Here is a 57671-nt window from a genome sequence, read left to right as displayed (position 1 = left end):
TCAACCTCGCCTCGTTGTTGCTGGGTTTTGCAATGTTCGCGAACATGCTGGTAACCCCACAGCTCCTACAGCTGCCGGTGAGCTCCGGCTACGGCCTCGGCTTCGACGTTCTGAGCACCGGACTCTGGATGGCCCCGATCGGGTTGATCTTCGGAGTGACGGCTCCGGTATCGGCGGTACTGATCCGCAGATACGGTCCCCAGATGACTCTGCTTGCCGGGGCAATGATCATGGCCGGTTCCTACGTCGCCCGGGTCTACCTGAGCGATAGCGTCTGGCAGATCGTGACAGGTGCGGTGCTGGTAGGAGCAGGGACATCCATGACCTACGCCGCGTTGCCCACGCTGATCATGCGCGCTGTGCCGGTGACGGAATCCGCATCGGCGAACGGCCTGAACACCCTGCTCCGGTACATCGGTACGTCGACCGCCAGCGCCGTGATGGCGGCGGTCACCACGATGAGCGTTCAACGTGTCGCAGATGACGTCTTCCCGAGCTTCGGAGCCCTCCTGCTGGTGTTCTGGCTTGCCGCCGCGGCCTCGCTTACGGCAGGGCTGATCGCGCTGTCCATACTCGGTTTGCGTGAAGCTCAAGAAGAGTCACCCGAACAACCGGGTCGCATTCGCGCCGCAGTGGCACGCGGCCGCGTGCTCAGCAAATCCGAACGACCCATCCGTCGCGCCGTCGTCACTGTTCTCACCCAATCCGGAGATCAGGTCGACTGGAGCCAGGTGGACTCAGCGGGCGACTTCTCGGTCGCCATTCCCGGATCCGGGCGCTACCTCGTAGTTACCGCCGCAGAGGGCTGGACTCCCGACTCCCGACTCGCAGACCTCGTCGCAGAAGCCAACATGGGCACAATCATCCTGAACGAGCGATTGACCATCACCGGCACGGTGACCGATCCGCGCGGCCCCCTCGCAGGCGCTGTCGTCGTGCTGACCCGGCAGAGCGGCGAGGCCGTCGCTACCGCGAAAACGGGGCCGGTCGGTTCCTACGAGATGCCTCTTCCCCCGAACGGGAGGTACATACTTACTGCATTCACCCACATTTCGACCGTGGCGCGTGCGGTCACCGTCTGGGGAGGATCGCTTGTCCTCGATCTCGAACTGAACGAACCAACTGAGCTGGCCGCAACGACCGCGCGTGTCGACGAGGCGGTGGTGCAATGAGCCGGGCGAGAGACGCCGCTCTCGCGGCGGCCGCCGCGCTTTTTTCCGAACGCGGTTACAGCCAGGTCACCATTCGCGACATCGCGGCACTCGCGGAGTTGTCCCCCGCCATGGTGATGAAATGCGTTGGTAATAAACAGGAATTGTTTCTCGAAGTGGCTACGGTGGAACCGCTACCACTTCCTGCCTGTCCCAGTTCCGACCTCGGCCAGGCGCTTGTGCTCGATATATTCGACCGATTCTATGCCGACACGGTCGAACCCATGACACGGGCAATCATGCTCCGACTCACCGCGCCGGACCACCAGTCGGTGATACAACATTTCACCAGCGGTTACGTCGACCCGCTCACCGAGCGGCTCGGCGGGGACGTCGACGCACGACTGCGCGCCGAACTCGCAGTGAGCGCCCTCGTCGGTTTCGCTACCATGCTGAGAATCTTTGGTGCCGACGCCTGCTCACAGCGCAGCGACGAAGTGGTGCGCCGATACGGCGCGCTCGTGCAGCAACTGCTCGACAGTTGACTGCACGGGCCGACTACTCCCCTACGCCGAGCGCGGCTACGGCGGGGTCGACGGGGTGCCGGAGCGTGCTCAGCCAGAATCCGCGCACACCTGGTACTCAATTGGGGTCCGCGGTGCGGCAAACGTCAACCGAACCGCGGCTTCCGCAACGGTACCGGGGGAACGTCAGGCCCACAGGCGAGAAATCACCAGACGTTCCCGGCGCTCGCTCCGGGCCTCAACCGAAAAGGAAAACACCTTTGCCAGCATTCTGTTTGTCGAATTCGGCGTAAGCTTCCTCTGCCTGGTCGAGACGCCAGCGGTGACTGAAGAGGTCTGAAACTGGCAGATCTCGCTCGGTAATGAACTCCAGGCACCTGGCCAGCTCAACGATCGACAGCGTCCAGGACGTCATGATTGTTGCCTGGGTTCGCATCAACGAGCGGACATTGAGCTCGACCGGCGCGCCGCCCAGACCGAGGAAACACACTCTTCCCCATGGCTCGAGCGACGCGAGCGCACTCGCTCCTGCTCGAGCGGCGCCCGACGTTTCAAGCACATGGGATGCTCCGCGCCCGTTAGTCAGTTCCATGATCGCGTCATGCGGGTCCGTTGTGGTCGCATCAACGGTGGCGGACGCTCCGAACGCGATCGCTCGTTCCAATCGTGTCGCTTCGACGTCGATGGCTATTACGTGTGCTCCCATCGCTGTGGCGAGCATCGTCGCCGACAACCCGACGGGCCCCTGTCCGAACACGATCAGTGATTTACCGCCTATGTTTCCCAGCCGCTGTATTGCTCCCCAGGCGGTCCCCGTCCCGCATCCAATGGCCGCACCCGCTTCGTAGGACAGGGTGTCGTCAATCTTGACGACCGTCACTGCCGGAGCGAGCATGTATTGTGCGTGTGAGCCGTTGGCATCCGCGCCGTAGCGGATGGTGGTGCGTCGGCAGAGTTGGAACCAACCGGCCCGGCACTGGTCACATACGGTGCATCCCGCATAGTGGTGGATTGTTACCCGGTCTCCGACAGCAGCGACACGCGGGTCGACGCCCGGACCGGTGGAGTCGATTGTTCCGCACGGCTCATGACCGACTATGCATCCGGATGGATCACTGGCGCGATACTGATGTAGGTCACTTCCGCAGAGCCCTGAGGCCTTCACCGCGATGACGACCTCGCCGGGGCCGGGTGTCGGTTTGGTGAACTCTCGTAGCTCGACTTCCTTGTGACCGGTGAATACCAGTCCTTGCATCGTGTTTCCTTTCGTGGCTTGACGATCTCAGTCTCGGAGCTCGATATGTGCCTACCTAAGTCGTGGTCCGGGTTCGCTCAGACGATTCGGTGCGAACGTCGGATCGCCGTGATCGGGCGTCGCCGACCTCCGACGTGAGGTCGCGTCCAGCGTTGTCTTTGAGCAATAGCACGCACGCTAGGCTCAGAAGGCTGAGCAGGGACACCAGTACCCCGTACATGTAGGCGCCGAAAGCTTGGGTGATGGAGGCGGCGAACAGCGGCGGGATGGCGCCGCCAGCGATGCCGGCGAAGTTGTAGCTGAAACCGGCGGCGCTGTAGCGGTATTGGGTGCGGAACAGTTCAGAGAGGAACGCGCCCAGCGGACCTGTCGCCGTGCCGGTGATGAACATCGTGATGCACATGGCGACGGCGAGGCCGGCGAATCCGCCCGAGTTGAGCACGGGGAACATTATCAGCGGAAAGATCACGGCTGCCGTCGCGGCGGCGGCCATGGTCAGGCGGCGCCCGTATCGGTCGGCGGTGAGACCACCCAGGAAGATGCCGATGGTGTAAAACACAGTCGCGGCCAACGCCATGAGAAGCGTCGGCGTTCGAGCGATGCCTAGGTGCGTCCCACCGTAGTTTGTCAGGAACGTGACGCCGAAGTAATAGGACGAGTAGATCATCAGCATGGTGCCGGAGGCCAAGATGATCTCGCGTGGCTGAGCCTCGAACGCCTGCACGAAGGGGGCTTTCGGTGCTCCGCGGCGCTCGACTTCGGCCTTGAAGACTGGCGTCTCGTCGATATTCAGCCGGGCCCAGAGCCCGACCCCGACCAGGATGATGCTGGCGATGAAGGGGACTCGCCATCCCCAGCTCAGGTAATCTTCGTCGCTCATGCCGAGGCTTCCGCCGACCACCAGCGCGCTGCTGAGGATCGCACCGAACCCCCCGCCGAGTGATGCGAACATGGACCAAAATCCGCGTCGGCCCGCAGGCGCATACTCGGCGGTCGTGAGGACGGCACCCGCCCACTCCCCGCCGACGGCAAGTCCCTGAATAAACCGCAGCGTCACAAGGATTATGGGTGCAACCACACCAATCTGGGAGGCAGGCGGTATGAAACCGACCAACACGGTGGAGACACCCATAAGGGTCAGGGTTGTGACTAGCGTGCCTTTACGTCCCATGCGGTCGCCGAAATGGCCGAACAAGATACTCCCGAAAGGGCGGGCCACGAACGCGACACCGAAAGTGGCCAGTGAGGCCGTTAATCCAGCCGCATCCCCCAACGCCGGAAAGAAGATATGAGGGAACACCAATACGGCGGCAAGTGCAAACAGCCCGAAGTCGGCGAGCTCGATCGTGGTCCCGACACAGCTAGCGATGGCCAGGCGACGCATCGAGACAGGCCTGGTGCGCGGACTGGCAATTTTGGATCGCATGACGGGCGCTTTTCTCCTTCATTTGGCCTGCACCAGTGGACTCCTCCGAGCGCGCCGTACAAGCAGGCGCCAAGACCGACTTGCGTACGAGATCTGACCGTATGGCCGACTACGACACAGCGTTGCGAGTGGTCTGGACGTTCCTGAAGCTCGACCATGTCCACGGGCAAGGCGTCCTGCTCGACACGCTGCCACAGGGTGGTGTGTCGGCAAATTCAGAACAGGTGCCCGGTCGCTGGCACTAGTGACGTCCGGTTGGCAAGCCTTATTGGCGCGAGGCAAATCTTAGATCGCGTTGCCTTGGAGGATATCTCGGCGATAAACGGGCAACGCCCAAAACTCTAGCTTTGTGCGTCGAACCAGTCGATGACGCTGCGCAGTCCGTCCTCGAGTGCCACCGCCGGCGTGAAGTCCAGAACCTGTTTCAGGCGTGCCTGGCTGACCAGCTGATACCTGGTCCTGTTCTCGTCGAAGACGATGCTGTTGGGGTCGGCCCCGAGCATGTCGGCCAAAGTTCCGTAGATCTCCTTCGACGTGCGCGGCAGCCCCGACACGTTGATCGGCATGCGCGTCGCGTCGGAGAACACCGCACACCGGATCGCTTCGGCGACATCGTCGACATGGATCAGGCCGTGTTGTGCCGTCGATGCCCACGGGATCGTCGGTGTGGTGCCCGCGCGGATGGCCGTGATGAGGTCGGTCATGAGGGTCGCGTTCGAGCCCGGGCTGCTGCGCGGGCCGTAAATGGTCCCCAACCGGAGAGCTACGTAGTCGGGCCCGCCAGCGGATGCGAACGCTTCGAGGTAGGCCTCGCCGGCCAACTTCGTTGCCGCGTACATGTTGATTCCGGAACAGGACCAGGCGTGATCTTCGGCGAACGGCTCGCGATGCGGGTCCTGGAAGGATCCGTAGACGGTGTGCGAGGAACCCAGGACGACCCGCTTGGTGTCGGCATCGCGCGCGGCGGCGAGCAGGTCATACGTCACCCCGACGTTGACGTCGTGGGCATCGCGCGGCCGCTCGGCCGACGCCTGGGTGCGGACCGCGGCCAGATGGACGACGACGTCGGCGTCGGCGACGAGGGAGGCGATCGCTGAGAGATCTCGCAGGTCTGCCAAATGTGCCGACACCCCATCGAGTTCGCCAAGCTCGTTCAGTCGGGATTCGCCGCCCGCGTCGGTGGCGACAACTTCTGCGCGAGGATCGGTAGCCAGGAGCTCTACCACGTGAGAGCCGACGAACCCTGCCGCTCCGGTCACGAGAACACGCCGGGGCCGTTCAACTGGCGGTGAAGTCGGTCGGGTGCTGTCCATGGGTGCCTCCAAGCGCAGGACGCGCGTACGGCGGCGGACCGGCAATACGCGGAGCCTGTTAGTAAAGGATGTGATTTTCCTCGGGTAACAATACCAGTATTGTCTGACAAATAAAGGGTAATTATGTAAGCGAATAGCGGAGCACGAAGTCGAGGTGCTCACGCATGGCAGCTCCGGCCTTCTCGGCGTCGCCTGCCTCGATCGCCGCCTCGATCGCGATGTGCTGTCGCACCGTCTTCTGTGCGACATCTGGTGTGACGTCAAGGAACTGGGCCGGGTGCGTTGCGTCGTGCACGGAAGCGATGAACGCGGCCAACAGGCGATTGCCTGATGCGTAGCCGATCGCAGTGTGGAAACGCAGGTCGAGGTCCGGGATCTCTGGATCATCGATGGCGATGTTCTTCTGCTGCTCGATGACGTCCTTCATCGTGGCGATGTCGGCTTCGCTTCGGTTGCGGGCCGCCCACTCCGTAGCGGGGATCTCGAGAACGCGGCGGACCTCGGTGATCTCGTCGATGTTCAGCGCGCCGATGCGAACGATGGTATCCATCGACTCGCTGAGCATCCGGCTGAGAGAGTCCGGCGTCACCGTATTCACGAAGCTGCCACCAGCAACGCCCGGAATCTTGCGGATCAGCCCCGCGCTCACCAGCGCTCCGAGTGCTTCTCGAACCGTGGGGCGGCTGACACCGAACTGCTGAGCCAGCTCGGTCTCGGGCGGAAGCTTCTCACCCTGTGTGAAGCGCCCGTCCAGGATCGCCTCGCGCAGCTGGCCCTCCACCTGGTCCCGCGGGCGGGTCACCTGCAGCGCCTTGAACGTGTTGCTTTCGGTGGTCGATGTCATCGGGTCTCCAGCCTGCTTCGTACGCGTCATGTCAGGTCAGCTGACACTTCACCTGTCCTACAGCGTCCATGCTGCAAATAGTCATCGCCTGCAGATCATTAGCCTGTTCGATCTGCCGATGGTTCGTCAGCCGTTGCTAATCAGACTCTGAATAATCTGACAGTATTCTGTCTGTAGAATACTATGCTACCTGTAAACGTTCCCAGCTACTACTCTCACACAACTTCAACTGCTGCCCGATTCACTTCGTCGGCGGAGAGGCGGGGCTCTAGTGCGGCCCGTGCCGGGATCAGAGCAGGCTGTAGAACTGGCGGGCCGATCCTCCGAACATCAGCTCCCGCTCCTCCCGTGATGCCGAACTCGCGAACCGCTTGTAGGCATTCCAGAGCACGCGATACGACGTGCCCATCTTGTCGACCGGGAAGTTGCTCTCGAACATGCAACGCTTCGCGCCGAACTCCTCGACGCACACCTCGAGCCAGGGCGACCAGAGACGAGCCAGCTCGTCGGAGCCGGGAGGTTCCGGCGCGGTGAGGTAGTCGTACATGGCTCCGCGGGCCACGAGCCCCCCGATTTTGCACCAGACGTTCGGCCGCTTCGCGACCTGCCGAATGCCGTCCCGCCATAGGTCGAACTGGCCTGATTGGTCCGACGCATAGCGGCCGTACCCCAGAGGGCCACCGCTATGGTTTATCACGACTTTCAAATCCGGAACAGCATCCGCCAGTGCCGCGACGTCGTCCAATTGGGTATGAAACAACCAGGCATCGAGGGTGAGCGAGTTTCGGGCCAGGACACGAGCCCCGTCAAGGATCTTTGCTTCTCGGAGCATCCCGGGTCGTTTCCCGGACTGCGTGTTCGCGATCTCTGGGCTCGCATCCCATCCGGTGCTGAACCGGACACCTCGAAATCTCCCGCGACCAGCCGCCATGTGCTCTGTCAGAACCGGCTCGACTGCGGCACCCAGTGTGAGGTCGGCGAATCCCACGATGCCGGCCACCACGTCGACTCCGACGCTCGACGAACCGGCCGCCGCGGCTACGTACTCGGTCTCCCCGACCGGCCGCAGTTCGACCGGTCCAGAATCGCGGTAGCCGGCTCCGCATTCCACATAAACCGTGGCCTCGACGTGGTGACCGGACTGGATGTCCGCCTCGAAGCCGGAACGATCGTAGACGTACGGGTGCTCCCAGAGATGGTGATGGGAATCGACGATCGGCAGGTCCGGTTCGAACACCGCCTCTGCCGACTGCTTCGCCAGCCACTCGTCAGACGGTTCGAAGATCGTGCCGAACTCAGTCGGCCGTCCGTGCTCGGAGAGCTTGTAGAAGCGCGCGTCCAGTGCCATGCCTACCCCAGCCATCCGGTTATCAAGGCGGACTCAGCCATTCGATCAGACCTCGCCGCGCGCCGCCGCGACAGCACGCGACTTCCGTGCCGCAGGGTCGAGAAGGATCGCGCCGATCAGACCGGCCGTGCAGATTCCCATGAGGAAGATTGCTGCGTACCAGGGCGTGCCGCCGCCTGCCCCGACGAGGGCCGCCATGACGATCGGCACCGGCCCCGACAAAAGCGCCGCGGATACCTGGTAGGTGATGGCAGAACCTGTGTAGCGAAGCTCCGGCGGGAAGACGGTGGTGAAGAGCAGCGCGGTAACCGAATACGCCACTCCATGGCCGATTCCCAGGCCGATGATCATTGCCGCGATGATGGCGATGGGGTTGCCTGTGTGAATGATCCAGAAGACCGGAATCGGAGCGACCGCCAGCAGTGTCAGGGCACAGAGGAACACTCGCTTCGGGCCGATACGGTCGGAATTCCAGCCGACAATCCCCACACAGGCCAGGTGAACCAATCCCGCAACGATAACTGCCATCAGCACGGTCGTCTTCGCCAAGCCGGCCTCGGCCGACCCGTAGTTCACCGCATAGGTGCTGTACGCGTAGAAAGCCGCACCGAGTCCACCGTTTGCGAATCCGAGCGCCAGCATCGTCCGCCAGTGGTTGCGAATGACTTCCCTCGCCGGGTTGCTGACGAGAGCGTTCTCTGCCTTCTTCTCCTCGAACACCGGCGATTCTTCCAGCTTTAGCCGAATGAACAGCGCGATCGGGAAGATCAATGCACTGACCAGGAACGGAATACGCCAGCCGTAGCTCTCCAGCGCGTCCTCGGGCATGAAGTAGGCGGCCAGGCTGACAAGGTTGGCCCCCACGAGGGCCGCCGGAATACCCATCTGAGCGACGCTGGTGTAGCGCCCGCGCAGGTGTGGCGGCGCATGCTCAATCGACATGGTGGCGACGCCGGAGAACTCACCACCGGCCGACAAACCTTGAATCATCCGGAACAGGACAAGCAGCAGCGGGGCCCAGAAACCTATCTGATCGTATGTGGGCAGCAGGCCGGTCGCGATCGTGGCCACACCCATGCCGATCAGGGTCATGAACAGTACCGACCGCCGGCCAAGACGGTCGCCGAGGTGGCCGAAAATGAACGCACCCAAGGGCCGCATGAGCCACGCCGACGCGAAGGTACCGAAGGCAAACAAGGTGCCGACGGTGGGGTTGTACGTAGGGAAGAAGAGCTTGTTCAGCACCAGAGCGGCTGCGACGCCGTAGACGAAGTAGTCGTACCACTCGAGCGCGGTACCCAGGAAGAGGGCCGTGCCGAGCCTGGCAAAACTCGTCTTACGAGGTGGGGACGATTGGCCGGATATCGCATCTGGTTGCATAGTGCTCATGATTCTGCCTTCAGGTTTGGGATGGAGAAGTAAGCGCGAGGCACAAACTCGACCTGCCGATATTTCGCCGCGAGGGCACGAGAGTACCGACGCCATTCTGATTGAGAGCTATTGCAGTGGTGCGCATTTGCTCTGAAGCACTGCGATACGCGGATCTACGGCTTCGCCGGACATCGCACATGCGGGTTGCGAGCAGACATGCCAAAAGCCGGTAGACGAACACGTTCGTCCCCGCTGACGTACAGCCGAGCTCCGTGTCGGTGGACCTGAGAACAGAATAACTACTTGCTGCCCCCAACCGTTCGACCAGGCGCGACCCGGTGAATCCAGAAGCGACTACGAGTACAACTTCCCTCGGTGTCACAGTGGCTTCTCCTACTCATCTCGCGTGGCCCGTCGGGTCTTCCGGTGCCCGATGCCGAGATCCCCCATGTATCGCTCGTGCGCTGCGCTTACTGGCATGAGGGGCTGTGATTGCGCTCACTAGATGAATTAGTAGACCAGACTATTATCTGACTGTCAAACATCTGGCAATGTCTCACCTGTTACTCCCAGCACGGCTTGTCGCTTGGCAACGCCTGAGACTCATAACCATCGAGCCGCGAGAACGGCCCGAACGGGCCTCCGCGCCGATACGGCCGAACAAGGTTGTGGTGTCCGACAGCACGTGCACGTTTATGCGGCCTTCGTGCTCGAAGTTTTCCCGACGGACCAGGATGTTCGGCGCCGGCACCTTGCACCCGAACCGTGGCATGCAGTACCTGGCCGTCCGCGACAGCGAACACCTAAGCGCGGTCGCCAACACGCCCAGCGAAGGTGTTCGGGTGATGGGCCAGGCGCGCGATGATGAGGCGTGCCTGATGATCTCGATGAGCCGAAGCCGCCGGTGGACAAGACGTTCCGAGCGTTTGACCCGGATCAGGGTTTGTTGCTGCCGCCGTCGCTCGACGACTGGCTGCCCGCCGAGCCTTTGGCCTATCGCAGAACTCGTCGACGAGCACCTGGACCTGTCCCGGATCCGCTCCGCGTACACCGAGGGCCGTGCCGCCCCACTACGATCCGCGACTGATGGTGCTCATCCTGCTCAACGGCTGTACCACCGGAGTGTGCTCGTCCGGGTCGATCGAACGCAAATGCACCGATGACGTGGCTGTTCCGGTGCTCGGAGCGGGGCGGCAGACTATCGGGCGATCACCCGGGTCCGCAAGCGGCGCCTGTCCACGCTCGAGCACCTGTTCGTACAGGCGTTGGCGCTGTGTCAGGCCGCGGGCATGATCAGGCTGAGTCGTCGGAGGGGACGAAGTTGCGGACGAACGCCTCCAAACGCAAGGCGATGAGCTACGCCCGCATGCCGGAGAGGAGAAGGTCCTCGCCGCGAGGTCTCGACGAGGCCGAAGACGCCAAGTCGGCGAGAACCGGCGTGGCGACGAGCTGCCCGAGGTATCGCGGCGTCGCGAACCCGGCTGGCGACGATCCGGGAGGCGAAGGCCGCCCCCACGGAAGAGGCTCGACAGGCGGCACGGGAGCGGACAGGGACGACGGCTGACCGGCGACGGGGCCTCCGCGCAGTGTTGCAACGCGGAGGTCGTGGTCGACGAGAAACCTCAGGGATCGTGGCCACCGACGTGAACACAAATGCCGTCGATGTCGGCAATCTGATGCCAACGACCGAACAGACCGGCGGCGAAGACCGGGCAGGTCCCGGACCAGGTCCGTGCCACGCCGGCTACTGCTCGGCCGACAACCTGGACCGCGCCGCCGATTTTCGCCGACGAACACGGCACCGAGTTCTATGTCGCGAGCGGGCATCTGTGCCGTGGCGACCCACCAGCGGCGTCCTCGCGGGCGAATCCGCAAGCCCGCGAACGGCAAGCAGCGAATGGCCTGCAAACGGGCTACCCGGATGGGTCGGGCGGCATACGCCCGCCGGAAGGTTACGCCGGGCCCAACACCGCCGGCCGTCCCCACTGCAAGCCAGCCCGTCGCGCTATACGACTAGGACTAATCAGGACAGGCTAGAGCCGGGGAAGCACGCGTGCCTCTTCTTCGAACCCGTACACCGACTTGACTTCGAGGTACTCCTCCAAGCCGTAGACGCCCATCGAGCGGCCGATGCCCGATTCCTTGTAGCCACCCATCGGTGTCGTCTGATTGGGACTGGAACCGTTGTAGCAGATACGACCCGCGCGAAGCCCGGATGCGAACTCGTACCCGCGCTTGCGGTCCTCGCTGAACACGTAGCCGCCAAGTCCGAAGATCGAATCGTTGGCAATCTCCAATGCTTGTTCCTCTGTGCGGTACGGCATGACGACCAAAACCGGACCGAAGATTTCCTCCTTGGCCAAGGTCATGTCGGGAGTGACGTCCGCCAGGACGGTGGGCTTGCAGTAAAATCCGCGGTCGAAGCCGTCGATTCGCCCCGGGCCGCCGGTGACGAGCCGCGCCCCTTCCCTCAGTCCGATCTCGATATGACGCTGAACACTGTTGAACTGCTGCGCGTGAACGAGCGGTCCGTGCGTGGTGTTCGGGTCGCTCGGGTCGCCGACACGCATTAGGTTGATCGCGTCGACCAAGAAGGGAAGGATGTCCTCCACTTGACTCTCGTGCACCAGCAGCCGGCTCGGCGCATGGCAGGACTGGCCGGAGTTCGAGAAGCCGCGCTGAATGTTGAAATGTGCGGCCTTCTCCAGATCACCGTCGGTCAGCACGATGTTCGCGGACTTGCCACCCAACTCCAGGCAGGTTCGCTTGACAGTCTGAGCGGCGGCCTCGCCCACCTGACGTCCCGCGGTGGTCGAACCGGTGAACGAGATCATATCTACGTCCGGGTGCCGCGAGAGCCGGTCGCCCACCACACTGCCACGACCGACTACCAGGTTGAATACACCCGGCGGAGTTCCCGCTTCATGCATGACTTCTGCCAGTGCAACGCCCGAGGCGGGCGATGCATCCGATGGCTTAAGCACCATTGTGCAACCCGCAGCGATTCCGTAGATGACTTTGATGACGGAGGTCTGAATTGGCCAATTCCATGGTGAGATGAGGCCGCACACGCCGATCGGTTCTCGTCGAATGATGGTGTCGTCGAGTTGCCGTTCAAACTCGTAATCTCGGATCACGTCCCGCGCGACTCGCATGTGACCGGCCGAGGACTTCACCTGTCCTTTGAAGGAAACGGGGATGCCCACTTCTTTGGCGATCAGCTCGGACAGCTCCGTCTCGCGGCGCTCGTAGGCCTCGATAATGCGGTCGATGAGCTCGATGCGCTCATTGACCGAGGTCCTGGAGAAGCGAACGAACGCTCTCTTCGCTGCCGCTACTGCGAGGTCCACATCCTCGACTCCGCCGCCCGAGGAGACAGTCGCCCACGGCTCTTCCGTCGCCGGGTCGATCAAGGGGCGGGTGCCCGGGATGGACGGCGAGACCCATTCGCCGTCGATGTACAACTTGTCGAAGTGGTCCATTGACTTCCTCCAAAGCGAGCAGAATTGCTTAATGTCAGACTAAATATCTGCCTGCTTGCTGTCAACCTTTTTCCAATTCCAGAAGGACGGCACCCGCAACACCGTCGGTACTGATTCCCATCCCAGTACCACTCTGCATGCAGGCGGGGTTGACCGTCTACAGCGTCGAAGCTATGACGTGGGTACCGAAAGCCGGCCCGCGGACCACCGCCACCCGTTGCCGCGCGGAGCGGTGGGGTGAATAACGGGGTCGCTACGTGATACAAACGCGGATACACACATCCCCACGTAGGACAGCACCCAGTCCGATGCGAATCTGCAGCCACAATGAGCTCACTGCGGCTGCGACCTCCTCCCCATCGGGACACGTCACGTTTCATTCCAGTGCCTGTCCACCAGCGGCTTCCAATTCCCATGCCGCGGCCGCTCGCGCGGTCGCCAGCCTGATACCGGAGGCGCCGCCGGTGAAATGCCATGCGGTCGGTGAAGTCATAGATTGGATTCATCGTGCTTCTCCACGGTCGAGGTTGCCGACCGGGCGGGTGAGTTCATGTAGTCGGCGCCGAGAAACTAGGGCCCCCACGGACGGATTGACGAACAATGCATCTATAGGCAATAGTATGACACTCTTCACTTAGGTCAGTCAGTTTCACTTGATGTCAGAAAGTGTGTCTAGGTCAATGCGCCTGCAGGTCACGTACCGGCGCCTGGCGCGCTACCCATGCGGCGTGGATGCTGATCGTCTTATCGCTGCAGTGGCACGTGCCAGCCGGGGGGGCGACGCCATTTGGGTGGCGTCTGCGCCGGCGGGTGTTCTCGCACTTGCCACGTTCGGTTTCGCGAGCGGTCCGATCAGCTACCGTACCGGTGTCTCCTCCTCGCTGACCGGTCTAAGATGCTCCGCTACCTCGCTGGAGCGTCCGTCCGTCTTGCGCGTGAACGCATGTTTTTTCGTCGGAGTGGTTTGTTGCGATCGTGGGGCGGCAGTACTCCAACCCATCCCGCGTGCCACTGGGTCGCCGAAGTCGAATCCAACCCAAGGGCAGCGCGAGCTCTCGGCATCCGAGTTGCAACTCGTACGGCTATCGAGTGTTGCGTCTCAAGTGCCACAACGGATTTCGATGTCGAAACACGCCACGGTGGCCCTCGACAGCAACATCGTCGCGCTGCGCGTCGAGGTAGCCTGCGGCCCAGTGCCGGTCAACCCGTCCGCACATTAGGGTAAGCGTCGAGTTGAATCAGGTGTGATCAGTCTTTCTTGTACAGAACAGTTTTCGGAGGCGAAAATGAGCTCGACCATCCAAGGGCTACCCGAGGGCAGCATCGTGCCGGATGCTGAAGCGCAGCGCCGGCTGGACACCGGCGAATGGTCGGTCACCTCGTTGAGTACGTTTCTCGACGATGCGGTAATCAAGTACCCCCAGCGGGTGGCGGCGGTAAGTGTTGACCACCATGGTCGGGCGGTACGGGAAATGACGTTCGCGGAGCTGGACGAGATGAGCCGCAGGGTCGCGGCGGGGCTACAGGCGCGGGGAGTGCGTCCCCGTGACGTGGTGACGGTGATGATGACGAACTCGGCAGAGTTTCTCGGGATCGTCTACGGCATCCTGCGGGCGGGTGCGACGTACTCGGGAATTCCGATCACGTATGGGACCCACGAAGTCGAATTCATGACCAAGACAACCGGCACAAAGATGCTGATCGTGTCCCGCTTCCACGGCGGTCGCGACGTGGTGTCCACGGCGATACCCGCCAGGGTGCGCGACGACGAGGGACTGGAGGTCGTGATCGTCGGCGAGCCAGTGGGTGGCACCGTCACGGTCGACTCGTTGATGGGCCCGGCCGACGCGTTCGAGCCGGTTCCCGTCGACCCGCTTGGGATCGCGCAGCTCGCCTTCACGTCGGGAACGACGAGCGAACCGAAGGCCGTGATGAATCTGCACGCCACGCTTGATGTGGTGGTTCGCGGCTGGGCCGCCCATGTCGGGCACGACTCACTCGGGCAACCGATGCGCAATCTCGTCATGTCGCCAGTCGGACATTCGACCGGATTCTTCTGGGGAGCCCTGCTGACGGTGTACCTCGGAGGCACGGCGGTCTTCGTGGAGAAATGGAGCCCGGAAGTCGGGGCACAGATCATCCACGGGGCTCGCATCACCTGCATGGTCGGCTCACCGACTTTCCTGATCGACTTGCTGCGGACCGCCGGCCTCACCCGAGAGGAGGCTGACACGCTCGCACTTATCGTCGTGGCCGGTGCGCCGATCCCGCGGCCGCTGATGGCCGAGGCGGAGCGAGCGCTCGGATGCGCGGTGATTCCCGCGTGGGGTATGACCGAGTTCGGTATTGCGGTCTCCGGCCGGCCGGGTCTCGGGAACATCAACCGTGAGACCGATGGTGTGCGGCTCGACAGTGCCGAGATCAGCATCCGCGATCCCGAGGGTGCCGAGGCGCCCGACGGCACCGAGGGTGCCTTGTGGCTGCGCGGTACGGGCATGTTCGTCGGGTACTACCACCGTCCTGAGGCGACGCAGGAGGCATTCGACGGCGAGGGTTGGTTCGCGACCGGCGACACCGCGGTGCGTGATTCGCAAGGGTCGGTGACCATCACCGGCCGCACCAAAGACATCATCATCCGTGGAGGCGAAAACATCCCGGTGGGCTCAGTCGAAAGCCTGATCTTCCGGCATCCCGGGGTGACCGAGGTGGCGGTCGTCGGTTATCCCGACGAGCGGCTCGGTGAACGAGCATGTGCATTCCTGCGTTGTCAGGCGGGCACGTCGTTGAACGTCGACGAACTCCGGATCTTCTTGACCGAGTCCGGCCTCGCCAAGCGGTACTGCCCCGAGCGGGTGATAGTCGTCGACGATATGCCGAAGACCATGAGCGGAAAAATCCGCAAGGTCGAGCTGCGCGAGCGACTCGCCGTCGGAGCGTCCGCACAGCCATCCGGAACCGTCAGCACGTGATTCTAGATGGCTCAATCTGCACCAGTAACCTACTCGACTTTCACTTTGATTGAAGGTGTTTGATGTCCGGGTCTCCCTCCGCTGCCGACGTGAGACGCGTGGGTCTTGCCAGCCTGATGGGCACGACGATCGAGTACTACGACTTCTTCGTGTACGGCACAGCAGCTGCGCTGGTGTTCGGTCAGGTCTTCTTTCCGACCTCGAATCCCCTGACCGGGACCCTCCTGTCGCTCGCGACATTCGGCGTGGCATTCGTGGCACGCCCGCTTGGTGGAATCATTTTCGGCCATCTCGGGGATCGTTTGGGGCGCAAGGCCGCTCTGGTGACAACCTTGTTGATGATGGGGGTCGCGACCGTCGCGATCGGGCTGGTTCCCTCCTATGGTGCTATCGGGATCGCGGCGCCGATCCTGCTCGTCGTCCTTCGGTTCGTGCAGGGCATCGCGCTGGGAGGTGAGTATGGCGGGGCGGTCTTGATGACAGTCGAGCACAGCCCGCCCGGCAAACGCGGCTTCTACAGCTCCTGGGTGCAGACCGGCGCCCAGTTCGGACTGATTATTGCCAATGTCGTGTACCTGATCGTCGGATCGGCGATGGGCGACGAGGCCTTCCTGAGTTGGGGATGGCGTATCCCGTTCTGGGTCAGCAGCCTGCTGGTGATTCTTGGGCTGATGATCCGGCTGCGGCTGGAGGAAAGTCCCGAGTTCAAGGCTCTCAAAGAGTCCAACGACATCCTTCCTGCCCCTATCGTGGTCGTCTTTCGTCATCACATGAAAGAAGTTCTGTTGATCGCCGGCGCCGCCGTCGGCAATTCCGTGACGTTCTACGCGGCGACTGTGTTCGGTCTGTCTTACGGGGCCACAAAAGGCTTCAGTCGCAACGAGATGCTGGTGATCATCATCGTGGCGGCGGCGTGGGTCATCGCGGCGAGCATCTTCGTCGGCGCCCAGAGCGACCGCTTCGGCCGAAAGCCGATTTTCATCGTGGGCAACCTGGCGATCGCCGCGACGGTCTTCGGATGGATGAAGGCTATCGACACCGGTAACCCGACTGTGGTGTTGATCGCGTATTTGGTTCTGCTGACCGGCTATTCGATGACATGGGGGACCATCGGTGTCTTCTTCGCGGAGGTGTTCCAGGGTGCAGTCCGGTACACAGGCCTGTCGCTCGGATTCACCATCGGGGTCATCGTCGGTGGCGCAGTGACGCCCCTGGTTCTCACCAAGCTCGTAGCCGACACGTCGTCGGCGATGCCAGTAGTGCTGTGGGTCGCCGGATCGACGATCATCTCAGCCCTGTGCGCCATTCCCATGAGGCAGATCGACGACGACGCGGGAGGGGTCGGTACCACGCCCAGTCGAACCGGTCGAACGGCTCCACAGCTTTGACAGCAGCACCCATCTATTGCAAACTGCCATAGTACGTCCCAAGAGGTTTCGTCGGTCCCCGTAGGGCCATCGCTGTGGTCGCTGCAAGAGAACTGTCGCCAGGAGCCTTCATCGAAGGACATGCGACGGGGGCATCATCGAGGTCATCGAGCGATTCCGCGTCAACATCTCCAACGAGTATGAGAACGCATTTCCCGGGCGCAGTCCATGGAAGCGCTCAGCTCGACGGCCGACATTGCCGACTACCGTGCTGTCGTGGGGGGCCGCCCACACGTTCGGTCGGTTCTTCACCGGTCAGGTCATCGCCGCGGGCAAGTTCCCACCGGCCAAGGTTCTGATCGCAGGACCCGGTGTCGCCGCGAGCAGCCTCGGTGCGATCGTGCGTACAACCGATCCCGAATAAGAGAGGACCGAGATGCGCACTACAGCAGACTCTTCCGTATCGTCCCGGCTTCCCATGACTTGGTTCTGGGACTGGCAGCTCCGAGCACGCTGCCGCGGGATGGACATCAATGTCTTCTTCCCCCTGGATGACGAGACGCGCGGTGACCGTCTTCGTCGAGAGCGCGTTGCCAAGCAGATATGTCTCGGCTGCCCCGTCCTACGCGAGTGCCGCAGCTACGCTGTGGCGTCGCTGGAAGGAAGCGGGATCTGGGGTGCCACTTCCGAAGTTGACCGCCGGTACCTGGCCCGCTCGTCGCCTCGGCGGACCGGCGATCCAAAAACCACCCACCCACGAGTGCCGCCACAGCATTCGGCGCCAAGAGGATTACGCAGGCTCACCGGGTGAACAGCCTCGCCGAGTAGCGTGAGTGCATATGTGGGCAGACGCGAGCCCGTCCTCGACCATAACGAAGGCTCAGACAGGTCGCACAACTTTGGACGATTGAACGTAACGCGCATCATTCACTTCGTTCGTCGGCGACGATTACCGTTCTGGCTACGCGGTTGAATCTAGTTGCTAACGAATCGCGTGCTGGCCAATTCGCGAGACCTCCGCGTGGGAGCGCCCTCGGGAGAGGAGGCGAATACCACTGATCGATGGGTCGTTTCAGGGTCTGCTGATCGTTGTCGCCTCTTCGTCGCGATGGATTAATATTCGCCAGCTTGACGAGTATGGTTAATGACTTACAATTATCTAAGTGGGTCCACCATGCCAACGGTAAACGTGACGCATAATATTCCCGTTGATCAGCCCCGCCCGGAGCTTTACAGCTCGGAACTCCACGGCTGGTGGGTAGTTCGTTGCTTTTGCAGAGGTGACTGCACCACTCAGTTCGATCGATAGGAGCGCGATGCCCGAAGGCAACCAGAGAAAGTACCTGGAGCAACAAGGACTCGGTGCATGTTCCACGTCGCCGCCCCTCTCCAGCGCCGGTACACGTATGGCCGACATCCCAGTAGCTCTACGTAAGCACGGGAGGGATTGGCGTTATCGTCGACGCGCAGAACTGCGAAGGGCACTCTTGGGACTTCCCCACCCAAGCGCTGATCCACAGGATTTCATTGGATTCGCCCACTCCTGGCTGCCGTATGGCGGCGCGCCGGACGAGGACATCTTTGAGAAGTTCGGGATGACACGTACACGCTTTATCGAACGACTCTGGCACACAATTCGGGAGTCTCATGCCGATCCACGTCTCTCTGCGAGGTTGGCCGCCGTTTACCGTCCACCTGGCACAGGTTGGAGAAAGCCAGTAACGACTGGCACAGGTTGAGAAGCCAGTAACGAACGACCCGAATGACTTTCTGAGAAACTGAATAGCACGACACGAAACGTGTTACAACGTTGATGATTAAGAAAAAGCCTTGTACGCGACGCGTGACCTAGATACTTCGAGAGCAACGGATCGCGCGCAGACTGCCCGGTCGGCTCCTGCGTAAGCCCGAACAGACGATCTGGTTACGTGACTCAGCGGTTACCGTAGCTCATGTGCGTTGCCTCGTAGCGGTTCTGCCGTTGCTTCGTGGCGGTCCCCGTGGACATCGGTGTGTTGCGCGAGGGTATCCAGTCCGCGACCTCGTCGGCGGACAGGTACCACGGCGGTGAGCCGGCGTTCTCCTCGATGCGGGAGGTGCAATGGGGTTCCGGGAGATTGGGACGATCCAGGTATGCTGTGCGAGCAACCGGCCAGGGGCAGCCTGCCCGGGGTGACGTCCTTGCACCGAGTCCGTTGACGTGCTCGACGAGGGTTGCGTTCGCGGTCGGATTCTTCTCGGTGAGCCGTGGGACCCTGTTGCGCACATCCCGTCGGTAAACGTCGTTGTGGAGCGCACGGTGCCGGCGAGGAATCCATTGCCGAGCAGACTGAACGGGACCAGTCCGATTTCAGCCCGGTCCGGGTTGGCAGATTCTCCCCGTGTCCACAGCAAGTACTCGCTGCAGGACGGCGATCCGCTGATGTCACGGAAGATTCCTCGGAAAGCCCGAAGTGCCGCACCTTGCCCTCATGGATCAACTCCCCTACGGTCCCCACGACGTCCTCGACAGGCAGGCACATCTGAGTCGACGCGGTGCTGGTAGAACAGGTGCTTCGGTGACGCCTCGGGGATGCGACGTATCCGCTCTGGTCGGCTCGAGACGGAACCGTGTTGCCTTCGATGCGCCAACCACTTCGTGGCAATTACGACCTGGTCACGAAGCGGTTCAACTACCTCATTGACGTTGGGCTGCGGGTCGACGCGACCACATCTAATCCTGCGGTAGGCCGATCGCCAGGGGATCACGTTGGCGAGCACGGTCTCTACGATTCCCCGGCGACAGGGCAGCATCACGGGCCCCGGTAGTCCCGCACCGTGCGCAGCCGACGGCCGACCGTGGTGATTCGCGGCACCGCACCACCCCGTAGCAGGTCGTCGCGACCCGAGGGAGTTCTCGTCGAGCGCCCTTCCTGTAGTGGTGGTTCACAGGGGGTCCATCGAAGGCAATCTAGAAGCTCCCGGCCACCGGACGCGCTGGGTGGTTCGATGCATAGGGAGCCAGACCAAGCCGGACTGGCGATAGGTCGCCTGATGACAACATGCGCGAGCTCATGCCCCCTACGGGGACCGCTTTTGTACGGCCTGCATCCTGTCGGAGCAGGTCAGTGCACGGGAGCGTTTGTCGCACACCTGCCCCACTCGGGTTCTGGGAATTTCAGTCTCCGGATCGACTCGCGACGTTCCATTTGTCTCGCCCCAGCGCATCCATCGACTACAATCTACAATACTGTCATATCTTTTACGTAGTCTGCGTGGGATGTAGGGGAGCCAGATGTTTACACCACAGCAAAAGAGATTCCCGCCGAGGTGATCGCGCACCCCTTGGAGGACGCCTGCATCTGCGAGACTGTAGGACAATTGCCGACCGCCGAACGGTCGCGCGTCCAACCACAACTGGAGACCCGATGGCATCTACCGCAAACAAATCCTTCAAGGCGACGCAGGTCACCCGGCCGCGAGATCAGGTGGAGGCACAGCTCCGGGAAGCGATCTTAGACGGTCGTTTCGCGCAGGGCGACAAGCTTCCGCCCGAGACCGAGCTCGCTCAGCTGTTCGGTGTGAGTCGACCCACCGTTCGCGAGGCCCTCGGCGCCCTCGTCAGCTCTGGGCTGATTCGCAAGATCCCTGGCGTCGCTGGCGGCAGTTTCGTCAACACCGTGACGCCCGACTCTCTGAGCCAGATGCTCAGCGAGTCAATGGACACTATTTTGCGAATTGGCGCGCTAGACGTCGACGAGATCACCGAAGTCCGTCGTGTTCTCGAGATCCCCGCCGCGCAGTGGGCGGCGCGCAACCGCAGCGATGAGGATATCGCCACGATGCAGTCAGTCATTGACCAGCAGAAGAAGATCACCATCGACGACCCGAACATTCCGGAATACGACCTGCGTTTCCACACCTCCATCGGTTTCGCCTCCGGCAATCGCCTGCTGGCCGCATTCATCGCCGCGGTGCACAACGCCACCCATCCAGCGCAGTTCCTCGAGGTCACCCGCGATGTTGCACAAAAGACAGTTCGGCAGCACATCGCCATTGCCAAGGCCATCGAGTCAGGCGACGCGGACAAAGCTGGGGAGGAGATGCGCAAGCATCTTGACTTCGTTCTTCGCTACTCACTACCTTGCTGATTCTCGAGAACTGCGTGAAAGTCTTCCGAAGTTAGTTGTTGTCCGACAAGTAAGTTGCAGTTTGCTCATCCGCCGCCAAATGACCCGTCGCCCGGTGGTAGGGCAGCGAGGGGACCGCAGCCGCGGTCCCCTCGCTGCGACCGTTGACTGGCCACTATCCGGGTGCCAGTAAGCGACGTCGGCTACCGATCGGGCTCTCCGATTCGGTGCAACCGGCCTGGAAGCGCCGCTGATGACTCACTTGAACGATGACAGTGTGGACGTGGTCGATATCCCTGCGAAGCTGGCCGCGCGGGGGGCGGCTGCTCTCCAGCAGTCACGGCCAAGAGAAGTCCGGTCGACGCTTCGAGTTCCGTTTAGCAGAACCGGACCTTCGACATGCATGTCCATGCCCGACGAGCCCTCGAAGCGGATACGTTTACCACCGACCATATTGTTGATCAGCACACTGAATTTCGGCTCCGGACTGCCATCAGCGCGAGCAGCAGCTCTCGGCCCTAGGGAGGCGAAGGATGACCCGATCAATTCCTCGGTTCAGGTTCGCCCAGAACAGACTGGCGCCGGCGCGGTCCAGCGGCCACCGGTCGGCATCGCTGCCGCGAACTCCGTGCAACGGGCCTCCACTCCACGCCGTCGCTCATCGGCGGGTCTATGGTCGGTAGTCGTTCCAGTCGATCTATACCCCCGGCTCGAGTTCCCGCCTCTGCCTCCCTCTCACCCGGCAGCCGTCTCGCGCGCCGCGGTAAGTCGGGTGTCCCGGGCCACGAGCATGCTTTGTACCTGGTTAGTCCCGTCATAGATCTCTGCGATCTTCGCATCGCGCAGCCGACGTTCCGCGCCGACCGAGACTCGGTCACCGTCGGGACCGAGCAGTTCGACACAGCTCGCCGCAACCCTGGTACCCAGGGTGGTGCAGTGCATCTTCAGCAGTGAGACCTCGGCGACCGGTTCGTCTACGCTCTGGTCGACCTGATCGGACACCGACATCAGCATGGCGCGGGCGGCGGTGATCTCGCCGCGGAGACGCGCAAGGTCGAACTGCAGATCCTGCGCTTCGGCGACCTTGGACGACAGCAAATCACGCTCCATTGCCCAGGCAACGACGGAGTCGAAGGCGCCCTGTGCGAAGCCGACGCCCTGCGCGGCGGCACTGATGCGCGAACGGGTCACCGAACGCAGTAGCAACGCATAGCCTTCGCCCTCAGCGCCCATCCGGGCGGCCACCGGAATCCGGCAATCTTGGAAGGACAACGCAACGGTGGAAGCGCCCTTCTGCCCCAGCTTCTTCATCGGCGTCCCGGCTTCGAATCCCGCAAGTCCCGCGGTTTCCAGCAGGAATGCGGTCACTCCGCCCTTTCCTCGCGAGGGGTCCACCGTCGCGAAGAGGACTATGACGTCCGCTCGATCGCCGTTGGAGATAAAGGTCTTCTCGCCGTTGACGACGTACTCATCGCCCTCGCGACGGGCCACGGTGCGCATCGCCCCGACATCCGAGCCGGCTCCAGGCTCGGTGAGCGCGATCGAGCCGACAGCCGACCCGTCGCAGAGCCGGGGAACCCAGGTCTGGATCTGTTCCGGGGAGCCCTGTAGCTGGATCGGGTGGGCGCAGTGCATCTGCGTCATGTACACGGTAGAGGTGGAACCGCAGGCCGCGGCGATACGAGACAGCGCCTCGGCATAGGTTGCCGTGCTGGTTTCTGCACCGCCCAGGGACTTCGGGGCCAGCATGACGCCGAGCCCGGATTCCGCGAGATCGGCGAGCCCGGCTGTCGGGAATTCGGCGGCGGCGTCGACCGCGGCCGCCTGCGGTTCGATCGTGCGCTCGATCACTCGGTCAACGGCGTCGACCACATCTGGATCGACTGACGCCCACTGTGATTTCATGATTCCTCCCGCTCGAAGATCGGCGCCCGACGCTCGGCGAAGGAGATGATCCCCTCCTGGCCGTCACGCGAGGCGATGGAGATCGCCGCCAGCGCGGCCTCGTGATCCAGTGCGGACGCGGCGAATGCCGGACGCGCGGCATCGAGGATGTTGGCGGTGCCGCGGCGGCTCCCGGTGGCAATTAGTTCGGCCAGACGGCGTGCTTCCGTCGCGGCTTCGGCGGGTGCCAGTGGCGGCACCGACAGCAGGCCGATCTGCCAGGCCCGATCGGCGTCGATCCGCTCGCCTCCCAGCATGAGTAGCAGCGCGGCGGGCTTGCCCACCGACATCGCAAGCCGTTGCGTACCACCGAATCCTGGAATGCAGCCGATACGCGCCTCGGGCAGTCCGAACCGGCTACGACTCGATGCCACCACCAGGTGGCAGGCGAGCATCAGCTCGAAACCGCCGCCGAGCGCGTAGCCGTCGACTTCGGCGATGACGGGGACGACAGAGTCGGCGATCGCCGACATGGTCCGCTGTCCGGCATGGATGAAGGCCTGTGCGTCTTCGATCGGAAGGGCGCGGATCTCATCGAGGTCCGCGCCGGCGCTGAAGGCGCGTTCTCCTTTACCGCGGATCACGATGCAGCCCACCGACGTGTCGTGGCGTGTTCCCTCGACCGTGTCTCGGATCTCGCGCAGCACCTGCGCGTTGAGTGCGTTGAGCTGTTCGGGGCGGCTGATCTCGATGGTCAGCACTCGCCCGTCGTGCGAGGTCTCGATCACGGAACCCACAATGTCTCCCTTCCTACCAGTTCGGAGATGGTCTTCTCATCGAGCCCGATCTCGGTGAGGATCTCGCGGCCGTGTTCGCCGCGCATGGGTGCCGGAATCCGGGCTTGCCGGTCTTCGGGATCGGACGCCAGTCGCCATGGCGCGCCCACGCCGCGGAACACTCCCGCCACCGGGTGCTGGTAGTCGACGATCGCCTTGCGTGCCTCGACTTGTGGGTCGGTAACCACTTCTGACAGGAAGTTGATCCGGCTACAGGGCACCCCGACGTCTTGCAGCAGCTTGAGCGCCTCATTGGAGGACAGTGCGTTCAGGCGTTCCTGGAAGGCTCCGACGACCTCTTCGCGGTTGGCCCGGCGATCGGCATTGGTCGCCAAGTCCTCGCGCTGTGCCAGTTCGTCGAGTCCCAGCGCGGCGCAGGACCGCTGCCAGTGCCGATCGTTGCCGATCGCGACGACGATGGGCCGGTCCGCGGTACGCATCGGCTGGTAGATCGCCACCACCGAATCGGTGCCACCGCAGGGCTTGGGTTCTTCGTCGCCGGCCAGGAAGCTGGCAATGCGCGGCGACATGAATGCCAAGTCGGCCTCCAGGAGAGCGACGTCCACGATCTCGCCTTGGCCGGTCTGCTGCTGACGCACCAGTGCCGCAGCCACCGCGAAGGCTGCAACGGTGCCCGCGGCCACATCTGAGAGCGCGGTGCTGACCCGCTGTGGGACTCCGTCGACGCCGGTCACGCTCATCATCCCGGACCGTGCCTGGGCAATCAGGTCGTAGCCGGGCAGCCCGGCATCCGGACCGGTGAGCCCGAAGCCGGAGAACGCGCAGATCACCAGCTGTGGGAAACGTTCGCGCAGGCCGTCGAGACCGAGTCCGTGCTTGTCCAGTTTCACCGGGTTCAGGTTCTCGATGAAGACGTCGGCGGACTCGAGCAGCTGGAATAGGACCTTGCGGCCCTCCTCCCCGCGGATGTCGAGGCACATGCTGCGCTTATTGCGGTTCACCGAAAGGAACCAGGCTGCCTCACCGTTGAGAAAGGGCGGCCCCCAGCCCCGGGCATCATCGCCCCCCAGAGGTTCGATTTTGATGACGTCGGCACCCATGTCGGCAAGGTACATCGAGGTCGTCGGTGCGGCGTAGGAGGAGGAGATGTCGACGATTCGCACGCCGTGCAATGGCCCGCTGCCTGTACTCATGCTCGTCTCCTTCGCGTCTGCTGATCTGGTTTCGTGTGACGTCATTGGTGCCGTCCCGTCCGCGGACCCAAGCCGCGTTCGGCGACCCGTGCGACGTGCAAGCGTCTGCCGCCGGTGCGCGCCTGGATGCCGATTGCGTCACGCATCAGCCCGGTGAGCGGGTACTCGTCGATGTAGCCGTAGCCGCCGTGCGCCTGAATGGCGTCAATGCACACCGACGTCGCCGCACGTCCGGCGGTGGCGGCGAGGTTGTAGATCGAGGTGCGGTCCTCCAGTGCCCGATCCAGGGCAGTCTCGACTCCAGCCACCGTGAGATCCATGTCGGCGACGAGCGCGCGCAGCCCGGCGAAGGACCCGATTGGCACTCCGAATTGATGCCGTTCGAGCACATAGGATTGGGTCTCTGAGACTGCTCTTCGGGCTACGCCCGCGAGAGCGGCGCCGGTGAGCAGGTCCCACAGGAAAGCGGCCTCGGCTGCGGAGCCTTCGAGGGCGGCGGCACCGTCGGGAATCGTCACCGAGACGAGGTCCGCCCGCTGCAGCCCCGTGCGGGCCTCGTGGTCCACCGACGGTGCCAGATCCGCCCAGGGCACCACGTGCAGGGAGGACGTGGTGCTATCCAACACCACCACCGCGTCCGGTCCCAGGGCGCCGGCCAGCACCGGACGCGATCCCGGAACGGCGAGGGCGAAGGTCGGTTCGGTGGCGGCCTCGGCATCGATGGCACGATCGGCCACGTACCGGCTCGCCAGCACGAACGCCAGCGAGGGATCGGTCTGGGCGACGGTCCGGACGGTGTACGCCAGCCACTGGAGGGCGTCGGGTTCGTCCGCTGTGTCCCGCGCGAGGTCCAGGAGGCCGGTCTCGCTCAGCGAGTTCCGCATGGCAGACAGCGCACTCTCGCCGTCAGCTGCCGAGGCGACGACCTTCGAGACGACCGCGAGAAAGTCTGTGAGCTCTGTGCTGACTGAAGTCACCGGTGGAACCTCGCACGGTCGGGTTCGCGCCGCTGCTCGAAGGACTGCGACATCTCGTCCGCTTCCTGGGTGCTGCGGTAGGCCGTGAGCAGCAGGTCGTGCGCGATGCGCGCCTGCCCGACGACGCCTGAGTGACGACCGGAGAAGGCGGTTTTCAGCGCGCTGAGGGCGAACGGGCCTCGCTGCCGGAGAGTTTGGGCGATCTCGTGGGCATGTGCCACCGGGTCGTCGGCGATGTCGTTAACTAGTCCCATGTCGAGCGCCTGCTCGGCAGTGTATTTGCGGTTGAGGTACCACATCTCCTTGGCCCGTCGCCGGCCGATCGTTTCCTCCAGGTACCAGGTGCCATAACCGGCATCGAAGCTGCCGACCATCGGGCCGACCTGCCGGAATATTGCGTGCGGTGCGGCAACGGTCAGGTCGCAGACCACCTGCAACACGTTGCCCCCGCCGACCGCGTAGCCGTTAACCGCTGCGATGACGGGCTTCGGCATGGTGTCGATGAACTCGTACAGGTCGATCACCGGCATCACGCTGGAGTAGTCCAGCGAGGCAAGCTCCTCGTGTTCGCCGCCGATGCAGAAGAACTTGTCTCCCGCGCCGGTCAGCACGGCGACGTCGATGCTCTTCGTCTCACGCACCATGCGGAAGGCGTCGAGAAGCTCCCTCGCGGTCACGAAGCGGAGCTTGTTGGCGTTTTCCGGGCGGTTTATCGCGATGGTCGCCACCCCTGCATCCACAGTGACGACGATGTCCTCAAATGTCATAGCACTACCACTTCCGCAACGTCGGTCTGACCGTGGCCAGCCCTTCCTAGTTGGTAACTTGTTGACAGCAAGTTATATTATCTTACAGATAGTTGCAAGGGTCCCCACCCTTTTCAGCGAGCCACGAACCGAGGAGACGCGATATGACCACAGCTTCTACCCCGATCTGCGTAATCGGAGCGGGCACCATGGGACGTGGGATCGCACAGGTGGCACTGGCCGCGGGCCATCCGGTGAGCCTGGTCGATCCGCAGCAGGCCCAGCTGGAGGCCGCCGCCACCGAGCTCGCGGCACGCCTCGCCAAACGCCATCCGGAGGTCGCAGCCAACCTGGATGCACAGCTAGGCACATATGCCGCCATCGATCAGGCCCCCAACCACCCGGACACCGTTGTGATCGAAGCCGTCCTCGAGTCGCTGGAAGTAAAGGCGTCGGTATTCGCCGCAGCCGCCAAACACTTTGGCGACCGGTGCATCCTGGCCACCAACACCTCCTCGCTGTCGGTAACCGAGATCGCCGCCCGCTCGCCGCTACCGGATCGCGTGGTCGGATTGCACTTCTTCAATCCGGTTCCGGTGATGAAACTGGTCGAAGTAGTCACCGGCCTGCAGACCGATCCGCAGGTCACGGATCGCATCGACGAACTAGCCGTGACCTGGGGCAAACAGGTGGCGCGCGTCAAGAACGCCCCCGGCTTCATCGTCAACCGGGTCGCACGTGGCTTCTACGGTGAGGCGCTGCGGGTCCTGCAGGAACAGGCCGCCTCGCCCGCCACGCTGGACGCCGCCCTGCGGGGCGCCGGGCAGTTCCGGATGGGTCCGTTCGAACTGATGGACCTGATCGGCAACGACGTCAACGCCGCAGTCACCCGATCGGTGTGGACCGCGTTCAACTTCGACCCACGCTTCGAACCCTCCCGGATCCAGGACGAACTGGTATCCGCAGGCCGCTACGGACGCAAGCGCGGCCACGGCTTCTACTCGTACGCCGAGGACGCGGCCCCTCCGTCTCCGGCTCTCGTCCGCCCCGGCGACCTTCCCGGCACCGTCGGCTTGCGCGGACAGTGTGGTCAGCTGAAGGCGATCATCAGCCGCGCGGACATCGCCGCCGAGCCGCTCGACGGTGACGGCACCGAGCTCGTACTCGACGAGGCGATCGTCATGGTCACCCGCGGACTGACCGCCCACGCCGAGTCCGCAGCGCGGGGAGGGGCGCCGGTGGTGGTGATCGATCGATGGATCTCGGCGGAGAACGCCACCGGGCTCGCGGTGGCCGCGTCGCATCCCGAGGCACTGTCGACGGTCGCGGCGTTACTGGACCGCGCGGGCATTCACGCGTACCCGGTCGACGACGTCCCGGGTCTCATTGCGGCCCGGACCCTCGCGGTGATCGCCAACGAGGCCTGGGAGACGACCCTGCATGGGGTCGCGACCGCCGATGACATCGATGTTGCGATGCGGTTGGGCACCAACTACCCGGCCGGCCCATTCGAGTGGACCGCGGCCTGGGGCACGGGCGCAGTCGTGGGGATCCTCGACCGGCTGTGGGAGACGTACCACGACACTCGCTACCGTACGAGCCGAGCCCTCCGGGACGCCGCCGTCGTCTGACGCGGCAGACGCACAGAGCACCCTCGTCAGAAGGAAGGGAGGTGCTTCCACCTGGAAGCACCTCCCTTCTTTCCGGCTCACCGCGGTGGGGTATCCGAGTGCCGCCTGAGCCAATCGACCACCCCCGGCATGGTCTTCTTCCGCGCGGCTGACCCCATCAGGGCGCCCGCGTGGCCACCGGGGATACGCAGGATCTCCACGTCATCGGACCCAACCAGCTCGGCGAGTGGTTCCGAGTTCGCGGGCGGCACGAACTCGTCCTTCTCCGCGATGATCATCAACAGCGGAATGGTGATCGAATGCAGGTCCACGGGCCGGCCCGCCAACTCCGCTCCCCCGTTGACCAATCGATTTTCTCGGACGTAATCCTCCACCATCTCTACAAAAGATGGTGCGGCCATCGATCGATGGTCCCACGCCCAGTGATTGATGGCGCGGTGCGCGTCGGCGTAGCCGTCCCGCCACAGGTTCTCCCACAACGTGACGTACTGGACGATGTCCGAGGTCGGCTGCAACAGCGGAACATGCCCCGGACGGCATCCTCCGGGACGAGGCCCGTCATCTCGTCCACCGGGTCTCCAGCCGGCCGTCCTTGAAGCCGGTGAGAAACCCGGGGGCATGGTCGTAGTCGCAGGGCGGAGCGAACAGAACCGCGTTCCGTACCGGCACGTTGCTCCGGCTGCCGAGCAGCAGAGTCAGCATGAGCGAGCCCATGCAGTAGGCCCCCACCGACACCTCGTCGGCGCCGGCGATCCTGCGCACCGCATCGACAGCAGGCACGAAGTAGCCGTCCATATACGTTCCGAGGTCGTGCTCCCCTTCAGCCGCCTCCGGCCGTCCCCAATCGAACAGGAACACGTCGAAGCCCTCCGCGACCAGTTTCTCCGCCCATGAGTTTCCCGGAAACAGGTCGAAGATCGCCGAGTCACCAACCAACCCCAGGAACATCAGTACCGGTGGCCCATGCCGCACGTCGTCATTGCGGTAGCGCCACAGCTTCGCCTTCCCGAACGGCCACACTTCGTCCTTCGGCGTATTACTCACCTGAGGGGGCGGGCGCCGCGCGATCAGCTCGATGCCCCGCCGGGCACGCAACTGCGTGCGCTCGACCTCACGAACCAGTCCGCGTGCGATATCCACCACCGGGCCGATCGGACTCATTCTGAATCCGTCGACTCTCGCTCGGTGACGGCCTGTTCACGACGCATGGCCAGCAGTTCACGTTGCACCTTGATGAGATCCCTGCGCAGAACGCGCACCTCGGCATGGGACGGGATCCCGACCAGGTGCAGACCGAAGCCCACCACCGCCTCGACGGGGGCAATCACCGCCTTCTTCACGCGTCCCACCTTGAGGGAGAACACTTGGAAGTCCGCGGAGCTGGTCGCGTTCTCCAGCGGGGCGCCGATCCGACGCTCGACACCGTCGAATGCCTTCCGCCACAGAGGCGACTCAGCGGCCATGCCCGCCACGCTCCTTCTCGAGCGGGTACCGCCAACGGACCAACGCGTTGGTGTACTGGTACGGATATGCGCTCCACGGTGCGGACCGCACCATCCCGGCCATCTGTTCGGGAGTCACGACCTGCGCCCCCGTCCACGCGGAACTCTCATCGTGGTGGTCTGCACCGAAGAACTCGGCGATGGCGTTGCCGGCTCCTGAGGCATCGTCATGGAGCATGTAGTGTCCCCAGCCCTCGAAGATGCGCAGCCGCGCGTTCGGCAGGTAGCCCGCCAGAATCGCACCGTTCGCCATCGGGATGATCCGATCACCGGATCCACTCAGGACCAGCGTCGGGTGGGCGACGGTAGGCAGCCATGGAAGGCTGTTGAACCTCGACATCGCCATCATTTGCAGCGTGTACCCGCGCATTGTCGGCGCCGCGCCGTGGTGCCAATCGGCCATCAGCTCCTTGAGTGCGATGCTGTTCTTCTCCTTCGGGGCGAGGTTCACCAGCTTCATCGTCGCCCGGTACGCGACCTTGGAGTGGTGCCGCGCGGGGGTCATCACAGCCATCAGCGCCAACATCGACCCCGGTACCGCTCCGGCTCCGCACGTCGCGCTGACCAGCGCCAAGCGTCGCACCCGCTCCGGCGCCTGGCGGGCGAGCTGTTGCGCGACCGCGCCGCCGAGTGAATAGCCGAGCACGTCCGCGGATTCGTGACCGAGCGCGTCGAGCACCTCGAGCGCGACATCGGCGATGTACGACAGGCTCTCAACTGTTGCCTCGATATCTAATACTACCCAGTATGTTCTGGCACTATCTACGACGCGAATCGGTGAGGCTGCGGAATACTTGGGCCCTTCGGTAGTTAGGACGCGCAAGGCGGCATCGGAGGGCCGGTTGCCGTCTCGGCGCACCGGTTCGGGTCACCGAATCTTTGACCGCGCGGACCTCGACGCCTATCTGGTCAGGCCTGCATCGGAGTGTGCGGGAGCGACGCCGGAGAGGGTGGCGGCACTGTATCTGCCGGGTGTCGGGCTCGACCGGGCAAGAGGCTTCGCTGGCCCATCAGGAAAAGATGTTGCGGGAGAGCGCTCCTGGTGAGATATATCGGGTCTGCATGGGATCGCGGTTCGGGACTCGAGGGAGCGGCGGGGTGGGCGCGGCCGGATGCTCGACGACGCGGCCGAGGCGGGGTTCACGGTGGTGCGGGTGGTGTGGCGGGATCGATTGGCCCCCGGTTCGCCGGTGGCGCGGATCGACCGGTACTTGTCGGAGGTCGGCGTTACAGTCGGGTTCTGCGAGACAAGGGCGAGCTATCGCCGGTGGAGGAGTTGATGGATGACGTCATCGTGTTGCTGGCATCGTTGTCCGCCCGGTTGTAATCAGCTGCGGTCGATACAGATTCAACACCGACTCCTTCAACACCGGCTTCGGGGCGATGCCGCCGCACGGTGGCGGAAGGGGTAACCGGTGAGCATCTCGGCAGATCAGGGTCTTCTTCAAATGCGAAAGTGCTCGCCGATCGTGAATTGCGCCCCGGCATGACCGGGCCGGGATCGACTGCGCCGCGGCAATTCGCGGTCACCACCCGCGCATACATGGCAGTCGACGACGCGACCGGCGAGCCGATCGGACTCGACGACGTCGACACCCGGGTGGGGTGGCTGCTGGACCTGATCGCCGCGGCCGGTGCCGAGTTGGTGTCGCGGCTGTGGCAGCCGGCGACGTTCGATGTGCTCGCCGCCGGCCTGGACCGCCAGGACCGCAGGCTCCCCGCACAGGGTCACGTCGCCGCGGCCCGCCTCGGCTGGACTCCGCTCTACCCGGACGGGGTCTATGTTCCGTCGCGGGTCACCCGGGTGGTGACCGCGCAGGTGATGGCGACCCTGCGGACCCTGTCCTACCGGGACACCGCGATCGCGGCGCTGTCGGCCCGATTCGATCCGGCCACCGGGGTTGTGGCGCCGCCGACCGAACCGGGCGACTCTGTGCCGGCGGGTTTCGTTCGGGGTGTTCGGCGCCAGCTGATTGCCCGCGCCCGTCGGGACGGCGGGGTACCGGCCGGCCGGTTGCGGATCACCGAGGTGCAGGGTCCGCCGCAGACGAGCGCGATGGCCCGGCTGTCGGCGGCCGATCGGCAGCTCGCGCAGATCACCTCGACGGAGCGTGAGCTGGTGTTGACGGTGAAGCTGCCCACCAGCCCGACTCCGGCGGGGCGGGCGCAGTGGCGCAGGGTCCGGCTGACCGCGGCCATCCCCGAGCATCTGGACGGTCGCCCTGTCACCGATTGGCATCTGCCGTCCCTGGTCCTCGACCGCCGAGGCCTGTTGTGGCGGTGCGCGGCGACCGAGTTGGCGCCCGCTGCGGATCTGACGGCCGGGAGGGTCGCGGTCGGGGTGGATTGGTCCCCGACCAGTCTGGGTGCCGCCGCCACCGCAGCGCAGGGCGCTGAAGGGTTGTCCTCGGATTACCGGGGTTGGACCTACGACGACCGCGGGCTCGGGATCAAACTGGCACGCCTGCAGGCCGAGGGGCAGCTGCTGCATGCCAAGGCCGCGCGGTTGACACGGCTGGCCGCCGCCGCCCCACCCGAGGTCCGCGCACAGTTGGAGGCGAAGATCGCCGTCCTCGACGCTCACCGCACCGCGGTGGGCGTCAAAAGAGGCAAGATCAACCGGGAACTGGCCTTCCACTTCTCCCGCCAGGTCACCGAGTACGCCACCGCGGCGGGCGCGCAGGTGATCGCGGTGGAAGATCTCACCACCCTCGAGACCCGCGGCCATGGGCGGGTGAACAACAATCGGGCCGCGCAGTCCGCCCGCCGCCAGGCCGTCGCCGCCCTCGCCCACACCGCCGCCGGTGCCGGTATCACGGTGGTCTCGGTGCCGGCCCGAGGTTCCTCCGCACTGTGTCCGGGCTGCGACGAACCGCTCTCCCGCCCCGGCGGCTACCACGACGCGTGGTGTCCCCGCTGCCGGGTCGGTGGTAACCGAGACCATATGGCCGGGGTGAACCTGGCCAAACGCGCACTGCTCGGCAGAAACAAAGCCACCAGACGGCGTGGGCAGATGCCCGCGGTCCGGGTCGCCGAACACGCGCCGGTGCGCCGGTGCCGGGACAAGAACGGTCCAACCCCGAGTAGGCCGCGGCATCGCCGGGTCCGCCGCAGCCTGCCCACCGTGCCACAGCGGATGGGGGTGAATCCGAAACATCATGTTCCTGCACCACAAGCGTCGGTGTGGGACACGGTCAAATCCAGACCACCACGAGGTGGTGCGGGTAGCCGTGACACACGTACATTTCAGGCGTCCGCCATACTAGTGGCAGATAGTATGAGATCTACGTAGACGCTGTACGGCAGATAGGGCGCCTGCGAGCGTCCCACACCCGGCGCATCGAAGGTGATCACCTGGAAGTCCTCGAGGTGTGGCAACAGCGGCCCCCACATCGCGACGTTCGCCCCCAATCCGTTGATCAGTAGCAACGGCGGTCCCTCGCCGTGGACGCGGACCTGCCGCCCGGAGATATCCAGGTACTGCTCGTTCACGGTCATCGTCCCCCACTCATCCGGCCACCTCGTCCATGCCCCACAACCGATTCCGCGCCTGATTCACATCCACCCGATGGGTGAGCAGCATCAAGTCCCGGTTCTCACCGTCGCTGTCCCGAACGAAATCGACGAGCAGCGCCTCCGGCTCGAACCCGATGTCCTGGAACATGGCGACCAACGCATCCTGTGCCGCGATCACCTCGACGTACACGTGGCTGCAGCCGAGCTTGACCGCCTCCAGCAGCGCCGCACGGGCCAGCGCCCGCCCCGACACCGCGGCCCCGATACGCCGCACCCACCACGACGCGGATCTCGGCGACGTGCGACGACCAACCCTCCCCCGCGAAAGCACCCGCCAATCCGGCGATCTCACCGGCACCGTCGAGCGCGGCCAGCCGCACTGCCGCCGTCTCCCGTTGGTAGTCAGCGAAAACCTTCACGGGATCAGACAGGTCCTCCTTGAGGAAACGTCGTCCCTCACCCGCCAAGGCCATCGCAAACCGCGTGAACGCGTCGAGGTCCCCCGGTTGCAGCGGCCGCACGACCGCTTCGGCCCGATCGTCAAGCTCTGACGGTCTCATGTTTCGTCACACCATTTCCCGGGTCGTCAAATATCACTCTATTCACAGCTTGTCTCGCATGACTCAGCGGCCGCCAAACGAAACAGTCCCGCCATCCGACTCGGACGGGTGGGATTGCAACTCCTCAGCGCCATACCGAATTCGGCGCTCATCGCGCACCGAAGTCAGTCCTCTTCGGAGCCGAGCACTTCCTGCGCGACGGCCATCGCGGCCATGGCCTTCGGCCAACCCGCGTAGAACGCGAGGTGGGTGATCACCTCGACCAGCTCGATGCGTGTCGCCCCGTTGTCCCGCGCCCGCACCAGGTGATAGCGGAGCTGCTCCACGTTGCCGCCCGTCACCAGGCATGCAACGGTGATCATGCTGCGCTCCTTCGCGCTGATCACCGCGCGCTCCCACACTTGGCCGAATAGGACGTCGTCGGTGAAACCGATCAGCCCCGGGGCGAACCGCCCCAGCGGATGCCGATCACCGCTGGGGCGCTGGTCTTTCTCCGACATCTGCACTCCTCATCCAACTGTTCGCGACACTCGCCGCAGGTCTCACAATCGTTGCGGGCCGACCACTGCGGGAATCACCCGCGCAGCAACGCCCGGTTCATCAATCGTTTCGGTGCGCTGGCATCATCGTCGTGACCACCGTCGTCGGGCGGTCACTCCGGTTCTGCCACGCATGGCGTGTACCGCGCTGAACCATCGTGTCACCGGCGCGCAGTACCGTCTCCCCTTCTTCCATGACCGCCCAGATCTCGCCGTCGATCACGGTCATCACGTCGATGGTCTCGGTGGTGTGCATTCCCGGCACGGCGCCGCCCTCCGCATTTCCGGGGCCGTAAATGTCCGCCATCGCCGCCGCGTACGCTGCAGCGGCCTCGGCCGAGATCGAGCTATCGGGCGGAAAGACCGTCGTCCGCACCACGACACCGGTGGCGGGTGGGGCCAACACCACTTCGTTTTCCAGCGTCGACTCGGAGTTCACCGAAATCGGCAACTCGTCCTCACGCCACAACTCCATCACCAGGGTCCCAGTCGGCCGACGTGTCCAGGGACTCGCCGGCCCGTCGGACGAAACAACCGACCTTCCCTCGTCATTCACGCCGGTCACCACAACCCGGGCCAACGCCGGCTCACCGCTACTCGTCATGCTGATACTCCTTCCATTCTGTGAAACAGGGGCGGGTGAGATCGGAGCAGTAGCCCCATCTCACGGCGCCGCGGTCAGGCCCGAGCCTCGCCGTACTCGGCGTCGGTGACCTCGGATTCCCAGTTCGTGGCACCCAGGGTGACCGATGTGTGCAGCATGAAGCGATCGTCGGCGGCACCGTGCCAGTGACGAACGCCGGGCGGAGTCCACACCATGTCGCCGGCGCGAACGGTGACAATTCCGTTCTCGTCGGACACATGCCCTTCGCCAGCCATGACGATGAGCAGCTGGCCGCCGACATGCGAGTGCCAATAGGTCCGCGAACACGGCGCGAAAAAGTTGTTGCCAATCGCCACCCCGTCGGTCGGCGCCATCACCATGTCGCGCCAGGCCTCACCGGTGAAGGTCCCCTGCGCCAGGGCGGACGGCTCGCTGTTTGCTCCCCTGATAACTGTCAACATGGAATCGAAACTACTTTCTCTGTATATGCGTTGTTATCGTTTGACATTTTACACATTGCTCGAACGTGCATGCACGTATTCCGTCCGTTCGGGTCACCCACCGCGTAGGGCTCTACCGAGGCGAGTCGCGGCCGTGAGAACCATGTCCTTCGCAGTTTCGATGAGCGCAAGATGGTGGGCGAACCCGTGCATCTGGTCGTCGGCCACGAGGAGCGTCACCGGCACCTCGGCTTGCCGCAGCAGTCGTGCGTATTCGATCCCCTCATCCCGGAGCACGTCGTACTCCGCAACGCACAGCACCGTCGGGGGCAGGTCCGCCAGAGAACCCTGGAGTGGAAACAGGTGGGGATCCTCGCGCACCCACTGCGACGGTAAGTACGCATCCCAGATCCACTTCATGAACGACCGATCGACGGTGAACCCGGGACCACGTTCGCCGTAGGAGGGCGTCCCCGGGTCCCAGTAGTCGAGCACGGGATACAGCAGGAAGTGCGCCGCGAGCTGGCGCGCGCCCCGCTCTCGGATCCGTTTCGCCAGTGCGGTCGCGATGGTCCCGCCGGCGCTGTCGCCGCCGAGAGCGAATGCGCCCGGCTCAACATCGAATTCGTCACTATTGGTGAGCAGCCACTCGAACACGACATCGCCATCGTCGATCGCAGCCGGATACGTGTGCTCGGGGCTCCTCCGGTAGTCCACCGAGAAGACGCTGCACTGCGCGACCTCGGCGATAGTCCGGCACAGTTCGTCATGCGTATCGAGGTCGTTGAAGACCCAGCCGCCCCCGTGGAAGAAGACGAGCGCAGGGTTCCGATGGCCGGGCGGCCGATAGGCACGCACTCGGATACCCCGATCCCCGGCGGGAACGATGAAGTCCGCGACGCGCAGCGACGACGGCTCGGCCTGCCTGATGAGTGCCGAGCGCATGCGAACACGAGCAGCCTCGAGTGGAATCTCGTAGGACGGGGGCAACTGGGTGGCGGCCACCCGCATTTTCTCCGCCGCTGGGTGCAGCGCCTTCGGGCGCAGTTCGTCCATGCTCACTCGGCCCTCGGATTGATCGCTACCCATCCCGGGAGGGCCGCACGATGTCAACCACGGGGATACCACTCGGCCATGAGCTGACTCTGATCCGCATCGCCGCCGAACCGCTCGATCGCCGTCTCCGTCATCTCTTCCACGAGATGTCCGATCGGCGTCGCGTGGTTCATGCTCGCGGCGAGTTCGTTTGCCAGGTGAACATCTTTCCGCATGAGATCGAGGGTGAACCCCTGCAGCTTGTAATCGGGCTCGCTCAGCAGAGTCGGGAACGTGTACTCGGTCGTGTAGTTCCGCCCGGTCGAGCTGTTCAGCACCGCGACGACCGTGGACTGCTCGATACCGCACGCCTGCCCGAGCCGGATGGCCTCCAGCGCGGCGAACCGATTGCAACTGTTCAGAAGATTGTTGACCAGCTTCATCGCGTGACCGGCACCGACCGGCCCCACGTGATGGACGTCCGGCGTCACCGCCTCGAGCACCTCGACAACCTCTGCGAACACGTCGTCGTCGCCACCCACCATCAGGGTCGCCGTACCCTCGCGGGCCCGCCGGACACCGCCCCCGATCGGCGAATCGAGGAACTTCACTCCACGTTCGCCGAGGGCCGCAACGACCTGGTAATCCGCCGTGGGGGTTCCGGTGGTGATATCGACGACGACGGTGCCGACGGCGAGGTCCTTCGCGATCCCCTCGTCCCCAAAGAGCAACTGATCGACATGCGTCGGAGCGGGGAGGCACAGGAACACGACCCGACACGTCCGGGCGATCTCGGCCGCGTCGGTGAAGGTGGCGCCGGCGGCGACCAGTTCGTCCGCAGCCACACGGTTGCGATCGTTGACGTACAGATCGAAGGGCTCGACCAGGCGGCTCGCAATCGCGGAGCCCATCGCCCCGATCCCGATGAATCCAATCTTCTCACTCATAGCATTGACTCCTTAACTGTCCAATAATCCAGCTGGCCCGGCGAAGCCAGCGACTCAGTCCACAGCGATGGACGCGCCGAGGTGCCAATCAACGAAGGCCTGGAGGCCGTCTTCGATCCGGGTGCCCAGGATCGGACCGAGGTCTGCGAGCATCAAGTCCCGGGACACCTGCTGATACCGCACCAATTCGGGCTGCCAATCGATCGTTGCCGCGTCGCCCCCGACGAGTTCGACGAGAATGCGAAACAGCTCAGTGGTGTTGATCGGCTCACCGACCACGTTGATCGCCTTCGCCCCGGAGTCGACGTCGATCGCGGCAAGAAGCGCCGCGGCCGCATCATCGACGTACACCAGATCGTGAAGCGCGTCGGGCGCCCACCGCACCACCGGGGCCCGGCCCGCGCGCACGGCGTCGATGGCATCCATCATCATCCCGCCGATCGAGTTGTCCCGGTTTACTCCGGGACCGTAGATGGTGCCGAGCCGCAGGGAGATGAACTCCGCCCCTCCGGTGTTCGCATGCGCCTCGAGATATGCCTCGACGGCCAGCTTGCTGGCTCCGTACATACCGATGCCGCTCCCCTCGGCGACCTCGTTCTCGCGATGCCGGTACGTCCGGCGCTTCGCGAAGTTCCCGTAGACACTGTGCGACGAGCCGTAGACGATGCGCCGCACCCCATGGCGCTTTGCCGAATCCATCAGGCCGTAGGCGGCCGCCACGTTCACCTCGAATGCGGCCCAGGGATCGTCGAGCCCTGCCACCGCGCGAATAGCCGCTAGATGAACGATGCTTCCCGACCTGGCCACCAGAGCATCAACCGCCTCTCGATCCCGGAGGTCGATGTCGCATCGCTCCACGTCGGACAGTTCACCGAAGGTCTTGGATCGGTCGGTCCAGTGCGAATCCGCGGCCAACACGCGATAGCGGCCCGATGTACTCAGCTGCTCGACCAGCCTCGATCCGACGAATCCGGAAGCACCGGTCACCAGCACGACTTCTTTCGATCCCGTCACGCCAACCTCTTTCGATTGTTCCAACTCACCCGCCCACACCCCCGAGCCGACGAAAAGGATCGAAGACGCAGTGACATTCGACACACGATTTCAGCAGATATTTTACCAGCTGTCAACTATCTGACTTATGATATTCTGTGCACAGAGTCCTTGGCTAGCAGAAGCCCGACCGTGAGATCGACGCGCACGAGCGATCGGCCGTGGCTTACCGCCACAATGCCCATCAGGACGAGGAGGACGCCCCCGCCCCTCACCCGACGTTCCCACCCAAAGGAGATAGAGCAATGCTCATGGAACACCGACACGGGAAGTTGTTCGTCGATGGTCGATGGATTGCAGCGCGCGGCGAGCGCATCCCCGTCGTCTCCCCGGTCAGCGAAGAACTCCTCGCCGACGTGGCGTCGGCATCGCCTGCCGACGTCGATCTCGCTGTAGCCGCGGCCCGCGTGGCCTTCGACACCGGCCCGTGGCCCCGCATGTCGCTCGACGAGCGCATCGCCGTCGTACGGCGGCTTCGCGGATTGTTGATTGACCATGCCGAACAGATCGCGGAACTGATCACCACCGAGATGGGGTGCCCGATCACCCAATCCCGCACCATCCAGGCAGCGAACCCCGTGCGGGTGATCGATGCGTATCTCGACTTCATTGATGAGTACCCGTTCCGCACCGTCCGGTCGGGACCACTCGGAAACGCATTGGTGACAAGAGAACCCGTCGGGGTGGTCGGGGCCGTCGTCCCCTGGAACGTGCCGATGGGTATCAGCATGCAGAAGATCGTGCCGGCGATCCTCGCAGGATGCACATTCGTGCTGAAGCCGGCACCGCAGACGACGCTGGACGCGTACCTGCTGGCTGAGCTCATCGAACGGGCGGGGTTCCCCGCAGGTGTGATCAACGTCGTGCCCGCCGAACGCGAGGCATCGGAGCACCTGGTCGCGCATCGCGGGGTGGACAAGGTCACCTTCACCGGTTCAACGGACGCAGGTCGCAGAATCGCATCGCTGTGCGGCGCGAATATTCGTCGTGTGACGCTCGAGCTCGGCGGCAAGTCGGCCGCCGTGATTCTGGACGATGCCGACATGAACGCGACTGCCGAACTGCTCCGTATGGGTTCCTTCAGGAACAACGGTCAAGTCTGTACTTTGAAGACTCGCATCCTCGTCTCCGAGAAGCGGGAGAGTGAACTTCTAGATTCGCTCGCGGCGATGATCGACACGATGGCAGTCGGCGACCCGCACCACGATGCGACCGAGATCGGTCCGCTGTTCAGTGAGCGCCATCGCACCACGGTCGAGAAGTACATCCGAATCGGTCAGGAGGAGGGTGGCCGAATCATCAAGGGCGGCAACCGCCCCGCCGGCCTCGAGCACGGATGGTATGTGGAACCAACGATCATTGCCGGAGTATCCCGAGGCGCAACCGTCGCACAGGAGGAGATCTTCGGGCCGGTGGTGTCCGTGATGACCTACCGCGACGAAGAGGACGCGATCGCCATCGCGAACGACTCGCAGTACGGCCTCAACGGTGCCGTCTTCTCTTCGGATCTCGAACGCGGACTACAGGTCGCCAGCCGGTTGCGCACCGGCGTGGTCGAACTGAACGGCAGTCCGATCGGACTGCAGTCGCCGTTCGGTGGATTCAAGATGAGTGGAATCGGCCGAGAGAACGGGGTCGAAGGATTGGAGGCGTACACCGAACTGCGGTCGATCGGCCTGCCGGCGGAGTTCGCGCAATCCCTGGCCTGACCGCCACGGACGGACTACAAACGTGGAGGCCCGGAACCGAGAACTGGTTCCGGGCCTCCGACGTTACGGATGAGCTACTCACCACGCATATGCTGCCGGAGCCTCACCGCCGGGCCCCGGGAAGATCTTGTCCAACTCCGCCATCGTCTCCGCGGACAACGACACGTCCAACGCACGAGCGCTCTGGTCGAACTGTTCGACGGTCCGCGGCCCCGCAATGATCGTGGAGACGACGGGATTCGCCAGCAGCCAGGCGGTCGCGACGTCGGAGGGACGCTCACCGATCTGCCGGCAGAGTGCTTCATAGGCCTCCAGCTGGGGACGGATCCGCTCGATCCGGGCCTGCATTTCGGGGCGGCTGCGGCGACCGCTGCTGGCGTTGTCGAGCACCCCTCCGAGGAGGCCACGCCCCAATGAACTCCATGGAATCAGCCCGATCCCGTAGTTGCGCAACGCCGGAATCAACTCGAGTTCGATTGTCCGCTCGGTCAAGTTGTACAGACTCTGCTCCGAAACCAGACCGAGAAAGTGGCGGGAATTCGCGATGCATTGCGCGGTCGCGATATCCCATCCCGCGAAATTGCTGCTACCGACGTAGCTGATCTTTCCCTCCCGGACCAACTGCTCGAATGCCTGCCACACCTCTTCCCACGGCGTGGTTCGGTCGACGTGGTGCATCTGATAGACGTCGATGTGGTCGGTCTGCAGCCTGCGGAGGCTCGCCTCACACGCCCTACGGATGTGATAAGCCGAAAGCCCGCGATCGTTCGGACCGGTGTCCATCGGCTGGTAGACCTTGGAAGTCAGGACGATCCTGTCCCGTCGGGAGGGGTCCTGTGCCAGCCACTTGCCGATGATTTCCTCGGAAGTGCCGAATCCCTTCTCCATGTCGGGAGTCTGCGGACCACCGTAGACATCCGCCGTGTCGACGAAGTTGATGCCCAACTCTACTGCGTGATTGAGAATCTCGAAGCTTCCCGCCTCGTCCGTGACGAATCCAAAGTTCATCGCTCCCAGACCGATTCGACTCACCTTGAGCCCAGAACGCCCCAGCCTGTTGTATTCCATTTCCCTCTCCTTAAGTCTCATTCCGGAGCCGCCCGAACCCCGATCACGATGATCCACGCACCATTCTCAGACCTGCATGATGTCGTTCCCGCCGCCCGGCCAGCCCCGTGCGCGCACCGCTCTAATTCGCCAAGCTGTACTGCTCCATCACGTTGAGCACCAGCCTGCGCACCTCGGGCCGGGCGATCAGGGCGATATTCGCGGCCAGACTCTCCTTCAGCGCGGCGTCCAGCTCGACCGTCGCCGCGGCACGCGCGATCCGCTTCGCGTTCGCATACGTCGCCACCGGCCCGTGCGTCATCTCGCGGGCCACCTCGGCCGCCCGGCGTGCGAGGTCCTCGGTGTCGCACACCTCGCTCACCATGCCGGCCGCCAGTGCCTGCGCGGCATCGATGAATTCGCCCGTCGCAATCATCCGGGATGCCTTCTCCAGACCGATCAGCTTCGGCAGCAGGTACGCACCGCCGGCCACCGGCACCATGCCGAGGTTGACATAGCTCTCGGCGAACCTCGCTTGGGACGCGGCCAGGCGCACGTCACAGGAGAGTCCGAAGTCCAGCCCGCCGGCAGTCGCGTGGCCGTTGTATGCGCCGACGACCGGAACCGGGGTGTTCCACAGCAACCGCACCGTGCGCTGCACGGCCGGCATCCAGGTGACGGCGAGGTAGTCCATCAACCCGTCGGCACCGTCGGTGGAGTACACCGCGTACATGTCCTTGACGTCGGCGCCGGCGCAGAACACCTTGCCGGTGCCAGTAAGCACCACCGCACCGATGCCCTCGGTCTCGGCGAGGTCGGCAACCGCATCGCCCATGCGGGTCACCACGTCGGGGGTGACCGAGTTGCCCCGGTCGGGCCGGTTCAGTCGTACCGTGCCCACACCGTCCACGGTATCGATGACGATGTCATCGGTGGACTCGATCACTGCGTCAGCCACGTTCCTTCACCACTTTCGTTACGTTGCGCGGCACCACGGTAGGGTCCTCGACCCACGACCGCACCAGCCGCTTGATGTCACCGCGCGCGATCTTCGCCGCCTTCGAGGCGCGCGGGATCGGATCGGTCGAGATGTACACGTGACCCGGGCGTTTGAACCCCGCCAGGTTCTCGCGCAGCACCGCGGCCAGCTCCCCGCTCACGTCGGCCCACAGTGCGTCGATGTGCACGTACGCCGCCGGGGTCTCGCCCCATTTCGGGTCCGGCACGCCCACCACCACCGCCTCGCGGACCATCGGATGCAGTTCGAGTGCCCGCTCGATCTCCACCGGCTGGATGTTCGTGCCACCCGTGATGATGGTCTCGCTCGCACGACCGACGATGAAGATCCGGCCGTGCTCATCGAAGTGCCCGAGGTCGGAGGTCCGCCACCAGCCGTCCGGCAGGGTCCGATCGGCATGCTCCACCTCGCCGCCCAGCAGGGTCGGTGCCACGCTCGCGGTGCGGATCACCAGCTCGCCGTCGACCCCCGGCTCCGGCCGGTCCTGGACGGCACCGTCGGCGTACACGGAGAACTCGACGCCCGGTACCGGCCGGCCGATCGAGGACCACAGCGATCGGTCGCGCATCTCGGCACGGGTGAGCAGCGTGGTCGACGCCGGGGCCTCCGTCTGCCCCCAGCAGTTGATCATCGCATCGGTGTACTCGGTGAGCACCTCGAGCGCAGGCAGCGCGGCGGGCTCACCGGCGAGCATCAGGCAGCCCAGCGACGAGGTGCGAAGCCGTTCGAGGCCCGTGATCTCGGAAAGCCGCCGCAACATCGTGGGCACCGCGAACATCCAGGTGATGCCGCGATCGACGATCACGTCGAGCATCTGCTCAGGATCGAACCTGGTCATCACCACGTTGGTGCCGCCACACAGCAGCGTCGGCAACACACTCCAACCGCCGGCGTATACCAGCGGCGCCACCTGCAGGGTGCGCGGCGATGCGCTGGGCGCACTGGTGCTCATCACCCAGGTGTTGCCGAGGATCGCCGCGCGGGCCCCGCGATGCGTGATCGGGATGCCCTTGGGCTTTCCTGTCGAGCCCGAGCTGAAGCGGATGTGATAGAGGTCGTCGGGCCCGGTGGCCGCCTGCACCGGCCCGGATGCCCCACCGGCGACCAGCTGGTCGAAGGAGGTCCACCCGTCTCGTGCGCCGATGACCACCTTGTGCACCGCGGAGCCTGCGAGCACGCCGTCGAGCACCTCGGCCGAGGACGGATCCGCAACGACCAGCCCGACGTCGGCGAGGTCCACGCACCGCCGCAGCTCGTTCGGGGCGAAACGATTGTTCAGCGGCACCTTGACCAGGCCCGCCTTGAGCAGGGCGAACTCCAGGACGACGTACTCGATGTGGTTCTCGGAGACCCATGCCACCCGGCCGCCGGGCCGCAGGCCGAGACCGATGAAGGCGTTCGCGAGCCGGTTGGAGGCGGCGACTAGCTGCTCGATCGTGAGCGACCGCTGACCGGTCGCCTCCTCCACCGCGATCTCGTGGCCGGGTCGCCGCTGGACCTGGCTCATCAACTGCACCACGGTCTGAGCGACGGCCGACGATTGTGCGCTCATATTCAGTTCTGCCCGAATCCGATTGGCATGGTGGCCACCGACAGGCCACCGTCGACCACGATGGTCTGGCCGTTGATCGCAACGCTCTCCGGCGAGCACAGGAAGGCCATCACGTCGGCCACCTCTGACGGGGTCGCGTAGGCGCCCGAGGGGGTCTGGGTCAGCCAGTTCTTCGCGTAGTCGTCCCAGGAATCGCCGGCGTACAGCCGGAACGAATCGGTATCGATCGGGCCGGGGCACACTCCCACCGCGGTCACGCCGTCACCGGCGAGCTCCACGGCCAGGTTCCGGACAATGGACTCCATGCCCGCCTTGGCCGCGCCGAGCAGGCCGTGCAGCGGCAGCGCCCGGAAGCTGTCCCAGCCGCTCACCGCGAGCACCCGGCCCCCGTTCCGCATGTGCGGCAGCGAGATACGGACCAGATCCAGGAATCCCTGGATGGTGATGCCCATGGTCTTCTCGATGTGGTGCGCGCGGATGTCCATCAACGGTTTGAACGCGCTGGCTGCGGCGTTGGCCACTACCACGTCCAGGCGGCCGAACCGCTCGACGGCGGCGTCCACCAACTGCTGTACCGATTCGGTGTCGGAGATGTCGGCCTTGAGCGCCAACGCGGTACCGCCGACCGCCTCGATCTCGGCGACGGTCTTCTGCGCCGACTCGTCGTCGCGCCGGTAGTTGACCACGACGTTCGCGCCCTTCGCACCCAGCTTCAGGGCGAGCTGCTGGCCCATTCCGCGGGATCCGCCGGTGATCAGGACGGTCTTGCCTCGCATGTCCATGGATGCCTCTCGGTGTTGTTGTGACGAGCGCGGGTGATGCGCTTGATCGAAGGTATGGGCCGGCTCTACGAGCCCATGGTCAACCCACCGCCGACGCACAGCGTCTGGCCGGTGATGTAGCTGGCGCCGTCGCCGGCGAGGTAGGCGATCGCGTCCGCGATCTCGGACGGCTCGCCCAGGCGGCGCATCGGAACGCCCCGCAGGATGCTATTCAGCACGGCGTCGCCGCCGCCCTGGGCATCGTCGCCGCCGGCGATGCCCTGCTCCACCAGCAGCGGCGTCGAAGTGATGCCGGGCGCGACGGCGTTGACCCGGATGCCGTAGCGGGCCCACTCGCGGGCCAGCGACTTCACCAGGCCGATCACCGCGGCCTTGGCCGCGGAGTACACCGCCTCCCCGGAGGTGCCGACGGTACCGGCCTCGGACGAGGTCAGCACGATGCTGCCGCCGCGCTCTCGCATGGCCCGCGCCGCGGCGGCCGAGAGGTAGATCGCCGACATCAGGTTGACGTCGATGATCCGCTGCCAGTACTCGGGCGTCTCGTCGAGGAACTTGGTGATCGCGGTCCAACCGACGGTCGAGATCACGGTGTCGAGATGCCCGACCCGCGCCACCGCCGCGGCGACCAGCCGGTCGCAGTCCTCGTGCCGGGTGGCATTCCAGGACTCGCCCAGGTCAACGATGTTCTCGTGCTCGGCGGAAAGCGCCGCCACCGCATCGGCATTCAGATCCGCGGCGACCACGCACACACCCGAGCCCGCCAACTCCAGCGCGGTGGCACGTCCGATGCCGGAACCGGCGCCGACCACCAAAGCAGTGCGGGTCTCGTTGTTCTCTGCCATGAAAATGTCTCTCCTCGTCATATGGGCGGCTACGGGTTGCGGCGCGCCGGTCTCACACCCGCGGACGGTGCGCATACTGCCAAATATTAAACAAGTCTAATGTCTAACAATTTCTCAACGGAGCTCGTCGTGCGCCCAGCTCAGGGCCTCCACGACCGGAACCAGGCCAAGGCTGGTTCCCAGCATCAGGATCACCGCCTGCTCGATCGCCTCGACGGGCACGCCCGCGTCCCGCGCGCGGTTGCAGTGCACGCGGAAGCCACCCTCGTTGCGGGTCACGGCGAAACCGACCAACAGGCTGAGCTCACGCTGCCCGGGTTCCAGCGGCCCGTGGGCGTCCTGGGCCACGCGCAGCGCGCGGAACGCGTCCGCGGCGGCAGAGGAAGTCTCCCGCAGCCGATCCAGATTGGAGATGAAGCTCTCATGCTTGCTCAGGGGGTATTCGGGTTTCATTGGTGTTCTCGTCCCTTACCTCGAAATAGGGGTCAGTTGCTGGTATCGCCTGCGGCGAGCCGCGCCAGGGCCGGCACGTGGTAGCCCTCCGCGTATTCCGCGCCGGCCTGTCGGATGGAGGCCTCGGGGGCACGGGCGTACAGCCGACGACGGCTCACGAACGAGCCGGACTGGCGGTGCACCCGCACCGCCGCCTCGACCGCTGCGACCAGGGAGACGGTGCCGTCCAGCAGCGGGGCACCGTCGACCTCGCGGATGTTCACCGCGTTCAGGAACGCGGTCAACCGCCCGCCGGCGGGAATCACCACTTCGGCACCCTTGTCCAACGAGGCGCGGGCGGCGGCGGTGAACGAGTCGATCGCCTTCTGCCGGCCGTCCGGATCGGAGAAGCAGGCATCCAGCTCATGCGGCGTCAGCCCCATGCACTCGATGCTCGCCAGCCGCTCACGCAGACCGTACTTGGCCACGTTCTCCTCGAACCGGCCGCCGAAGTAGGGGTTCACGCCGACCAGGGAGAACTGGCTGCCCATCATGCAGGAGGTGAGCATCGAGGTCTCCCCCAGCCCGAGGACCGGGATGTCGACCATGGACCGCGCCTCGCGCAGCGCAGGGTCGAGGATGTTGCCGATCGCAATCGCGTCGAAGCCGTCCTGTTGGGCCTCGATCGCGGAGTCCATGATGGACACCCAGTCGAGGACCTCGAAGAACCGGAAGCTATCGATCCGCCCCACCCGGGTGCCGCGCAGCTCGACCTGGGTGCCTGGCGATTTCACCTGGTCGATGTACGACCTCAGGTAGGGGAAGTAGTTCGGCGAGTACTCCTCGCGGGACATGCTGAGGTAGAGGATCTTCATCTGTTTCATCCCACTCGTTCGAAGATTGCGGCGAGGCCCTGGCCTCCACCGATGCACATGGTTTCCAGCCCGTACCGCGCACCGCGGCGGTCCATCTCGCGGAGCAGGTTCGCCAGGATCCGGCCCCCGGTCGCGCCGATCGGGTGGCCGAGGGAGATGCCCGAACCGTTCACGTTGACCCGGTCCAGGTCCGCGTCGGTCAGCCCCCAACCCCGGAAACAGCCGAGGACCTGCGCGGCGAAGGCCTCGTTCAGCTCGATCAGGTCCATGTCCGACCAGGACAGCGAGGCCCGCGCCAGCGCGCGCTCTGCCGCCGGGACCGGACCGATCCCCATACGGTTCGGCTCCACGCCCGCGAGTGACCAGCTGACGAGGCGGGCGAACGGCTTCAGGCCCAGCTGCTCGGCCTTCGCCCGCGTCGTCACGATCGCCACGGCGGCGGCGTCATTCTGCCCGCTCGAGTTGCCGGCGGTCACCGTAGCCCCCGGAAGCGTGGCGGCCATCATCGGCTCGAGCCGCGCCAGCGACTCGACTGTGGTGCCCGGGCGGGGGTGCTCGTCCCGCGTCACCACCAGCGGATCACCCTTGCGCTGCGGCACCGAGACCGCAATCGTCTCGTCGTCGAACAACCCCGCCGCCATCGCGGCACCCGCCCGTTGCTGCGACCGCGCAGCCCAGGCATCCTGCTGCTCGCGCGTGATGCCGTAGTCGCGTCCGACGTTCTCCGCGGTCTCGATCATCCCGCCCTCGACCGGGTACCGCCAGCCGCCCGAGTTCCGGCGTGGCGCCGCGAGGCGGTCCAGCAGCTTCGGCTGCCCACCGGCGTTCCAGCGACCGTTCGGGATGTAGTACTCGGCCTGACTCATGCTCTCGGCCCCTCCAGCCAGGACCAGGCCAGAACCACCGGTGGCGACCTGCATGCAGGCGTACAGCACGGCCTGCAGACCCGAACCGCAGCGGCGGTCGATCTGCAGCCCCGGCACCGTGACATCGAGGCCGGCGTCCAGCGCCGCGATCCGTCCGATGGCCGCGGCCTCGCCGTTGGCGTAGCCCTGACCGAAGATGACGTCGTCGACATCCGCACCGGCCAGGCCGGTGCGCTCGGCCAGCCCGGCGATCACCGTCGAGGCCAGGGTGGTGACCGGCACGTCCTTGAAGATCCCCCCGTACCGACCGACGGGGGTGCGGACCGGTTCGCAGATGACTGTTTCTACAGTGGTGTTCGTCATCGCCTAGACGCTCGACTCTCCGCCGTCGACGGCGATGGTTTGGCCGGTGAGGAAGTCCGGCGCGTTCAGTGCCAGGTAGGTGACGACGTTCGCCAGTTCCTCCGGTGTACCCATCCGGTACGCGGGGATCCCGCGCAGCACCTTCTTGTACGCCGCCTCGTCCGCCCGCATCTCGGCGTTGATATCCGTGGCGATGTAGCCAGGCGCCACCGCATTCATCTGGGCACCGAAGCGGGCCCACTCGGCCGCGACCGAGCGGGTGAAGTTGATGACCGCTCCCTTCGACGCGCAGTACGCCGAGAAGCCGGGGCGGCCGACCAGGCCGAACACCGAGGCGATGTTGATCGCGCGACCGGCACCCGCATCCCGGAACCGCCGCCCGGCCTCACGGCTGCTGAGGAACAGGCCACGGACGTTGGTGTTGAAGATCCGATCCCAATCCGCCTCGTCCATGTCGACCATGTTGGTCTGGGTGGCGATTCCGGCGTTGTTGACCAGCACGTCGAGCTTCCCGAAGGCCTTCTCGGTGTCATCGAAGAGGCCCGAGATGGACTCGGGATCCATGACATCGGTGGGACGGACCAGCGCGGTCCCCCCGTCTGCCTCGATCGCGTCCCGCACACCCTCGAGCGCGGATACGGTGCGGCCCGACAGGACGACCTTGGCACCTTCCTTGGCGAGCGAGCGCGCGACGCACTCCCCGATGCCGCGCCCGGCCCCTGTGACGACTACCACTGCATTAGACATGTATGTAATATGTCTGACAGCTAGCTTTCAGTCAAGCTGTCATCACAGACTTATCCAGTCACGCTGTCATCACAGACTTATCGCAGAGGAGTTCGATCGACATCATGAGACGTCTCGTGCGCACCGAGGGCCTGACCGCCGAGCAGGACGAGATCCTGGCCGTTGTCCGTCAATTCGTGGACAAGAAGATCATCCCGGTCGCCACCGAACTCGAACACGCCGACGAGTACCCGACGGAGATCGTCGAGGGGCTCAAGGAACTCGGCATCTTCGGCCTGATGATCCCCGAGCAGTACGGCGGCCTCGGGGAGTCGCTGCTCACCTACGCCCTGGTGGTCGAGGAGATCGCCCGCGGCTGGATGAGCGTGTCCGGCGTGATCAACACGCACTTCATCGTGGCCCACATGCTCAACCAGCACGGCACCGAGGAGCAGAAGCTCGAGTACCTGCCGCGCATGGCCACCGGCGAAGTGCGCGGCGCCTTCTCGATGTCGGAGCCCGGGCTCGGCTCGGACGTCTCGGCCATCACCACCAAGGCCACCAGGACCGCCGACGGCTACGAGATCACCGGCCAGAAGATGTGGCTGACCAACGGCGGATCCTCCACCCTGGTGGCAGTGCTCTGCAAGACCGACGAGGGCTCCGAGTCGGTCTACAAGAACATGACCACCTTCCTTGTGGAAAAGGAGTCCGGCTTCGGCGAGACGGCCCAGGGGGTCACCATCCCCGGCAAGATCGACAAGATGGGCTACAAGGGCATCGACACCACGGAGATGATCCTCGACAACCACCGGATCTCCGCCGACCAGGTCCTCGGGGGCACCCCCGGCAACGGCTTCTACCAGATGATGGACGGCGTCGAGGTCGGGCGCGTCAACGTCGGCGCCCGGGCCGTCGGCATCGCGAATCGCGCATTCGAGCTCGGCATCCGGTACGCGCAGCAGCGCGAGACGTTCGGAAAGCCGATCGCGCAGCATCAGGCGATCCTGTTCCGGATCGCGGAGATGGCCACCAAAGTGGAGACCGCGCACTCCATGGTGGTCCGTGCCGCCCGGCTCAAGGACGCCGGCGAGCGCATGGACGTCGAGGCGGGGATGGCGAAGATGATCGCCAGCGAGTACTGCAACGAGGTCGTTCAGGACTCGTTCCGCATCCACGGCGGCTACGGCTACTCCAAGGAGTACGAGATCGAGCGACTGTACCGCGAAGCGGCGTTCATGCTGATCGGCGAGGGCACCTCGGACATCCAGAAGATGATCATCGGCAGATCCCTGCTCAAGGACTATCGAATCTAGACCGAAATACGGCGCGCAGAAACGACAGAAAACAGGAAGCCGGCTTGATTCATCAAGCCGGCTTCACTGGTCGCTTCTACCAGGCGTAGTCCTCGGGCGCTGTCCGATACCCCGGGAATATCGTATCGAGACGTGATGACGGCATCGAGACTCAATTCAAGCGCCGCCGCAGCGTCGTCGAGATCGTGTTCGGTACGCGGCCCCACGAAGGGTGCCCGTGATCCCGTGCGCACCAGCACCCACGCGAGAGCCATCCGCGCCGGCGGGACCCCCACACAACAGTTTCATACTCCTTCAGCTACCTCCGGCACCCGCGAGCTGCTCCTACGTGAATCGGGCCCCTGGACTTCGCAGCCGATTACACCCCGATGCAGCGGGCCCATGCCAGAATTCCGATGAGCACGCTGCGTCGTTGCCGGAGCGCGATCTGGCCAATGCGGTGGGCAGGTATGTTTTGCCGACGCCCACGGCGCCGAGGACCAGCCTGCAGTGGCCGGCGTCGGCGAAGCGCAACGAGACCAGATCCGACAACGCCCGTCGTAGTGCAGGTCGTCGAGTGCGTTTCAGGTGTCGATCCGCATGTTCGAATTCAACCCGGCCTTCGCCGAACGTATTGGTGCCGAACGCGATTCGCGGCGTGACACTTCGTCGGCCAAACAGTTCCAGGAAGGCGAGTTGGCTGAGCTGGTGCTGTCGGGCCAGCGCCAGTCGCTGCGGCAGGATGTCCTTCGGTGCGCCGAGTTTGAGGGCTTTGAGATCGCGATCCATCAAAATTTCTTTTCCACATTCGATCATCGAGCACCCCTCGACGGGTTTGATACCAGTGCTCCGGCCGCCATCGTGACGACCGAAGCCCGCCGTCCATGTTCGACGGCGGGCTCCTGGTCTTCACCTGCGAGGTTGTCGCTTCGTATCCGTCACGTGGCGGCTAATCGACGGTGCCGGCGCCGCTCGTACTCGTCACGCGGCACCTCCGGTGCATCCTTCCGACCCAGGTCGTCCATATGCACCCGGTAGGTCTCCCGCGTGAAGTAGGCGGCGATGGCTGCGACTACGCCGATACCGAAAACGACCGACCCGACGATCACCGGCACATTCGCGCCGGGGGGAGCGATGACGGCGAAAACGGTCGGCATGATCGCTGTGGCCATGCCTGCGAGGTTTTGCGGGATTGCGAATCCGGTGACACGGGACCGGGTCGGGAACTGTTCCTGGAAGGAGCTCGGGAAGACTCCTTGGAACCCCTGAAAGGCCACACCGTATGCGAGGAGTCCGAACACGAACATGAGAGCGACGTTATGAACACTGATGAAGTACAGATAGCCGAAACACAGGGCCGTAGAACTGAGCATGCCGAAGATCAGACACGGCCGCCTGCCGATCTTGTCAGACAGGGCACCGGCCGCTGGGACGAGCAGCGCGGCCACCGCATTGCCAATCAGCGAGAGCCAGAGGAGGTTCGCCGGAGTGAACCCATTGCCATAAGCCTTGTTCGTCGCGAAGGTTGCGCCGAACACCAACATAACTACAGGAATGATGGTAAGCAGCATCATGATGAACACGCGCACCATGTCGGCGCCGTTGCTGCGAACGGCCTCCACAATAGGTGAGGGCGGCGTGTTGTCACCATCCCGCTCCTCGAGGAATGCCGGCGTCTCGTTCACCCTGCGTCGAATAATAAGACCAATGAGGACCACGACCGCGCTCAGCAGGAACGGGATCCGCCAACCCCATGAGTGGAAGGCTTCATCCGGAAGCCACGTGGCCATCGGCAAGAATGCCGCCGCCGCGAGAATCTGGCCGACCGCGACGCCCTGCATCGTGAAGCTCGTGTAGTAGCCGCGCCTTCCGAATGGCGCGTGCTCCATGATCATCGCGCTCGCCCCGGAGATCTCCCCACCGACGGCGAAGCCTTGAACCAAGCGCAAGACGACCAGGAGGGCCGGGGCCCAGACACCGATGGAATGGTAGGACGGAATCAGCCCGACACAGAACGTTGCAACTCCGATGATGAGCATGCATAGAACGAGGACATTCTTCCGTCCATGCTTATCGCCCCAGTGACCGAGAACGAATCCACCTATCGGCCGCGCCACATAGCCGACGCCGTATGTGGCGAAGGACGCAACGATCGCAACCGTCGGATCCGCCCCCGGGAAGAAGAGCGTGGGAAACACCAGCGCGGCGGCTTGTGCGTAGATAAAGAAGTCGTAGTACTCGAGCACCGAGCCGACCCACCCGCTCGCGGCGGCCTTCTTCGGCGTCTTCGCATGCCCTGCCGGTTCGCCTGAGCCGAGCGGCTCAACGATCTCATCACTCAATGGACTCTCTCCTAGCAACGGCAACTCCGAGGCATGACGCTCGAAATCGACTGTGAGCTCTACCACTGTCAAGTTAGACCATCGTTGACACTGATGCAATAGTCAGCCGATTAACTGTCCGACTTATAGAGAGGACTTCTATCTGACAGTAATCAGCGATCTCCACGATTCAGCCGAGCGCCAAGGGCACTGCGGGCCGGGCGCGCTCGCAGTCCGGCCACCGGGGATTCGTTCTGCGCACCCGTGGCGGCGGTTGCGGGTCACGCCGTGCGAATCAACCAGGGCGTCTGGCTCACTGTCCGCGTGAGCGCGACATCGGGCACCCGGCCTTCCGGCGCCGGCCAGCCACGGTATCGCGTTCGAGGGCAACATCCACTACGCGGACGTTCGGACCGAGCACAGTGGGGCATCGGCAGGCGAGGCACCCCGCGTAGATTCCGGATGATCGGACGACACAGCCAGCCGAGCAGGGTCGGCTGCACCAGGACATGACCCGATCGAAATCGACCCGCACGTCCCATCCATCCCCGGCGCGGGTGACCGGCAACCGAACGCGGGCACACTGCGAGCCCCGCGCCTCGATACGAATCGTGGGCGTGCCGCCGTGGCAGCGCGTCGACTGCGACCAGTTGAGGGCGAGGTGATGTCGACCGGAGTCTTCACGAGCACTGGTTTCACCCCGTCCCGGGTGCGGATGCAGACATGTTCTGCGCGGTCAGACGGACCCGGTCGGCTTGGCCGACAGTCGATCCGGTTCGAACTGAGCATCGATCGAGGACAAGATGAAAGCCACCGGGGTGCTCCCCGTGGTAGCTCGAATCCGTCATGGCCTCCCGGACCGGTTCTTCGCCGACACCACCTCCGCGCTCTCCGTCGGCACGAAGAAGTCGGATGCCGAGGCTGTAGCTTTGGGTGCCTCACGCGCTCCCGGCACGGTTGAGCAAATAGGTCTGCGGAGGTAATCGTTTGATGGGATTGCCTCGGCCCTGAACGCCCCGTACAGTTATTGCACTGCAACACAATCCGATCGTCTCCGTGAGACGATGCGCTCCAGCTGGGATACGCGTCACCTGACCGAGGTCGAGAAGATTACGCTCGATGGGACGGTGCCCTCTTCCACCAGCCGCGAACCGCCGGGTTCCCGCGACACACTACTGGGAGGCCAAGGGCTTCGTACTGGTAGGCGTGACGAAGTCCCTCCAGATTTCAGAGCATCCACTCAAGATCGACGAATCGGCATGGCCGCAATGCCAATTAGTCGACGCTGGAGTGTTGCTGCATCGCAGCTAGCGGGCAGCCGGGGCTACATGCGGCGCGACTTCAGTGTCTGAACCGGCAGCCTTACAAGATAGGGACTCGTGTCCGCGGCGCGAATCGGCAAGCGAACCTCCGGCAAACTATCTTCTCGATCGAACTAGAGGCGCTCCTCGCCTGCGAACAGATGGTAGAGAACGTCACCCACCATGTGCGAGAACGACTCGCGCTCGTCGATGAGCTCTCGGGCGTCACGGCTCACCGACCCACCAGCCACAACCACGGATAATTGACAGCTAGTAACTTCCAAACATTTAGGCATGTTTTTTACTTTTTCTCACATATTCGACCTTTATGAAAAAGACTGCTCTTGCACTGTCTGTCAATTACGTGATTGACTGAGTGTCGTACATCACTCTGAAGGGATGCGTCATGCCATCAGCCCTCGTTGAAGCAACGCGAGAGACCAAAGACACCGCGAGATCGACGCGGGCACCCGCGTTGGTGTCCGTGCACGGTCTGACAAAGTCATTCGGACGCCCAGGCAACGAGATTCACGTCCTCCGCAACGTCGACCTCGAGGTGGCCGATGGCGAACTGCTCGTACTCCTCGGCCCCAGCGGCTGCGGAAAGACCACCCTGCTGCGCTCACTTGTGGGACTCGAGCGCCCCGATTCAGGCCGCATCCACATTGGCGGCTCCTGCGTACTCGACACTGCGCGTGGCGTGTTCGTGCAGCCGAATCGCCGCGACGTCGGCATGGTCTTTCAGAACTACGCCCTATGGCCCCACATGAAGGTTCGCAAGAACGTCGCCTACCCGCTTCAGTCGCGAGGCCATAGCGCAGCACTCAAGGGTGGGCGTGTCGAGGAAGTCCTTGACATCGTGCAATGCGGCCACCTCGCAGACCGGTACCCACCAGAGCTCAGTGGCGGCCAGCAGCAGCGCGTCTCGCTTGCGCGTGCTCTGGCTCCGCGACCCACGCTGCTGCTTCTCGACGAGCCTCTCAGCAATCTCGACGCTCTCCTGCGCGTCGAACTGCGTGCGCAACTCCGGCTTCTTCACCGCGAATTGGGCTTCACAGCCGTCCACGTCACGCACGACCAGGAGGAAGCCATCGCGCTGGGCACCCGGGTCGCCGTCATGAACGCGGGCCGAATCGAGCAGGTCGGCGATCCGATCGAGGTGTATCGCGCTCCCGCGACCGAGTACGTCGCCGACTTCCTCGGCGCCAGGAATCGACTCGAGCTTCGAGCGGAGGATGGCGGCGTTGCCCTCGCCGGACAACGACTTCCTGGTCTAGCCCGCGACGATCTCCGCGGATCCTTTGCTCTCAGACTCCGCGACGAGCACCTGTTGGTGCGGCCCACAGCAGACGACATCTCATCTCCCGCGTCGCATGCCACTACGGCCACCGCGACTGCCTGGCTCGCCGACGGCCGCATCGTCGAACTATTGCCGGGCATCGAAACCAGCGAGTGCGTCGTCGAGATCGGTGACCTCCGACTGTTCGCCCGGATCCCGACAGGGGCGATGGACCTACGACCGGGCCAGTCGGTAGAGGTCGGATTTCCGATCGACAAAGCCCGCTGCTACAGCCAGGACCATGGCCGGCTCGTTCCCGACTGGGCCGACCGGACGGATCGCACCCACCAGGTCGCCGGAGTGTCGTCATGACCACTGACGTTGCCACCCGCGATGCCACAACAGACGACGTCGTCATCGACCAGACGCCGGCACCGGGAAGAGGGGCGTCCCCGATCGCGTTCGCGCGTCGATTCAAACGTCAACTACCGTGGCTTGCCCTCACCGTCCTGGTCGGCGGTTTGGTCCTGCTGCCAGTCGTCCCGCTGCAACAAAAGGCCTTCGCCGACGGCGCGGCCGGCCTGCGCGGCGTACTCGAGCTCGACGGAGTCGGCAAGATGTTCGCCACGACGCTCGTCCTCGGCGTCGGATCCTTGATCGTCGCGTTGATCGTGGGCACTGGCCTGGCGCTGTGCATGCACGCAACATCGCCGCGAACACGAAAGTACCTGGCGTTCATGCCAGTTCTGCCGATGATCATTCCTGGCGTCGCTCATGTCGTCGGATTCGTGTTTCTCTTCTCCCCGGAGAACGGGTACGTGAACACCCTGCTGCGCGCCACACCCTTTTTCGACGGCGACGCCGGCCCGATCAACGTCTACAGCGAGTTCTGGATCATCGTCTACACCGGCATTCACCTAGCAGCGTTCGTATACCTGTTCGTGTACGCCGGCTTGCGCAACTTGGGTGGTGACTACGCCCTGGCGGCCCGTGTCAACGGCGCCGGGCCACTGCGCATCCTCCTGACCGTGACGCTTCCCCTGCTGCGACCGGTGTTCGTCTACGCCGGCGTCGTGTGCTTCCTCCTCGCACTCGGTCAGTTCACCGGCCCCCTCATCCTGGGCCGTCGTGAGGGGCTCGACGTGATCACGGTGCGCATGTTCGAGCTATCCGCGCAGTACCCGATCGATTACTCGGTCGTCGCCGCGCTCGGCACACCCCTCATGGTCCTCGCCCTCGTCATGGTGATGGTGCAACGGGGCCTGATCGGCAAACAGGACCGGTTCGTCGGAACCGTGAGCGCAGCATCGCCAGCGAGCACCAGCCGATGGGGAAACATCGGCGCCACGTTGGTGGTGCTGCTCTTCACAGTCTTGTCAGCGCTGGCGCCGCTGGTGGCACTTGCATTCGTGGCGCTCTCGCCGTTCTGGAGCGGGTCGGTTTCCTTCGATGCGCTGACGACTCAAAACTTCTCCTCGGTGTTCCAGGACAGGGTGTTCGTCGAGTCCATCTTCAACAGCACGTTCGCCTCCGTCACCGCCGTCGCAATCGTCCTCCCACTCGGCACCTTGATCGCCCTCGGGATCTATAACCGAGACCGTCTCTGGCGCCCACTGTCAGTGATCCTCGACGTCCTCGCCAACATCCCACTCACAATGCCCGGAGCACTGCTCGGCTTCGGCTTCCTCTTCGCCTACTCCAATCCGTCGATCGGGCTCTACGCCACCAAAACAGGACTCATCCTCGCCTACGTCACGATCATGGTGCCGTATGCAGTGCGCTACCAGCTCGCCACGCTCGTAGCGCTCGGCCGCACGACCGTCGAGTCTTCGAGGGTCAGCGGTGCCGGTCCCCTCCGAACGTTCATCCGCGTCATCTTGCCGCTCGGGCGCGCCGGAATGGCCTCGTCGGCGGCCATCATGTTCGTCCTCTTGATCCACGAGTTCGGCGTCTCGCTGCTCATCCGTTCCGCCGAAGTCAACGTGATGTCCGTGGCCCTGTTCGAACAATACGACGCAGGGGGCTACCCGCAAGTCGCGGTCATCGCGATTGCGATGACCGCAATCACCGCAATCGGCGTCTTCTTGGCCCTGCTGTTCGGAGGTAGCCGTGCTCTCGAGAAGCTCTGATAGGCAGAAGGACCAGAACATGAGACATCTGACCAAGTGCGTCGCCGTGTTGGCGGCCGCGCTCGCGACCACCTTGCTCGCTGCCTGCGTCCCGGCAGCCGGGTTCTTCGGCGACGGCGGGCGAACGGTCCACGTCTACAGCGTGGCGGCACCCTCGCAGAACAAAAGGCTCGAAGACGCCTTCAACGCCTCCCACCCCGATATCACCCTCGAAATCACCAGGGGTGCATCGGACTTGGTCCCCAAGGTCGACGCAGAGATCGCAACCGGTGCGGACGGCGCCGACATCTTCATCATGTCCGGCGATTCATGGTTCCTGCGTAACAAGGACAACCTGGCCCCCGTGACCGCTGATGCCGCCAAGACCTACCCGGACTGGGGAGTCGACGGCCACGCGCCGATCGTGTCCTACTCACCGTTCAGCATGATCTTGTGGAACACCGACGCCTTTCCTGACGGCTTCGAAACCTGGGACGATCTGCTCGCGCCAGAGGTCAAGAATCGGCTGGGCGTGCGAGACACGATGAGCGCTGTGCTCGCTTCCTATCTGC

Annotated in this window: 52 protein-coding genes and 2 pseudogenes (2 of these 54 running past the window's edge); 16 read left to right on the top strand and 38 right to left on the bottom strand. The window is 64.2% G+C overall.

The window, feature by feature from the left end; all coding sequences use genetic code 11:
• A protein-coding gene (locus tag QM841_RS34415) for an MFS transporter (RefSeq protein WP_283335375.1) crosses the window boundary here: on the top strand, nt 1-1172 show its 3' portion. Its footprint begins 817 nt before the window's first position; the window shows 1172 of its 1989 coding nt (coding positions 818-1989); its start codon lies beyond the left edge, outside the window; its stop codon occupies nt 1170-1172.
• The gene (locus tag QM841_RS34410; protein ID WP_283335374.1) at nt 1169-1696 is read left to right on the top strand and encodes a TetR/AcrR family transcriptional regulator; all 528 of its coding nucleotides are present in this window, start codon (nt 1169-1171) and stop codon (nt 1694-1696) included. The genes QM841_RS34415 and QM841_RS34410 overlap by 4 nt, the downstream gene beginning before the upstream one ends.
• A gap of 217 nt (nt 1697-1913) precedes the next feature.
• Here QM841_RS34410 and QM841_RS34405 read toward each other — a convergent pair whose 3' ends face one another.
• On the bottom strand, nt 1914-2930 hold the full coding sequence (locus QM841_RS34405; protein ID WP_061041874.1) for a zinc-binding dehydrogenase: 1017 nt from the start codon (nt 2928-2930) through the stop codon (nt 1914-1916).
• Between the two features lie 55 nt (nt 2931-2985).
• Nucleotides 2986-4356, bottom strand: coding sequence for an MFS transporter (locus tag QM841_RS34400; RefSeq protein WP_283335373.1), 1371 nt, complete (start codon nt 4354-4356; stop codon nt 2986-2988).
• A 101-nt stretch (nt 4357-4457) separates the two neighbouring features.
• On the opposite strand from QM841_RS34400, the gene QM841_RS34395 reads away from it, so the two are divergent.
• Nucleotides 4458-4601 (top strand): hypothetical protein, encoded by a 144-nt coding sequence (locus QM841_RS34395; RefSeq protein WP_283335371.1) that lies wholly within the window; start codon nt 4458-4460, stop codon nt 4599-4601.
• Between the two features lie 96 nt (nt 4602-4697).
• On the opposite strand, the gene QM841_RS34390 is transcribed toward QM841_RS34395, so the two are convergent.
• The 5 genes from QM841_RS34390 to QM841_RS34370 form a co-directional block, all read right to left on the bottom strand.
• Nucleotides 4698-5615 carry an NAD-dependent epimerase/dehydratase family protein gene (locus QM841_RS34390; RefSeq protein ID WP_283335370.1) on the bottom strand — a complete coding sequence of 306 codons (918 nt, stop codon included), beginning with the start codon at nt 5613-5615 and terminating at the stop codon, nt 4698-4700.
• 175 nt (nt 5616-5790) lie between these two features.
• Entirely contained in the window at nt 5791-6513 is a 723-nt protein-coding gene (locus QM841_RS34385) for a FadR/GntR family transcriptional regulator (RefSeq protein WP_283335368.1), read from the bottom strand.
• A 289-nt stretch (nt 6514-6802) separates the two neighbouring features.
• On the bottom strand, nt 6803-7861 hold the full coding sequence (locus QM841_RS34380) for an amidohydrolase family protein (protein ID WP_283335366.1): 1059 nt from the start codon (nt 7859-7861) through the stop codon (nt 6803-6805).
• A 45-nt stretch (nt 7862-7906) separates the two neighbouring features.
• Nucleotides 7907-9250, bottom strand: a complete 1344-nt coding sequence (locus QM841_RS34375; RefSeq protein ID WP_283335364.1) for an MFS transporter — start codon at nt 9248-9250, stop codon at nt 7907-7909.
• Nucleotides 9251-11265: 2015 nt separating this feature from the next.
• The gene (locus tag QM841_RS34370) at nt 11266-12714 is read right to left on the bottom strand and encodes an aldehyde dehydrogenase family protein (protein ID WP_283335363.1); all 1449 of its coding nucleotides are present in this window, start codon (nt 12712-12714) and stop codon (nt 11266-11268) included.
• 1286 nt (nt 12715-14000) lie between these two features.
• Here QM841_RS34370 and QM841_RS34365 point away from each other — a divergent pair.
• From QM841_RS34365 to QM841_RS34350, 4 genes and pseudogenes are all read left to right on the top strand, one after another.
• Nucleotides 14001-15683, top strand: coding sequence for an AMP-binding protein (locus QM841_RS34365; RefSeq protein WP_283335362.1), 1683 nt, complete (start codon nt 14001-14003; stop codon nt 15681-15683).
• Nucleotides 15684-15781: 98 nt separating this feature from the next.
• Nucleotides 15782-17071 carry an MFS transporter gene (locus tag QM841_RS34360; RefSeq protein WP_283335360.1) on the top strand — a complete coding sequence of 430 codons (1290 nt, stop codon included), beginning with the start codon at nt 15782-15784 and terminating at the stop codon, nt 17069-17071.
• Between the two features lie 186 nt (nt 17072-17257).
• Nucleotides 17258-17468: pseudogene (locus QM841_RS34355) on the top strand (Re/Si-specific NAD(P)(+) transhydrogenase subunit alpha); the annotation flags it as partial.
• 18 nt (nt 17469-17486) lie between these two features.
• The gene (locus QM841_RS34350; RefSeq protein WP_349307442.1) at nt 17487-17861 is read left to right on the top strand and encodes a WhiB family transcriptional regulator; all 375 of its coding nucleotides are present in this window, start codon (nt 17487-17489) and stop codon (nt 17859-17861) included.
• Nucleotides 17862-18983: 1122 nt separating this feature from the next.
• Here the strand turns inward: QM841_RS34350 and QM841_RS34345 are convergent.
• Nucleotides 18984-19316: an aldo-keto reductase family protein gene (locus QM841_RS34345; protein ID WP_283335359.1), complete on the bottom strand. Its 333-nt coding sequence runs from the start codon at nt 19314-19316 to the stop codon at nt 18984-18986.
• Between the two features lie 1141 nt (nt 19317-20457).
• On the opposite strand from QM841_RS34345, the gene QM841_RS34340 reads away from it, so the two are divergent.
• Nucleotides 20458-21180 (top strand): FadR/GntR family transcriptional regulator, encoded by a 723-nt coding sequence (locus QM841_RS34340; RefSeq protein ID WP_283335358.1) that lies wholly within the window; start codon nt 20458-20460, stop codon nt 21178-21180.
• A 714-nt stretch (nt 21181-21894) separates the two neighbouring features.
• On the opposite strand, the gene QM841_RS34335 is transcribed toward QM841_RS34340, so the two are convergent.
• Genes QM841_RS34335 through QM841_RS34315 form a run of 5 tightly spaced genes read right to left on the bottom strand, consistent with a single transcriptional unit; the run spans nt 21895 to nt 26777 of the window.
• A complete protein-coding gene (locus tag QM841_RS34335; protein ID WP_283335357.1) occupies nt 21895-23064 on the bottom strand; it encodes an acyl-CoA dehydrogenase family protein in 1170 nt (389 codons plus the stop codon).
• Nucleotides 23061-23831, bottom strand: coding sequence for an enoyl-CoA hydratase/isomerase family protein (locus QM841_RS34330; RefSeq protein WP_283335356.1), 771 nt, complete (start codon nt 23829-23831; stop codon nt 23061-23063). The genes QM841_RS34335 and QM841_RS34330 overlap by 4 nt, the downstream gene beginning before the upstream one ends.
• The gene (locus tag QM841_RS34325) at nt 23828-25033 is read right to left on the bottom strand and encodes a CaiB/BaiF CoA transferase family protein (protein ID WP_283335355.1); all 1206 of its coding nucleotides are present in this window, start codon (nt 25031-25033) and stop codon (nt 23828-23830) included. The genes QM841_RS34330 and QM841_RS34325 overlap by 4 nt, the downstream gene beginning before the upstream one ends.
• 41 nt (nt 25034-25074) lie before the next feature.
• Nucleotides 25075-26010, bottom strand: coding sequence for an acyl-CoA dehydrogenase family protein (locus QM841_RS34320; protein ID WP_283335354.1), 936 nt, complete (start codon nt 26008-26010; stop codon nt 25075-25077).
• The gene (locus tag QM841_RS34315) at nt 26007-26777 is read right to left on the bottom strand and encodes an enoyl-CoA hydratase-related protein (RefSeq protein ID WP_005242237.1); all 771 of its coding nucleotides are present in this window, start codon (nt 26775-26777) and stop codon (nt 26007-26009) included. Before QM841_RS34315 ends, QM841_RS34320 begins: the two co-directional genes overlap by 4 nt.
• A 143-nt stretch (nt 26778-26920) precedes the next feature.
• On the opposite strand from QM841_RS34315, the gene QM841_RS34310 reads away from it, so the two are divergent.
• Nucleotides 26921-28387 (top strand): 3-hydroxyacyl-CoA dehydrogenase, encoded by a 1467-nt coding sequence (locus QM841_RS34310; protein ID WP_283335353.1) that lies wholly within the window; start codon nt 26921-26923, stop codon nt 28385-28387.
• Between the two features lie 77 nt (nt 28388-28464).
• On the opposite strand, the gene QM841_RS34305 is transcribed toward QM841_RS34310, so the two are convergent.
• The 4 genes from QM841_RS34305 to QM841_RS34290 are packed head-to-tail and all read right to left on the bottom strand — an operon-like array spanning nt 28465 to nt 30568.
• Nucleotides 28465-28902, bottom strand: a complete 438-nt coding sequence (locus QM841_RS34305) for a polyhydroxyalkanoate synthase family protein (RefSeq protein WP_283335352.1) — start codon at nt 28900-28902, stop codon at nt 28465-28467.
• Between the two features lie 43 nt (nt 28903-28945).
• Complete coding sequence (locus tag QM841_RS34300) at nt 28946-29548, bottom strand: alpha/beta fold hydrolase (protein ID WP_283335351.1); 603 nt, start codon at nt 29546-29548, stop codon at nt 28946-28948.
• Nucleotides 29545-29850: a hypothetical protein gene (locus tag QM841_RS34295; RefSeq protein WP_182624936.1), complete on the bottom strand. Its 306-nt coding sequence runs from the start codon at nt 29848-29850 to the stop codon at nt 29545-29547. The genes QM841_RS34300 and QM841_RS34295 overlap by 4 nt, the downstream gene beginning before the upstream one ends.
• On the bottom strand, nt 29840-30568 hold the full coding sequence (locus tag QM841_RS34290; RefSeq protein WP_283335349.1) for an alpha/beta fold hydrolase: 729 nt from the start codon (nt 30566-30568) through the stop codon (nt 29840-29842). The genes QM841_RS34295 and QM841_RS34290 overlap by 11 nt, the downstream gene beginning before the upstream one ends.
• A gap of 19 nt (nt 30569-30587) precedes the next feature.
• Between QM841_RS34290 and QM841_RS34285 the strand changes: the two genes are divergently transcribed.
• Both QM841_RS34285 and QM841_RS34280 read left to right on the top strand, forming a co-directional pair.
• The gene (locus tag QM841_RS34285) at nt 30588-30935 is read left to right on the top strand and encodes an excisionase family DNA-binding protein (protein WP_283335347.1); all 348 of its coding nucleotides are present in this window, start codon (nt 30588-30590) and stop codon (nt 30933-30935) included.
• Between the two features lie 440 nt (nt 30936-31375).
• Nucleotides 31376-33181 carry a zinc ribbon domain-containing protein gene (locus QM841_RS34280; protein ID WP_283335422.1) on the top strand — a complete coding sequence of 602 codons (1806 nt, stop codon included), beginning with the start codon at nt 31376-31378 and terminating at the stop codon, nt 33179-33181.
• Here the strand turns inward: QM841_RS34280 and QM841_RS34275 are convergent.
• The 9 genes and pseudogenes from QM841_RS34275 to QM841_RS34240 all read right to left on the bottom strand — a co-directional run bounded on the left by QM841_RS34275 (nt 33136) and on the right by QM841_RS34240 (nt 38544).
• Complete coding sequence (locus QM841_RS34275) at nt 33136-33387, bottom strand: alpha/beta fold hydrolase (protein ID WP_283335345.1); 252 nt, start codon at nt 33385-33387, stop codon at nt 33136-33138. The two genes, QM841_RS34280 and QM841_RS34275, sit on opposite strands and share 46 nt — an antisense overlap.
• Nucleotides 33388-33397: 10 nt before the next feature.
• Complete coding sequence (locus QM841_RS34270) at nt 33398-33679, bottom strand: hypothetical protein (protein WP_283335344.1); 282 nt, start codon at nt 33677-33679, stop codon at nt 33398-33400.
• A gap of 28 nt (nt 33680-33707) precedes the next feature.
• Nucleotides 33708-33878: pseudogene (locus QM841_RS43570) on the bottom strand (hypothetical protein); the annotation flags it as partial.
• Nucleotides 33879-34129: 251 nt separating this feature from the next.
• Nucleotides 34130-34465 carry a carboxymuconolactone decarboxylase family protein gene (locus tag QM841_RS34265; protein WP_061700483.1) on the bottom strand — a complete coding sequence of 112 codons (336 nt, stop codon included), beginning with the start codon at nt 34463-34465 and terminating at the stop codon, nt 34130-34132.
• Nucleotides 34466-34565: 100 nt separating this feature from the next.
• Complete coding sequence (locus QM841_RS34260; protein ID WP_061700484.1) at nt 34566-35108, bottom strand: cupin domain-containing protein; 543 nt, start codon at nt 35106-35108, stop codon at nt 34566-34568.
• A 74-nt stretch (nt 35109-35182) separates the two neighbouring features.
• Entirely contained in the window at nt 35183-35569 is a 387-nt protein-coding gene (locus QM841_RS34255) for a cupin domain-containing protein (RefSeq protein WP_005242263.1), read from the bottom strand.
• 93 nt (nt 35570-35662) lie between these two features.
• Nucleotides 35663-36637 carry an alpha/beta hydrolase gene (locus tag QM841_RS34250; protein WP_283335343.1) on the bottom strand — a complete coding sequence of 325 codons (975 nt, stop codon included), beginning with the start codon at nt 36635-36637 and terminating at the stop codon, nt 35663-35665.
• Between the two features lie 20 nt (nt 36638-36657).
• Nucleotides 36658-37530, bottom strand: a complete 873-nt coding sequence (locus QM841_RS34245) for an NAD(P)-dependent oxidoreductase (RefSeq protein WP_283335342.1) — start codon at nt 37528-37530, stop codon at nt 36658-36660.
• A 54-nt stretch (nt 37531-37584) separates the two neighbouring features.
• The gene (locus QM841_RS34240; RefSeq protein ID WP_283335341.1) at nt 37585-38544 is read right to left on the bottom strand and encodes an NAD-dependent epimerase/dehydratase family protein; all 960 of its coding nucleotides are present in this window, start codon (nt 38542-38544) and stop codon (nt 37585-37587) included.
• Nucleotides 38545-38834: 290 nt separating this feature from the next.
• On the opposite strand from QM841_RS34240, the gene QM841_RS34235 reads away from it, so the two are divergent.
• Nucleotides 38835-40292, top strand: a complete 1458-nt coding sequence (locus tag QM841_RS34235; RefSeq protein ID WP_283335420.1) for an aldehyde dehydrogenase — start codon at nt 38835-38837, stop codon at nt 40290-40292.
• A gap of 78 nt (nt 40293-40370) precedes the next feature.
• Here QM841_RS34235 and QM841_RS34230 read toward each other — a convergent pair whose 3' ends face one another.
• The 9 genes from QM841_RS34230 to QM841_RS34190 form a co-directional block, all read right to left on the bottom strand.
• Nucleotides 40371-41360: an aldo/keto reductase gene (locus QM841_RS34230; protein WP_182624944.1), complete on the bottom strand. Its 990-nt coding sequence runs from the start codon at nt 41358-41360 to the stop codon at nt 40371-40373.
• A 121-nt stretch (nt 41361-41481) separates the two neighbouring features.
• A complete protein-coding gene (locus QM841_RS34225) occupies nt 41482-42297 on the bottom strand; it encodes an enoyl-CoA hydratase/isomerase family protein (protein ID WP_283335340.1) in 816 nt (271 codons plus the stop codon).
• On the bottom strand, nt 42290-43909 hold the full coding sequence (locus QM841_RS34220) for a class I adenylate-forming enzyme family protein (protein ID WP_283335339.1): 1620 nt from the start codon (nt 43907-43909) through the stop codon (nt 42290-42292). The genes QM841_RS34225 and QM841_RS34220 overlap by 8 nt, the downstream gene beginning before the upstream one ends.
• 2 nt (nt 43910-43911) lie before the next feature.
• Entirely contained in the window at nt 43912-44685 is a 774-nt protein-coding gene (locus QM841_RS34215) for an SDR family oxidoreductase (protein WP_143767456.1), read from the bottom strand.
• A gap of 71 nt (nt 44686-44756) precedes the next feature.
• Entirely contained in the window at nt 44757-45533 is a 777-nt protein-coding gene (locus QM841_RS34210; protein WP_283335338.1) for an SDR family NAD(P)-dependent oxidoreductase, read from the bottom strand.
• A gap of 114 nt (nt 45534-45647) precedes the next feature.
• Complete coding sequence (locus QM841_RS34205) at nt 45648-45986, bottom strand: carboxymuconolactone decarboxylase family protein (protein WP_005242288.1); 339 nt, start codon at nt 45984-45986, stop codon at nt 45648-45650.
• 32 nt (nt 45987-46018) lie between these two features.
• Nucleotides 46019-46849, bottom strand: a complete 831-nt coding sequence (locus QM841_RS34200; protein WP_025432700.1) for an aspartate/glutamate racemase family protein — start codon at nt 46847-46849, stop codon at nt 46019-46021.
• The gene (locus tag QM841_RS34195; protein WP_283335337.1) at nt 46846-48069 is read right to left on the bottom strand and encodes an acetyl-CoA C-acetyltransferase; all 1224 of its coding nucleotides are present in this window, start codon (nt 48067-48069) and stop codon (nt 46846-46848) included. Before QM841_RS34195 ends, QM841_RS34200 begins: the two co-directional genes overlap by 4 nt.
• Before the next feature lie 3 nt (nt 48070-48072).
• Nucleotides 48073-48816, bottom strand: a complete 744-nt coding sequence (locus tag QM841_RS34190; RefSeq protein ID WP_283335336.1) for an SDR family NAD(P)-dependent oxidoreductase — start codon at nt 48814-48816, stop codon at nt 48073-48075.
• 104 nt (nt 48817-48920) lie between these two features.
• Between QM841_RS34190 and QM841_RS34185 the strand changes: the two genes are divergently transcribed.
• Nucleotides 48921-50111: an acyl-CoA dehydrogenase family protein gene (locus QM841_RS34185; RefSeq protein ID WP_283335335.1), complete on the top strand. Its 1191-nt coding sequence runs from the start codon at nt 48921-48923 to the stop codon at nt 50109-50111.
• On the opposite strand, the gene QM841_RS34180 is transcribed toward QM841_RS34185, so the two are convergent.
• From QM841_RS34180 to QM841_RS34170, 3 genes are all read right to left on the bottom strand, one after another.
• Nucleotides 50108-50350, bottom strand: coding sequence for a hypothetical protein (locus tag QM841_RS34180; RefSeq protein ID WP_156517706.1), 243 nt, complete (start codon nt 50348-50350; stop codon nt 50108-50110). The two genes, QM841_RS34185 and QM841_RS34180, sit on opposite strands and share 4 nt — an antisense overlap.
• Before the next feature lie 85 nt (nt 50351-50435).
• Nucleotides 50436-50906 (bottom strand): ATP-binding protein, encoded by a 471-nt coding sequence (locus QM841_RS34175; protein ID WP_283335334.1) that lies wholly within the window; start codon nt 50904-50906, stop codon nt 50436-50438.
• Nucleotides 50907-51028: 122 nt separating this feature from the next.
• A complete protein-coding gene (locus tag QM841_RS34170) occupies nt 51029-52432 on the bottom strand; it encodes an MFS transporter (protein ID WP_283335333.1) in 1404 nt (467 codons plus the stop codon).
• Nucleotides 52433-54118: 1686 nt separating this feature from the next.
• Between QM841_RS34170 and QM841_RS34165 the strand changes: the two genes are divergently transcribed.
• The 3 genes in view from QM841_RS34165 to QM841_RS34155 are tightly spaced (at most 19 nt apart) and all read left to right on the top strand, a layout consistent with a single transcriptional unit that may run on beyond the window.
• Nucleotides 54119-55363, top strand: coding sequence for an ABC transporter ATP-binding protein (locus tag QM841_RS34165; RefSeq protein ID WP_283335332.1), 1245 nt, complete (start codon nt 54119-54121; stop codon nt 55361-55363).
• Nucleotides 55360-57120: an ABC transporter permease gene (locus QM841_RS34160; RefSeq protein ID WP_182624954.1), complete on the top strand. Its 1761-nt coding sequence runs from the start codon at nt 55360-55362 to the stop codon at nt 57118-57120. The genes QM841_RS34165 and QM841_RS34160 overlap by 4 nt, the downstream gene beginning before the upstream one ends.
• A 19-nt stretch (nt 57121-57139) precedes the next feature.
• Nucleotides 57140-57671: the 5' portion of an ABC transporter substrate-binding protein gene (locus QM841_RS34155; RefSeq protein ID WP_283335330.1), read on the top strand. 455 nt of this gene lie beyond the right edge of the window; only the first 532 of its 987 coding nucleotides appear in the window; it begins with the start codon at nt 57140-57142; the stop codon falls past the right edge of the window.

Source organism: Rhodococcus sp. IEGM 1307, from assembly GCF_030056915.1.
Lineage (GTDB): Bacteria > Actinomycetota > Actinomycetes > Mycobacteriales > Mycobacteriaceae > Rhodococcus_F > Rhodococcus_F opacus_D.
Note: the sequence above shows the minus strand (reverse complement) of the source record. Positions and strands in the feature narration are given on the sequence as shown.

What these genes read in the sequence shown, in the direction of transcription:
- QM841_RS34195 (WP_283335337.1), bottom strand. Translation starts at nt 48,069, where the DNA reads ATGACGAACACCACTGTAGAAACAGTCATCTGCGAACCGGTCCGCACC.
- QM841_RS34275 (WP_283335345.1), bottom strand. Translation starts at nt 33,387, where the DNA reads ATGACCGTGAACGAGCAGTACCTGGATATCTCCGGGCGGCAGGTCCGC.
- QM841_RS34190 (WP_283335336.1), bottom strand. Translation starts at nt 48,816, where the DNA reads ATGTCTAATGCAGTGGTAGTCGTCACAGGGGCCGGGCGCGGCATCGGG.
- QM841_RS34220 (WP_283335339.1), bottom strand. Translation starts at nt 43,909, where the DNA reads ATGAGCGCACAATCGTCGGCCGTCGCTCAGACCGTGGTGCAGTTGATG.
- QM841_RS34365 (WP_283335362.1), top strand. Translation starts at nt 14,001, where the DNA reads ATGAGCTCGACCATCCAAGGGCTACCCGAGGGCAGCATCGTGCCGGAT.
- QM841_RS34385 (WP_283335368.1), bottom strand. Translation starts at nt 6,513, where the DNA reads ATGACATCGACCACCGAAAGCAACACGTTCAAGGCGCTGCAGGTGACC.
- QM841_RS34215 (WP_143767456.1), bottom strand. Translation starts at nt 44,685, where the DNA reads ATGCGAGGCAAGACCGTCCTGATCACCGGCGGATCCCGCGGAATGGGC.
- QM841_RS34300 (WP_283335351.1), bottom strand. Translation starts at nt 29,548, where the DNA reads ATGAGTCCGATCGGCCCGGTGGTGGATATCGCACGCGGACTGGTTCGT.
- QM841_RS34315 (WP_005242237.1), bottom strand. Translation starts at nt 26,777, where the DNA reads ATGACATTTGAGGACATCGTCGTCACTGTGGATGCAGGGGTGGCGACC.
- QM841_RS34410 (WP_283335374.1), top strand. Translation starts at nt 1,169, where the DNA reads ATGAGCCGGGCGAGAGACGCCGCTCTCGCGGCGGCCGCCGCGCTTTTT.
- QM841_RS34400 (WP_283335373.1), bottom strand. Translation starts at nt 4,356, where the DNA reads ATGCGATCCAAAATTGCCAGTCCGCGCACCAGGCCTGTCTCGATGCGT.
- QM841_RS34235 (WP_283335420.1), top strand. Translation starts at nt 38,835, where the DNA reads ATGGAACACCGACACGGGAAGTTGTTCGTCGATGGTCGATGGATTGCA.
- QM841_RS34185 (WP_283335335.1), top strand. Translation starts at nt 48,921, where the DNA reads ATGAGACGTCTCGTGCGCACCGAGGGCCTGACCGCCGAGCAGGACGAG.
- QM841_RS34325 (WP_283335355.1), bottom strand. Translation starts at nt 25,033, where the DNA reads ATGAGTACAGGCAGCGGGCCATTGCACGGCGTGCGAATCGTCGACATC.
- QM841_RS34265 (WP_061700483.1), bottom strand. Translation starts at nt 34,465, where the DNA reads ATGTCGGAGAAAGACCAGCGCCCCAGCGGTGATCGGCATCCGCTGGGG.
- QM841_RS34370 (WP_283335363.1), bottom strand. Translation starts at nt 12,714, where the DNA reads ATGGACCACTTCGACAAGTTGTACATCGACGGCGAATGGGTCTCGCCG.
- QM841_RS34200 (WP_025432700.1), bottom strand. Translation starts at nt 46,849, where the DNA reads ATGAAACAGATGAAGATCCTCTACCTCAGCATGTCCCGCGAGGAGTAC.
- QM841_RS34160 (WP_182624954.1), top strand. Translation starts at nt 55,360, where the DNA reads ATGACCACTGACGTTGCCACCCGCGATGCCACAACAGACGACGTCGTC.
- QM841_RS34165 (WP_283335332.1), top strand. Translation starts at nt 54,119, where the DNA reads ATGCCATCAGCCCTCGTTGAAGCAACGCGAGAGACCAAAGACACCGCG.
- QM841_RS34245 (WP_283335342.1), bottom strand. Translation starts at nt 37,530, where the DNA reads ATGAGTGAGAAGATTGGATTCATCGGGATCGGGGCGATGGGCTCCGCG.
- QM841_RS34295 (WP_182624936.1), bottom strand. Translation starts at nt 29,850, where the DNA reads ATGGCCGCTGAGTCGCCTCTGTGGCGGAAGGCATTCGACGGTGTCGAG.
- QM841_RS34285 (WP_283335347.1), top strand. Translation starts at nt 30,588, where the DNA reads ATGTACGACAGGCTCTCAACTGTTGCCTCGATATCTAATACTACCCAG.
- QM841_RS34350 (WP_349307442.1), top strand. Translation starts at nt 17,487, where the DNA reads ATGCGCACTACAGCAGACTCTTCCGTATCGTCCCGGCTTCCCATGACT.
- QM841_RS34210 (WP_283335338.1), bottom strand. Translation starts at nt 45,533, where the DNA reads ATGGCAGAGAACAACGAGACCCGCACTGCTTTGGTGGTCGGCGCCGGT.
- QM841_RS34310 (WP_283335353.1), top strand. Translation starts at nt 26,921, where the DNA reads ATGACCACAGCTTCTACCCCGATCTGCGTAATCGGAGCGGGCACCATG.
- QM841_RS34335 (WP_283335357.1), bottom strand. Translation starts at nt 23,064, where the DNA reads ATGAAATCACAGTGGGCGTCAGTCGATCCAGATGTGGTCGACGCCGTT.
- QM841_RS34205 (WP_005242288.1), bottom strand. Translation starts at nt 45,986, where the DNA reads ATGAAACCCGAATACCCCCTGAGCAAGCATGAGAGCTTCATCTCCAAT.
- QM841_RS34380 (WP_283335366.1), bottom strand. Translation starts at nt 7,861, where the DNA reads ATGGCACTGGACGCGCGCTTCTACAAGCTCTCCGAGCACGGACGGCCG.
- QM841_RS34375 (WP_283335364.1), bottom strand. Translation starts at nt 9,250, where the DNA reads ATGAGCACTATGCAACCAGATGCGATATCCGGCCAATCGTCCCCACCT.
- QM841_RS34260 (WP_061700484.1), bottom strand. Translation starts at nt 35,108, where the DNA reads ATGACGAGTAGCGGTGAGCCGGCGTTGGCCCGGGTTGTGGTGACCGGC.
- QM841_RS34175 (WP_283335334.1), bottom strand. Translation starts at nt 50,906, where the DNA reads ATGATCGAATGTGGAAAAGAAATTTTGATGGATCGCGATCTCAAAGCC.
- QM841_RS34280 (WP_283335422.1), top strand. Translation starts at nt 31,376, where the DNA reads ATGACCGGGCCGGGATCGACTGCGCCGCGGCAATTCGCGGTCACCACC.
- QM841_RS34255 (WP_005242263.1), bottom strand. Translation starts at nt 35,569, where the DNA reads ATGTTGACAGTTATCAGGGGAGCAAACAGCGAGCCGTCCGCCCTGGCG.
- QM841_RS34340 (WP_283335358.1), top strand. Translation starts at nt 20,458, where the DNA reads ATGGCATCTACCGCAAACAAATCCTTCAAGGCGACGCAGGTCACCCGG.
- QM841_RS34250 (WP_283335343.1), bottom strand. Translation starts at nt 36,637, where the DNA reads ATGGGTAGCGATCAATCCGAGGGCCGAGTGAGCATGGACGAACTGCGC.
- QM841_RS34395 (WP_283335371.1), top strand. Translation starts at nt 4,458, where the DNA reads ATGGCCGACTACGACACAGCGTTGCGAGTGGTCTGGACGTTCCTGAAG.
- QM841_RS34230 (WP_182624944.1), bottom strand. Translation starts at nt 41,360, where the DNA reads ATGGAATACAACAGGCTGGGGCGTTCTGGGCTCAAGGTGAGTCGAATC.
- QM841_RS34405 (WP_061041874.1), bottom strand. Translation starts at nt 2,930, where the DNA reads ATGCAAGGACTGGTATTCACCGGTCACAAGGAAGTCGAGCTACGAGAG.